Here is a 56755-nt window from a genome sequence, read left to right on the forward strand (position 1 = left end):
CCGTGGGATGCGCAAACACCAATATCCCCGAGTTCAAAGCGTTTCTCTGCAATATCGAGAAAGGGGGTACGAAGGCATGAGTGGCGGACACATTGATTTCAACAAAACCAAGACGTTCCTGATCGATACGACCAAATGCACCGGCTGCCGCGGCTGCCAGGTGGCCTGTAAGCAGTGGAACCAACTCAAGGCGGAGAAGACCGTGTTTTTCAGCGGCGAAGGGTACCAGAACCCCCCCGCCATGTCCGAGTATACCTTTACCCGGATCAAGTTCCGGGACTACCAGAAACACGGACAGAACGAGTTCGCCTTCTACAAAGAGATGTGCATGCACTGCAACGAGCCGGCCTGCGCCTCGGTCTGCCCGGTGGGTGCCTTCAAAAAGACCGCAGAAGGCCCAGTGGTCTACGACGAAAAACGCTGCATCGGCTGCCGTTTCTGCATGGTGGCCTGCCCCTTCGGCATCCCCAAGTATGAATGGAGCAAGGCCTTCCCCCTGGTACGCAAGTGCACCGGCTGCTACAGCCGGGTCAAGGAAGGGCTGCAACCGGCCTGCGCCACCGCCTGCCCCACGGCCATCACCTACGGCAACCGGGCAGACATGCTGCAAGAGGCGGAGCGGCGCCTCAAAAGCCGGCCTGATCGTTATTTCCAGGCCATCTACGGCAAGGAAGAGGCCGGCGGTACCAGTGTCCTCTACCTGACCCACCAGCCCCTGGACGAATTGGGCTTCAAACAGGTGACCAAGCGTCCCCTCCCCTCCTACACCTGGCAGGCCCTGCGCCTGGTGCCGGGCATCTTCCTGGGAGTCGGCGGCACCCTCTCGGCCATTACGTGGTTCCAGCACCGCAAGGAGCGCATACGTCGTGAGGAGGAGTTCAAAAATTCCCGCGTGAAGCCGGAGCAGAAGGAGGAGGATCAATGACCGCGGCCAAGCTGGTTATCAATGAAATCAAAGGCTATCACCGTTTCATCCAACTGATGATCGCCCTGACCGGAGTCGGCGCCCTGGCCGCCCTGGCTCGCTTTATCTTCGGCCTGGGGGTCACCACCAACCTGAACGACACCTACCCCTGGGGCCTGTGGATCTCCTTCGACGTCGTCACCTCGGTGCCCCTGGCGGCCGGGGCGTTCACCATCGGCGTCGTGGCCCACGTGTTCCATATCAAGAAGCTGGAGCCCCTGGTCAGGCCGGCCATCATCACCGGCTTCCTGGGCTATTCCCTGGTCTGCATCGGCCTGCTGCTCGACCTGGGGCAGCCCCAGCGCGGCATCAACGTCCTTTTGTACTGGAACGTTCACTCCCCCATGTTCGAGGTTTCCATGTGCATCATGGCCTATACCACGGTCCTGACGCTGGAGTTCCTTCACCCGGTGGCCGAGCGCTTCGGCTGGCATCTGCCGCTGCGCCTGCTGCGCACCCTGGAGATCCCCTTTGCCATCCTGGCTGCCATGATCTCTACCCTGCACCAGTCAACCTTGGGCACGTTCTTCCTGATCGCCGTGGATAAGCTGCACAACCTCTGGTACAACCCGCTCCTGCCGCTCCAGTTCTGGCTTTCCTCCATCTTCACCGGCCTCTCCATCGTCATCTTCGAGGCCAGTCTGGTGCATAAATACATGGGGCAACCGGACGAGTCGGACCTGTTGGCCACCCTGACCAAGATCATCCCCTGGGTCATGGGGGTCTATATCGCGGTGAAGGCCTACGCCCTGGCGTTCCTCTCCCACGGTCCGCTCTTCGACCGGCCGGTGCTCCTGGCCCTGTTTCTGGTTGAGATGGTCATCGGGGTGTTTGTGCCGTTTTGCATGTACCTGACCAACAGGATACGCACCGACAAAAAAATGCAGTTGCGAGCCGCCAGCTTTGTGTTGTTCGGGCTGGTCCTGAACCGCTTCAACGTCTCCATGTTCGGCATGGAACAGGCGGGACAGCAGATCTACGTCCCGTCCGTCATCGAGTCTCTGGTGACCATGGGCATCATCTCGGCACATATCCTCTTCTTCGTGCTGATCGCCAAGTATTTCCCGATCTTCGAGCACCATCCCGAGGCCACCGACTACACCATCCCGGACCATTTCCGCAAATTGGAAAAGGGCCACGAGGGACTCAAGGCGGCACACGAAGCATAGATCAAGCATCTTGTCCGGGGGCACGGAAGTCATACCGTTCGCGGTGCAGCTTCCGCGCCCCCTTCAACAACTCATAACAGGTTATGCGCGTATGAAAACAACCCATGTGTACCACCAGGGGAGGCTTGAAGAACAGCAGGGCGATACCGTCCGCGAGTTTCCGGTCGTTCTCCATGTCAACGGCCGGGAAATAGCCACTCTCATCGCCTCGCCCCACGATCTCCGCTTCCTGGTGGCCGGCTTTCTCCGCCTGCAGGGCTTCGTGACCTGCATCAGTGATTTTCACATGTTGGCGGTGTGCGAAGATTTCGGCACCGCCAATGTCCGCATCAAGGGCGAACTGCCGGAGCGTCTCAAGCCGGTCCTCACCTCCGGCTGCGGGACCGGCATCACCTTCAACCTCCCCAGCGCCGAGGCGCGCACCGTCCCGGCCGCACCCGCCCGGGTGACGGCGGATACGATCTTTCGCCTGATGGACGAGTTGAACCGCCGGTCGGAACAGTATCGCAGCCACGGCGGTATCCATTCGGCAGCCGTGGGCGACGACCAAGGCATCATCCTCGCCGCCGAGGATATCGGCAGACACAACACCCTGGACCGCATCGCCGGCGAAGCGCTCATAAAGGGCATCGACCTGGCCGGCAAGCTGCTGGTCACGTCGGGCCGGATCTCCACCGAGATGGCGGCCAAGGCCGCGTTGCTGGGCATCACCCTCATCGCTTCCCGCACCTCCCCCACCGATATGGCCATCACCATGTGCGAGGAGGCCGGCATCACCCTCATCGGTTACGTGCGCGGCGGCAAGTTCACCGTGTACAGCCATCCCGAAACCATTGCCGCCGAGCTGGGCCGGCACGCCTCCCCCACGGGCAGGACGATTCCGGGCGTCACGGGCGTCATCCTGGCCGGGGGCAAATCCAGCCGCATGCGGAGCAACAAGGCGCTCCTCCCCTACAAGGGGGGGCGGTTCATCGAGGCCATCTACCGCCAGATGTCGGAATTGTTCGACGAGGTCATTCTCGTCACCAATACCCCGGATGAATATGCCTTCCTCCCCTGCCGCAAAGTGCCCGACCTGCATCCCGGCATGGGAGCACTGGCCGGGTTGCACTCGGGCCTGCATCACAGCGACACCCCTCATATCTTTGCCGTGGCCTGCGACATGCCCTATCTGAACAGCGCCTTGATCAAGAGGCTGGCCACCCTGAGGACCAAGGCCGACGTGATCATTCCCGAAGGGGAAAAGGGGTTGGAACCGCTGCACGCCTTTTACGGCAAACAATGCCACGACGCCATGGAAAAGGCGCTCCAGTCGGGTAGCAGGAGGATCGTCTCCTTCTTTCCCGAGGCCAGGGTCTGCGTCTTTTCCCGGGACGAGGTCACGACCTTTGACCCCTCGCTCGACTCCTTCAGGAATATCAATACCCCGGCCGACTACTTCGAGTTGCGCGACGGCGAGCGGGTAAAGAGCCATCCCGAAGCCGCCCTTGCCGTCCACAGCGGCTAGGGAAACGTCAAGAGAAAATTGACTCGGCTCTACTGAACAGGTAGTATATATAAGACATACACATCTCCGAGCCGTTCCGCCTGTCGGGTTACCCCGTGGCGGGCGGTCAATGGGCACTGCGGGAAACGGCTGCGCCTCCCTTTTGGAAAGGAGACCCGATAGCGATATGCTGCTGTCTTGCACGCTCAAAGGGTTCTTTCCATAAGGAAGGAGCCCTTTTATGTATCGAGGTTTCAATGTTTTTCCAGAGTGCATCACATCTATCCGTGCGGAGGAATGCAGTGAAAACGCTTTTGAAATTCGGAATGACCCTTGCCCTTGTGCTGGGCCTGTGCAGCGTTGCCGTGGCCGGCGAACGCCTGCGCATGTCCACCACCACCTCTACCGAAAACTCGGGGCTGCTCAGGGTGCTCCTGCCCCCTTTTGAAAAGAAGTACAACTGCGCGGTGGATGTCATCTCCGTCGGCACCGGCAAGGCCCTGAAACTGGGGGAGACCGGCGATGTGGATGTGGTGCTGGTGCACGCCCGCGCCCTTGAAGATGCCTTTGTGGCCGCCGGTTTCGGAGTTAACCGCAGGGACGTCATGTACAACGACTTCATCATCATCGGACCGGCCGGCGACCCGGCGCGGGTCAAGAGTGCCAAGACCGCGGCAGAGGCCTTCAAGCGCATCGCCGCCGCCCGTTCCCCCTTCGTCTCCCGCGGCGATGAGTCCGGCACCCACCAGAAGGAAAAAGAGATCTGGAAGGCTGCGGGCATGAAGCCTGGCGGCTCGTGGTATGTGGAATCGGGCCAGGGCATGGGTGAGGTGATCACCATGGCCACCGAACGGCGGGCCTATACCCTGGCCGACCGGGGCACCTACAACGCCTACCGCTCCGGCAAGACCGACCTCAAGACCGTCTTTGAAGGGGAGAAGGGGCTTTTCAACCCCTACGGCGTCATCGCCGTCAATCCCAAGCGCTTCCCCCATGTCAAGAACGCCCTGGCCATGAAGTTCATCGACTACATCACCGGCCCCGAGGGGCAGAAGGTCATTGCCACCTTCCGGGTCCACGGTGACCCGGTCTTCTTCACCTACGGCACGAAGGGTCGTTAAGTGGATTTTATTGCCGAATCCCTGCATACCTCGGTCGCGCTGATCGCCTCCTTTGACCCGGAGGTTTTTGCGACGGTGACGACGTCCCTGGCGGTTTCCGGCTGTGCCATCGTCCTGGCGGCGGCGGTCGGGATCCCGGCCGGGGTTGCGGTGGGGCTGCACGAATTCCCCCTGAAGCGGGCCGTCATTACGCTGCTGAATACGCTCATGGCCATGCCGACCGTCGTGGTGGGTCTCGTGCTCTACGGGATACTGAGCCGCCAGGGGCCGTTGGGGGCCATGGGGCTTCTGTTCACGCCGTCGGCCATGGTCATCGGCCAGACCCTCCTGGCGGTGCCGATCGTGGCCAACTATACGGTCAGCGTCATCCAGGGGGCCGACCCGCGCATCCTGCCGACGGCCCTGACCCTGGGGGCCAGCCCGCTCCAGGGGGTGCTTCAGTTGATGCGCCAGGTGCGTTTCGGCATCATCGCCGCCCTGATCGCCGGCTTCGGGCGGATCATTGCCGAGGTAGGGGTGGCCATGATGCTCGGCGGCAACATCCGCGGCTATACCCGGACCATGACCACCGCCATCGCCCTGGAGACCAGCAAGGGGGAGTTCGCCTTCGGTCTCGCCCTGGGCATGATCCTGATGACCGTGGCCCTGGTGATCAACCTGTTTCTCAATACACTCCAGCAAAGGTAGCCCGTGGACGACATCTACAACATACATGAGCTTACCATGGTTTTCGACGGCCAACGGGTGCTTGACGTGCACCGTCTGGCCATCGGGGGGAGCCGCCTCCACATCCTGACCGGCGCCAACGGGGCGGGCAAGAGCACCCTCCTCAATGTCCTGGCATTTCTGACCCCCCCCACGTCAGGCCGGGTCATCTTTGGCGGCACCCCGGTGCCATGGGGGAGCCCCTCCCTCTTCAGGCTGCGGCGCAACGTCACCCTCATGCAGCAGTTTCCCTACCTCTTCGCCGGCAGCGTCTTTGAGAATGTCGCCTACGGCCTCGGGGTGCGGGGGATGGGTGCAGCGGAGCAGCGGCGGCGGGTTGACGCGGCCCTGGCCCAGACCAATCTGGGCGGTTTCGCGCGGCGCAATGCGCTGCAACTTTCCGGCGGCGAGATCCGCCGGGTGGCCATGGCGCGGGCACTGGCCCTCAAGCCGCGGGTGCTTCTGCTGGATGAGCCGCTCGCCAACGTGGACCACGAAACCGCCCGGTTGCTGGAATCCCTTATCATCTCCCTCCCCCGGCAAGGGGTATGCACCATCATGACAACCCACGAACCGAACCATGCGGACCGTCTCGGCGGCAGGACCATTCACCTGGTTGCCGGGGGTATCGGGCAGGCGGATCTCGTCGCCGAGCGCCCCGTCCCGGCAGGCATCGGTGTTCCCGTTCACCAGATCGCGGCGTCGGCCGCGACGTTTTAAACCCCAAAGCCTGTCTGGAGGTACCTATGCTCCCCCACGCCGTTTCATTCGTCGCCAAATCGGGCACCGGCAAGACCACCCTGCTGGAGAAGGTGATTGCCGAGCTCAAGAACCGGGGCTACCGGGTGGGGGTCATCAAGCACGACGCCCACCACTTCGACATCGACCATCCGGGTAAGGACAGCCACCGCCTGACCCAGGCGGGCGCCGACACCATGTTGATCTCCTCGCCGGAGAAGCTGGCCGTGATCAAGAAGCACGCGGAATCGCCCCCGATCGAGGAGTTGATCGCCGTCTACTTTGGCGATGTTGACCTGGTCCTGACCGAAGGTTTCAAGAAGAGTGGCCTCCCCAAGATCGAGGTCCATCGCCGGGAACGGAGCGGCACCCTGCTCTGCCGGGGCGAGGCGCATGATCCCAGCCTGCTGGCGGTGGCCAGTGATGAACCATTGCAGTTGGATGTGCCGGTACTGGATCTCAATAACCCGTCACAGGTAGCCGATTTCGTTGAAGAACGGATCATCCATGCAACTGACTGACTCCCTCGGGAGAACCATAAACTATTTGCGTCTTTCGGTGACCGATCGCTGCAACATGCGTTGTTCCTACTGCATGCCCGCCGAGGGTGTCACCCGGAAACGCCATGAAGATGTCCTGCGCTACGAGGAACAGCAGCTGATCGCCGAAACCGCGGTCAGCCTGGGGATCGAGAAGATCCGCATCACCGGCGGCGAGCCGCTGGTGCGTGCCGGCATCGTCGAATTCCTCTCCCGCCTCGCGAATATCGACGGCCTGCGCCACCTGGCCATCACCACCAACGGTCTCCTGCTGGACAAGATGGCCGTAGACCTGTATGAAGCCGGTGTGCAGCGCCTGAACGTCAGCCTGGACTCCCTCCATCGTGAGACCTTTGCCGCCATCACCCGAGGCGGGGACCTGGACCGAGTCCTGTCCGGGCTGGATGCTGCGGAACGGGCCGGCTTCCCGCCGCCCAAGATCAACATGGTCGTCATGCGCGGGGTCAACGATGGGGAGATCCTGGATTTCGCCGAACTGACCCGGAGCCGGGGGAACTCGGTGCGCTTCATCGAATACATGCCGGTGCTCAAGGAAGATGCTTGGCAGCGCTACTGCATCTCCGGTGAGGAGATCCTGCAACGCATCACAGCCCATCACACCTTGGAGCATGTGTGCAAGGGGGCCTTTGCCGGTCCCTCCTGCGACTTCCGCATCCAGGGCGCCCAGGGGACCCTCGGCATCATCACCGCCGTATCGGGCCATTTCTGCGGTGAGTGCAACCGCATCCGGGTGACCTCCACCGGCCAGGCCAAGGGCTGCCTGTTCTCCGACGAGACAACGGACCTGGTGCCGTATCTGCGGCCGCCGGACCCCGCAGCCCTGACGGAGGTCATGAAGAGGATCGTCATGGCGAAACCGAAGGGCCACCACATCACCAGCAACGGGTATGAACACAAGAATTTTACGATGGCACAGATTGGAGGATAGGATGGCACACGTCGTCGCAGTCTGCATCAGCGAGAAAAAGGGCGAGCGTAAAACACCGGTGGCAGAGGTTGCGGTGAAAGAGAACCACGGCATCGTGGGGGACGCCCACGCCGGTGACTGGCACCGCCAGATAAGCCTTTTGGCCGAAGAGAGCATCGATAAGATGCGGGCTCTGGGGCTGAACGTGACCGCCGGCGCCTTTGCCGAGAATATCACCACCAGCGGCATCGAGTTGGTGACGTTGCCCATAGGAACCCGCCTGCAGGTGGGGGAAACCCTGCTGGAGGTAACCCAGATCGGCAAGGAGTGCCACACCCGCTGCGCCATCTACTATCAGGCCGGCGACTGCGTCATGCCCAAGGAGGGCATCTTCGCCAAGGTCATCACCGGAGGGAAGATCCGATCGGGGGACCAGGTGCAGATCATCGGCCCCACCTCATAGGACTTATAAGGCTTATAGGACTTATGAGGCTTATAGGACCTATACGTCCCATAGGCCCCATAAGTCACAGCCTTGCACCCTTCCTAGGGAATAGTAACCTTGAATGTCGTCCCTTTCCCCTCCACACTCGACACCTTGATGTCCCCGCCGTGATCCTTGATGATGCCGTAGGAGATGGAGAGCCCCAGGCCGCTGCCCGTATCCTTGGTGGTGAAAAAGGGGGTAAAGATCTTCTTCAGCTGCCCGGGCCCGATCCCCGGGCCGGTATCCGAGATGCTGACCTCACAACCATCCAGGGGGGCCACCCCCTTGGTCGCTAGGGTCAGTACCCCCTTACCCCCCATGGCCTGAACCGCATTGAGAATCAGGTTGGTGAAGACCTGCCGGAGTTGGTCCCCATCCCCCCGGATCATGGCCAGATCAGACGCGTACTCCCTCACCACGGCGATGGCGTCCATGGGAACCTGGTGGCCGATCTGACCAAGGATGCCGTCCAGAAGGTCATGGATGTTGACCTGCCCCTGGTGCAGCTTTTTCTGCCGGGCGAATACCTGCAGATTACCCACGATCTTGGCGATCCGCTCCACCTGCTGGCTGATGATCCCCACCTCCTCCCGATTGGCGTGATCGGGCGGCAGACACATCTCCAGAAACTCGATGTTGCCCCTGATGACGGCCAGAGGGTTGTTGATCTCATGGGCCACGCCGGCGGCGATGACGCCCAAGTCCGCGAGTTTTTCCGCCTTGGCGAGATCCGCCTGGGTTTCCAGAAGAAGCGCATTCTTTTCTTCGAGTTGCGCCGTCCGTTTCAGCACCTTCTGTTCCAGGCTGCGATTCAGCATGGTAATCTCGGACTCGCGGTGGGCCAGGGCGCGCGTCATCTGGTTGAACCCTCCGGCGAGGTCCCCCAGTTCATCGGCCGAACGAACGTCTATGTGCAGATTCCGTTCGCCGAGCGTCACCCTGCGGGTGAGTTGTTCCAACTCCTTGATGGGGGTGGCCAGGTGGGTGCCGATAACGCCGGAAACCGCCAGTCCGATCAGTGAACTGATAAACAGGACAACGACCAGGATGGTATTGACGTTGTTCTTCAGGGCGCTGTACTGCTTTTCCAGCATCCCCACATACAGGGAGCCTATGACCTCGCCCCGCAGGCCTACAATCGGCTCGTAGGCGGTCAGGTACCAATCGTTCACCACAAACGCCCGTCCCACCCACTTTCTGTTTTCCAGGATGACCCTGTTGTAGACCTCCGCGGAGAGTTGCGTGCCGATAGCCCTTCTGCCGTTTGACGCGTGCACGTTGGTGGCGATGCGGGTATCGCCGAGGAACAGGGTGGCGGTGCCCACATCCTGTCCCTTGAACTTCACCCCCTCGTAGACGGTGTCCTTGATCTTGTCCACCAGGTCGTTATTGTTGTTAAGCAGTTCCGCGCAATACAGCGCGCCGGCAACCCGGCCGGCGCTATCGAGCACCGGCGCCGCCGAGACCATGACCATCCCTGCCCGCTCCACGGAACTCTGGCGGGGCCGGGAGTGGGGTGTCGTCACCACGTCGATACGCGCCTGGGCCGTCAATTCGTCTTTTTCGGCGGCCAGTTGCTCGGGGGAGAGGACCGTGGTGCCGGTGACCGTTTTCCCTCTCAACGCCTGGTCGATAAAATAGGTATTGACCGGTGTGTCGCCGAACCGGGCCGGATTGTGGGCCCGAAACAGGACCCGCCCCTCCTTGTCCACGGCGGTCAGGATATCCAGATGTTTCTTATGCAGGAGAGGGGTGAGGAGTGACGAGATGGACGGACGGTTGCCGGAACTGATGGATATGGCGGCAAAGGGGTTGTCGGCGGTGAGTTCCAGCAGTTCATTGATATGGTGCAACTCGTTGCGGTACGCCTCACGGGCCGAGTTCAGGTCGGTTCTGACCTTTTCCTGGGCTTGGCTGGTGATTTTGGCGTCGATGATATAGAGACCGGTGAGTGAGCAGATGAAAAAGGCGACAAACAACGGCGCCAGCGCCCCAACGGTCAGTTTGGCACGGATGGGAAAGCGCCGCGGCATCAGGGATCGTCCGCATCCGCCGGAGCGGCCTTGTCCTGCATGCCGTATTCTTCCAGTTTTCGGTCCAGGGTCCGGCGGGCGATGTTGAGGATCTTGGCCGTCCGGCTCTTGTTGCAGCCGGTTTTCTGGAGCACGTGGAGGATATGCTCGCGCTCCACGACCTCCAGGGGGAGAAGCCGCTCCCCTTCCCCCCGCTGTTCGGCAGCAAGCGGGGCGCTTTTCCAGACCGGCAGGTTTTCGGCGGAGATCACCGTGCCCCGTGCCAGGATAGCCGCTCGCTCGATGGCGTTCTCCAGTTCCCTGATATTTCCCGGCCAGGAGTAGGATTGCATGAGCAGCAGGGCCTCCGGGGTGAAGTTGACGAACTCCTTCTTCATCCGCTGGGAGATCCTGTGTAAAAAGTACCTGGCCAGGGGCTCGATGTCCTCGGCACGTTCGCGCAGAGGCGGGAGGTGGATGGAGATGACGTTCAGCCGGAAGAACAGGTCTTCCCGAAACCGTTTCTGGCGTACCTCCTCCTCAAGGTCCTTGTTGGTAGCCGCCAGAAAACGTATATCCACGGACCGGGCCTTGGTTTCACCCACGGGGATATAGTCACCCTCCTGCAGGACCCGCAACAGCTTGGCCTGGATGGTGGGGCTCATGTCGCCGACCTCATCCAGGAAGAGTGTCCCGTTGTGGGCCTCCTCCAGGAGCCCCTTCTGGTGGGTTACCGCGCCGGTGAAGGCCCCGCGCACATGGCCGAAGAGCTGGCTTTCCAGGAGCGTATCCGAGAGGGTGGCGCAGTTGATGGAGAGAAAGCGTTGCTCCTTGCGGGGGCTAACGCTATGGATCAGACCGGCGATCAGCTCCTTGCCGGTTCCCGACTCCCCCAGTATGACCACGTTGGCATCGCTCTGGGCCACCTGGACGGCCATCTCGTGGACTCGGCGGAACGCATCGCTGGTATAGACCAGGTAGCCCGACGGGGCGGACTTGCCCAACTCGTCCTTCAGGGCGGAGTTTTCCTTGAGCAGTTCCTTGCGTTCCAGCACCTTGTCCAGTATCCCGAAGATCTTCTCCTTGGGGAACGGCTTGGTGACATAGTCGTACGCCCCCAGTTTCATGGCCTCAATGGCCGAACTGATGGAGGCGAAGGCGGTCATCATGACCACCGGTATTTCCAGTTTGAGTTCCTTGACCCGCCGGAGGATCTCGATGCCGTCCACATCGGGCATCTTCACATCCAGCAGCAGCAGATCGCTTTCCTCCAGTGCGCGATGCTCCAGGGTGCGCAGCAAGGCCTCGCCGGAAGTGAAAATCTCCACCTCAAGTCCCCGGGTGGTCAGGATCTTGTTCAGATAGCGCACTATTTCGACTTCATCGTCGCAGATGATCACCCGTGCATCGTACATTTCCGGTACCCGTTGTTTTTTGCCGCTCGCGGCGACAGCAAGGCTGTTATCCATCTCTAATATCATGTGGTGAATTTTACACCGCTTGGAAGTAATGGACAACTATTAGAAAAGCTGAGACCCAAATTATTCATCCCCATCGACCGGGGGCCTTGAATTGCTTGCCGTGCCGACGAGTGATTGCAGTGGATCAACAGCCAGGATCGGCAGAGTACAAACAAAAAGAGCGGCATTGCTGCCGCTCTTCGGATACGGATATTTCAATAAAAGCTACTTGCGAACCGCCTTGCCCGCAACCTGCATGCGGATCAGGGCGCGTTCCAGGGCTGCTTCGTAGACCTTGAACTGCTTGTCTTCCGTGGTCAGGTGCTTGAGCTTCTCCTCGGCGCGCCCCTGGGCTGCCTTGGCCCGCTCGACGTCGATCTCTTCGGCCAGTTCGGCGGTCTCAACCAGGACGATGATCCGGTCGTCCTTGATCTCGAAGTAGCCCCAGTTGAGGGCCATGTGCTCGGCCTTGCCATCATACTTGTAGGCCAACTCGCCGATCCTGAGCGAGGTCAGAAACGGGGCATGACCCGGCAGGACGCCAAACTCGCCCAGTTTGCCGGTGGCGGTGACCTCATCCACTTCTATGTCAACCACCTTCTTATAAGGGGTGACGATCTCCAGCTTCATCTTTTCAGCCATATATCAGTCCTTGAAAGGGGTGTCCCCCGTAAGGTTAATTTATACCGCAGCCAGTTTGGCGGCCTTTTCGATGGCCTCTTCAATGGAGCCGACCATATAAAAGGCCTGCTCGGGCAGGGCGTCGTGCTTGCCGGCCACGATTTCCTGGAACCCCTTGATGGTGTCCTTCAGTTCGACGTATTTGCCGGGAGAACCGGTGAAGGCCTCGGCAACATGGAACGGCTGGGACAGGAAGCGTTGGATCTTGCGGGCGCGGGCCACGACCAGCTTGTCTTCTTCGGAGAGTTCGTCCATACCGAGGATGGCGATAATGTCCTGGAGGTCCTTGTACTTCTGGAGCACGAACTGGACGGAACGGGCCACGGCGTAGTGCTCCTCGCCGATGACCTGGGGATCGAGGATGCGCGAGGTGGAGTCCAGCGGGTCAACGGCCGGGTAGATACCCAGCTCGGCGATCTGGCGGGACAGAACCGTGGTGGCGTCCAGGTGGGCGAAGGCGGTAGCCGGAGCCGGGTCGGTCAAGTCGTCGGCCGGGACGTAGATGGCCTGGACCGAGGTGATGGACCCTTTCTTGGTGGAGGTGATGCGCTCCTGCAATTCACCCATCTCGGTGGCCAGGGTCGGCTGGTAACCGACGGCCGAGGGGATACGGCCCAGAAGGGCGGAAACCTCGGAACCGGCCTGGGTGAAACGGAAGATGTTGTCGATGAACAGAAGAACGTCCTGTCCTTCTTCGTCGCGGAAGTATTCGGCGACCGAGAGGGCGGTCAGGGCAACGCGGGCACGGGCGCCTGGGGGTTCGTTCATCTGGCCGTACACCAGGGCGGCCTTGTCGAGAACGCCTGATTCCTTCATCTCCATCCAGAGGTCGTTCCCTTCGCGGGTACGTTCGCCGACGCCGGCGAAGACGGAGAAACCGCCGTGCTGCTTGGCGATGTTGTTGATCAGTTCCATGATGAGAACGGTCTTGCCGACGCCGGCGCCGCCGAACAGCCCGATCTTGCCGCCGCGGGCATAAGGGGCCAGGAGGTCAACGACCTTGATGCCGGTGGTGAAGGCCTCGACCTTGGTGGACTGGTCTTCGAAAGAAGGGGCCTCGCGGTGGATGCCGTACTCCTTCTCGTTGCCGATGGGGCCCATCTCGTCAACCGGCTCGCCGATGACGTTCATGATCCGGCCCAGGGTCTTGTGACCGACCGGGGCGCAGATCTGCTTGCCGGTGTCGATAACGGCCTGGCCCCGCTTGAGGCCGTCGGTGGAGTCCATGGCAATGGTGCGGACCGAATTCTCGCCCAGGTGCTGGGCGACTTCGAGAACGAGGTTGTTCTCCCGGTCATCGATGGCCGGATTGGTCACCCTCAGGGCGTGGTAGATCTCCGGCAGCTTGCCGGGCTCGAATTCGACGTCGATAACAGCGCCGATGACCTGCGAAATTTTACCGATGTTCTGACTCATGGAACTCTGTCCTCCTGTGGCCGTGAAGCCTCATATAGTGATTCGGTTCTCTTGTTATCCTTTGATCGATTCGGCGCCGGAGATGATCTCCGTCAGTTCGGTGGTGATGGCGGCCTGGCGCGCCCTGTTGTACTGGAGGGTCAGCTTGCCGATCATCTCGTTGGCGTTTTTGGACGCGCTGTCCATGGCGGTCATGCGGGCGCCGTGCTCGGCGGCCACCGACTCCAGCATGGCCTTGAAGATCTGCACCTCGATGTTCTTTGGCAGGATCTCGGCCAGGAGCTCGGCAACCGACGGTTCGTAGATGTACTCCACCGGGGTTTCGTCGCCCAGGGTCTTCTCCTCAGGCTCCACCGGCAGGAGCTGCTGGAAGGTGATGTCCTGGGACATGACCGTACGGAAGGCGTTGAAGAGCAGGATGACCTGATCGTACTCCTCGGCCAGATAGCCGTCGATCACCTCGTGGGCCAGCATGGCTGCGGTCTGGTAGCTCGGCTTGGCCAACACGTTGGGGAAGTTCTTGGCGATCTCGTGGCGGTGCCTGAGCGCTTCATACCCCTTGCGCCCGACCGTCATCAGCGAAATTTCCTCGAACTCGCCCTGTTTGTCCTTGATGAAATGCTCGGCGGCCTTGCACAGGTTGCCGTTGAAACCACCGCACAGGCCGCGGTCGGAGGTGACCACGATCAGGAGCAGCTTCTTGGCGTCGCGTTTCTCCAGAAGCGGATGAAGGTCACCTTCCAGATTGCCGGCCAGGGATTGCAACACTTCGGCCAGTTTGCCGGCATAGGGACGCGCCGCAACGACGTTTTCCTGGGCGCGGCGCAGCTTGGCGGCCGAGACCATCTTCATGGCCTTGGTGATCTGGCGGGTATTCTTTACGGATGCGATCCGTTTTTTTATGCTTTTAAGGCTTGCCATGTCTCAAACCGTCCTTGTTTACGCGGTGAATTCCTTCTTGAACTGCTCCAGTGCGGCAACGATCTTGCCCTTCAACTCATCGCCGATGGCCTTCTTGTCGCGCAGTTCGGCCAGCACATCGGCCTGGCGGTTATCGAAAAAGGCGTACATTTCCGGCTCGTAGCGTTTGAGCGCCGCGACCGGATAGTCGTCCAGGAAACCGTTGTTGGCGGCGAAGATGACCAGAACCTGCTTCTCGTTGGGAATCGGGCGGTACTGGGGCTGTTTGAGAATCTCCACCAGGCGCTCGCCGCGGGCCAACTGCATCTGGGTGGCCTTGTCCAGGTCGGAACCGAATTGGGCAAAGGCGGCCATCTCGCGGTACTGGGCCAAGCTGAGGCGCAGCGTGCCGGCTACCTGCTTCATGGACTTCGTCTGGGCGGAACCGCCGACGCGGGAAACCGAGAGGCCGACGTTGATGGCCGGGCGGACGCCGGAGAAGAACAGGTCGGTTTCCAGATAGATCTGGCCGTCGGTGATGGAGATGACGTTGGTCGGAATATAGGCGGACACGTCGCCGGCCTGGGTCTCGATGATCGGCAGGGCGGTGAGTGAACCGGCGCCGCACTCGTCGGACAGCTTGCAGGCACGCTCCAGCAGGCGGCTGTGGAGATAGAAAACGTCGCCCGGGTAGGCTTCGCGCCCTGGGGGGCGGCGGAGCAGCAGGGAAAGCTGGCGATAGGCGACGGCCTGCTTGGAAAGGTCGTCGTAGATGATCAGGGCGTGTTTCTTGTTGTCGCGGAAGTACTCGCCCATGGTGACGCCGGTATAGGGGGCGATGAACTGGAGCGGGGCCGACTCTGAGGCGGTGGCGGCGACAACGATGGTGTAATCCATGGCGCCGTGCTCGTTCAGCTTGGAAACGACCTGGGCGACCGTGGAACGTTTCTGGCCGATGGCGACATAGATACAGACCACGTCGCCCCCCTTCTGGTTGATGATCGTGTCGATGGCTACGGCGGTCTTGCCGGTCTGACGGTCGCCGATGATCAGTTCGCGCTGACCGCGCCCGATCGGGACCATGGAGTCGATCGCCTTGAGGCCGGTGGCCATGGGCTGATGCACCGACTTGCGGCTGACGATGCCGGGGGCCTTGATCTCCACCTTGCTGAAGCTCGTGGTGTTGATGGGACCTTTGCCGTCGATGGGCTGGCCGATGGCGTTGACAACGCGGCCGATCAGGGCGTCGCCCACCGGAACCTCGGTGATGCGGCCGGTGCGCTTGACCGTGTCGCCTTCCTTGATCTCGGCGAATTCACCGAGAATGGCGGCGCCGACGTTGTCTTCCTCCAGGTTGAGAACCATGCCGGACACGCCGCCGGGGAACTCCAGCAACTCGCCGGCCATGGCGCCAGCCAGGCCGTGGATACGGGCGATACCGTCACCGATGGAGATGATCGTGCCGGTTTCCGACACCTCTACCTCCTTGCCATACTCCTTGATCTGTTTCCTGATGATCTCGCTGATCTCTTCGGCTCTGATTTCCATGGAAGCATTTACCCCTTCTGTAGTATATCTTGAATCCGTTTAAGCTGAGTTTTTACGCTGCTGTCAAAGGCTGTATCGCCGATCTGGGTTACGACGCCGCCCAGCAGGGTCTGATCGACCGTCACCTGCGGCACCACCTTCTTGCCGGTTTTCTTCTCCAAGGCGCCCTGAATGGAGGCCACCTGGGCGTCGTCCAGGGGGAAAGCGGTCCTGATGAAGGGACGGATCACGCCGGAATGTTCATCGGCCAGTTTTTTGTAGGTTTGAACGATCTGGTCGAGGAAGGCCACGCGGTTCTTGTCCACCAGAAGGAGCAGGAAGTTGCCGACCAGTTCGGAACAGTTGGCCTTTGCCACCAGTTCCTTCATGATCTCTTTCTTCTGCTCGGCGGTGAAGGCCGGATTCCCAAATGCGGCCCGCAATTCTCCATTGCCGGCGAAGAGGCGATCCATCGCAGCCAATTCCTCGCTGAAACGGTCGATCAGGTCGGCCTCCGAACCAAGCTGCACCAAAGCCTTGGCGTATCGTCTCGCAATCGTATTGTTGATCACTGGATCTGTACCACCTTGTCAAGATATTCGCCGACAAATCGGTCGTGGTCGGCTTTCTGGATGGCGCCGGTCAACGTGCCGGTGGCAATTTCCACCGCCAGGCGGGCGGCCTCGGCACGCAGTTCGGCGCGGGCCTTGAGGGTTTCCTGCTCGGCCGACTGGGTCGCCTGGAGAGCGATTTTCTGAGCGGCAACCTTTGCCTCGGCGATAATACGCTCTTTTTCCTGCTCCCCTTCACGGACGATGGCGGCGTGGAGTTCGTCGATTTCCCTGGATGCCTGATCGAGCTTGGTGCTGTACTCGGCCAGCTTGGCCTCGGCGGCGGCCTTCCCTTCCTGGGCATCCTTCAGATCCTTTTCGATCTGGGTCTGCCGGGCGGCCAGCGTACCCTTGACATTGGCCTTTTTCAGGGCCCACACGATGATGCCGACCAGAACGGCAAAGTTGAGCACACGCCAACCCAAATCCTTCATCTGGGCGGCGGCGTGGTCGGCCTGGTGCGCGCCTTCGCCCCCCTCGTTGGCAAAGCCGGTCGAGGCGGCCAGAACGATGGCGGCAACATAGACCAGGGAGAAGGTAATTTTTTTCGTACGATCGGATACCATCAACATGTTACAGGCTCCTCCCCAGGATTTTCTCGCAGATGTCGCCGGACAGGGCCTCGGCCTGCTGTTTCAGCAACGCGCGGGCATCGGCGGCCTCCTTGGCCACTTTACCACGAATGGCCTCCAAAGAGGCGGTTGCCTCCTTGCGTGCCTTCTCCAGTACCGCCGTTTCCTCAGCCTGAGCGACCTTGAGGGCCTCGGCCCTGCGGCCGGCGGCTTCGGTTTTGGCGTCCCGCAGGCGGGCCTCATAGCGGGCCATCTTTTCCTGGACCTCCAGGTCAACGGAGGCGGCCTTTTCACGGGCAGAGTCGATTACCTGGCGGCGGTCGGCCAGAACCTTGCGGATCGGTTTGTAGAGGAAAACGTTGAGAACGAGGACGAGGATGCCGAAGTTAATGACCTGGACAACGAATGCCAAATTTAATTCAATCACGACCTACCCCTTGCAGGCATGCATAAATTGTATACCTGTATACTGTATCCATCAGATATCGGACCTAGCTACCACATATTTCAACACTTTGTCAAGATGTATTGCAAAGAAAACCGTCGGATTTCAGCGGGCAGCGGTGGCAGGCACCTACCAACGGAACGGGGACAAGCGGTATTCAGCCCCGCAGTTCTCACGGTTCGAGCAGATCGACGATACGGGTCAGTTCATCGGGGTCGCTGAAGTGAATCTCCAGCCTCCCCCCCTTGGTGCCGACCCTGCGGATGGCGACCCGCGCCTGGAATCGTTTCTGTAACTGTTCCTCCAGGGCCCCCATGAGCAGGTCGGGTTGCTGCGGGCGCTTGTGCGGCACCGGGTGGGGGTTCATCTTCAGCCGCCGCACCAGGTTCTCAGCCTCACGAACGCTCAACTGGCGCTGCACGATCTCATGGCGGGCCTTGAGGATCACCTCGGGGCTTTCCAGGGCCAGGAGCGTGCGGGCATGGCCCATGCTCATGCGTTCTTCCACGATATCCTGCTGGACCTCAGGGGGCAACTTGAGCAGGCGCAAGGCGTTGGTTACGCTGGTGCGGTTCTTGCCGACCCGCTTGGCCACGTCCTCATGGGAGATGCCGAAATGCTCCACCAGGGAGCGATAGGCCTGGGCCTCCTCGATGGCGTTCAAATCCTGGCGCTGGATATTCTCTATCAGAGCCAGTTCCAGCACCGCATCTTCGCTGGCCTCGCGGATAACCACCGGCACTTCCCTGACACCCGCCTTCTGGGCGGCGCGCCAGCGGCGCTCGCCGGCAACGATCTCGTAGAAGTCGTCCTTTTTGGTCACCACCAGCGGCTGGATGATACCCTGCTCACGTATGGAGGCGGCCAACTCGTCCAGCTTGTCCGCTGCAAAAAATTTGCGGGGTTGGTTACGGTTGGGCCGAATTTTTTCGATCGGGCAGATGAAATAATCGGAACGGCCCTCGGCCGTATCCACAACCTGCAGCAGCGATGCCATCCCTCTCCCGAGGCCGCCTTTCTTAACCATTGGCTGTCTCCCTCTGGATTATTTCCCGGGCCAGTTGCAGATAGCTGGCGGCACCGCGTGACGATATGTCGTAGTGAATGACCGGCTTGCCGTGGCTGGGGGCCTCGGCTAGGCGCACGTTGCGCGGAATGACCGCATCGAAGACCTGATCGGGGAAGTGGGTCCTGATCTCCGCGACCACCTCTTTGCCCAGGTTGCCGCGGGAATCGAACATGGTCAGCAGGATACCCTCTATCTTCAGCAACGGATTAAGCCCCCTCTGAATCAGACTGATGGTATGCAGTATCTGGGAAAGTCCTTCCATGGCGTAAAACTCGCATTGGAGCGGGATCAGCACGGAATCGGCCCAGGTCATGGCGTTGACGGTCAACAGATTGAGCGATGGGGGGCAGTCGATGATGATGTAACGGTACTGCTCCACCAGGGAGGCGAGGGCGAACTTGAGTTTCAACTCCCGGCCGATTTCGGAGGCCAGCTCCAGTTCTGCGCCGGCAAGGTCGGAGTTGGCCGGTATGACGTGCAGGAAGGGCTGTCCGATGTCCACGATCAGGCTCTGGGCATCAACCTCGTCGACGAGGGCGTCGTAGATGGTCTGCTTTAGCCGGGACTTGTCGATTCCCACCCCGCTGGTCGCGTTGCCCTGCGGGTCGATGTCAACCAGCAGCGTCGGCTTCTCGGCCGCCGCCAGCGAGGCGGCCAGATTGACGGCGGTGGTGGTCTTGCCGACCCCACCTTTCTGATTGGCGATGCAGATTATCTTGGACATGACAGCACGGGCCTTGCCTGATACGAATTGCGATTATAAATCGCCGGAGGGCGAAAAATTACCATAAAGTTCCCAAGGTGCAAAGCATATTTTTCCAGAGACCATCCGTGGTTTATTGACAACGGTCAAGTATTTTCCGTCGGGAGCGGCTTAAGATCAGGTCGAATTGATCATGTATGAAGCGAGGTTACGTCCACATGCAAAAATTGCTCACACCACTCTGCGCCCTGACAATCGGCCTCTGCGTGACTACGGGTGCCGAGGCATTCGAATGCAAGGTCTGCCACAGCAAGAATCCCCGCATGGTTGCCATGCACACGGCCCTTCAGGGACAGAACTGTTTCGGCTGCCACAAAGTAGGAGACCGACTGATGGGCAAGAGGGAACCGAAAGACACGGAGAGCCTGCTGAAGCGCAGGGTCGCCGCCGCGGAATGCATAAGGTGTCACGGCAAAAAGGAATGAATACGGACGATTACCTATTCGTGTATCGCTCCAGGACCATCATCCCGTCGAGGCCGAGTTTTCCATGATCCGGGTATAGCACATTTCTACGGTCCGGACACTGACGGCAAGAGTCGTGCGCAACCGGTATGCGGCAAAAGATCGCCCGCAGCATCAGGGGATCCCGCACTGCCGCAGACAGGCTTCGAATGCCCGGTCCAGGGGGGCTTCGAGACGGATCTCCGTCCCCTTTTCATTTTTGAAGGAGAGCTGCGCACAGTGCAACATCATACGCTCCGCCGGTGCGCCGCCATAGGTGGCGTCGCCGACGATGGGCAGCCCCGATGCCTCCAGGTGGACGCGGATCTGGTGGGTGCGTCCGGTCAGGGGATGCGCCTCTACCAGGGCGCCCCCGGCGGCGGCAGCCACCACGCGGAACTCGGTCAGGGCCGACCTGCCTCCCGCCATGATGCCGTAGCGCGACGTGCCCAGTTTGCCGATAGGGCCGTCCATCCGCCAGGCCTCCTGCTGCGGCTGTCCGCTGACCAGGGCCAGGTACCGTTTGTCCGCCAGCCCGTCGTGAAAGCGGGCCGAAAGCCAGGCAGCGGCCCTCTTATCCTTCGGGAACACCATCACCCCCGAGGTGCCCCGGTCGAGGCGGTGGATCACCCGGGCCGGCTCGTTGATCCCGTGCTGACGAAAGTATTCGGCGACCCAGAACTCCATGGTTCCCTTGAGTTGATAGGGGGTTCGCTGGGTATTCGCCCCGGCCGGCTTGTTGACCGCAATCAGCTCGTCGTCCTCGAACAACAGCGCCTCGGGCGGAAGAACGAGTTCCTGGAACCGACCCGACTCCATCACGCCCACCTCGACCGTATCCCCCTGTTTGACGGTGCGCGACGCCACCCGGACCATGGCGCTGTTGACGCTGCAGCCGCCCCGGTCGATGATCCGCCGTGCCTCGGACTTGCTGAGGCCGTCGAACAAGAGCGCCACGGCATCGTCCAACCGGCGTCCCCCCTGATTTTCTGCCACTGTTTTCTTACATATCATGATCCCGTTACTACCCCGATTCCCTGTTGCGATGCAATCAAAATCCTGAATCCGTGATGCCGGAATGCCGCAGTGGCGGGAAGAGCCGGAGCCCGCACGCCGCCCGTGTCGTAGCAAACCACTCACTCTGCCGGTCCTCCGCCGAGTTGTCGTTATCTGCCGTACAGGCAAAGGCTGAGGCCTTCCGGACAAGCGGAGGCATGGAGGCGTCACGGATTCAGGAAAATTCCCTGTGGAAAAAGGGATAGGACTCTGGTACCCTCTGCCGCCATGACTTCTGACGCACCCCAGCATATCCCGCTCTTGCGCGGCCCGGTACCGTTGACGCATCTGCTGTTGCGGCACTTTGTCCGCTCCGGCGACCGGGCCGTCGACGCCACCTGCGGCAACGGCAACGACACGCTCCTGCTGGCGGAGCTGGTGGGGCCAACCGGCAGGGTCTGGGGCTTCGACATCCAGCAGGAGGCCGTGGACGGCACTGCCCGCAAGCTGGCGGCGCAAGGGTTTGAGGAGCGGGTCACCCTGGTGGCCGCGGGTCACGAGACCATGGCCGGACAGGTCGAGGCCGGTCTGAGCGCCGTGGTCTTCAACCTGGGGTACCTGCCGGGGGGCGACCGCAGCGTCATCACCCGGCCGGAAACCACCGGGGCTGCGCTGGAGCAGGCCTTGGGCCTCCTGGCGCCGGGCGGCATCGTGGCGCTGACCATCTACCCCGGCCACAGGGGGGGCGACGCAGAGCGGCGCCTGGTGGAAGAATGGGCGGGGCAACTCCCGGCACCACTGTTCCACGCCTGGCGCATGGGGCAGACCAATGTCACGGCCGACGCGCCCTACGTCATCTGCGTCCAGAAGGGGGCCTGACATGCTGCGTTCCCTGCTCCCCTTCATCGTCGTCCTGCCCTCTTTGGCCTACAGCCTGATTGCACTTGTCTGCGCCCGACGCTTCTTCTCCGTACCGCCACCCCGCTCGCCGGAGGCCCCGGCCGTAACCATCCTGAAGCCGGTCAAGGGTATGGATGCCGGGAGTTATGAGAACTTTGCCTCCTTCTGCCGGCAGGAGTACGCAGGCCCGGTGCAACTGCTGTTTGCCGCGGCATCGGCGGATGATCCGGTCATTCCGGTCATTCACCGGCTCAGGGAGGAATTTGGCGGTAACCGCGTCGCCCTGGTGATCAACCCGGCCATCCACGGGCCGAACTACAAGGTTTCAAACCTGATCAACGCCTTTCCCCAAGCGCGGCACGACATCATCATCGTCTGCGACAGCGATATCCGCGTCCCCCCGGACTACCTGAAAAGCGTGACCGCCCGCTTCAGCGATCCCCAGGTGGGCCTGGTCACCTCGCTCTACCGCACCTCCAGCGCCCCCACCATCGCCACCGCCATCGAAGCGACCGGCTTTACCGCCGAGATGATCCCCAACGTACTGGTTGCCCTCCAGCTGGAGGGGCTGTCGTTCGCCCTGGGCGCCTCCATGGCCGTACGTCGGGAAGCCCTGGCGTCCATCGGCGGTTTCGAGGCCCTGGCCGACTACCTGGCCGACGACTACCAACTGGGGAACAAGGTGCACCGTGCCGGCTGGCGCATCGCCCTGGACGGCACCTTCGTGGAAAGCATGCTCAAGGCGGAAGATTTGGTGACGGTGCTCGCGCGGCAACTGCGCTGGGCTCGCACCATGCGGGCCAGCAGGCCGGGAGGCTACCTGGCGTCCGGCATGACGCTCCCCTTCCCCGGGGCGCTCCTGGCGGCATTCGTCGCCCCGTCGTTCCCCCAGGCCCTGGTCGCAATTGCCCTGCTCTATTGCGTGCGCTTGGCCGTCACCACCGTCTTCAGCCGTCGCTTCGTCCGCGACAATCTTCTCCCCGTCTGGCTCTGGCTGATCCCGCTCCGGGACATGCTGGCCTTCTTCACCTGGGCGCTCTCCTTTCTGGGCAATCGCGTCGAATGGCGCGGCAGCCGCTTCCGGCTCAGGCCGGGGGGCAAGATCGAGGAGCTCGCCTGACTATTTCGCTCCCCTGGCACATCAAGGACACCCGCGAGGCAAGGTGAGCAGGCATTCCCCTGGCTACCGGACAGCAGCCAGCTTACCGTCGCTTTTCCGGTACAAAATTCTCTTGATTGGGAAAATTCCATGAAGTGCTTGACAAATGGTTGTGTGAACACTATAAATATGAATGACTATTCATTCAACACCGATTCATGCTTTAGGTTGGCCAATAACGTGCCGTAGAGAATGATCTTTCATTATTTCAGAGGATGTGTGGCGTGTTCAGTCCGGTTCAGGCCTTAGGCCAGATAACAATAAAACATGTGCGGGACCTGGGGAGGATGGGATGGTTCATCCTGTATTCCCTCTATATGATTGCCCGCCGGCCGGGCCGTCCCCGTTACATACTCAAACAGATGCGCTTCATCGGCACCAAGTCGCTGTTCGTCATCGTGCTGACCGCCGCCTTCACCGGGATGGTCCTGGGTCTGCAGGGCTATTACACCCTGGCAAAATTCGGTTCCGAGGGGATGTTGGGGACCGCCGTGGCCCTCTCCCTGATCCGCGAACTGGGCCCGGTGCTGGCGGCCCTGATGGTGACCGGCCGGGCGGGCAGCGCCATTACCGCCGAGATCGGCATCATGCGCATCAGCGAGCAGATCGATGCCATGGAAACCATGGCGCTGGACCCCTTCAAGTACCTGATTACCCCGAAGTTCATCGCCGCCATGATCTCGCTGCCGCTGTTGTGCGCGCTCTTCGATGTCGTCGGCATCTACGGCGGCTGGCTGGTGGGGGTCAAATTGCTGGGCGTCAATCCCGGTGCCTATTTTTACGAGATGGAGAAATCGGTGGAATGGCGCGATGTCTACTCAGGCATCGTCAAATCATTCTCGTTCGGGATTATCATTGCCTGGATCGGCTGCTACAAGGGCTATTTCAGCGGCCATGGCGCCGAGGGCGTATCCCGGGCCACGACGGAATCGGTCGTGCTTACCTCCGTCATCATCCTGGTGTGGGACTATTTCCTGACCTCAATACTCTTATGATCAAACTGACCGACGTACATAAATCCTTTGGCACCCAGAAGGTTCTCAACGGCCTCGACCTTGAGATCCCCGAGGGCATGATTACGGCCATCATCGGCCCCAGCGGCGAGGGCAAGAGCGTTCTGCTCAAGCATATCATCGGCCTCCTGCAGCCGGATAGCGGCAGCATCGAGGTGGACGGCGAGAACATCCAGGGATTGCGGCGTTCCCAGTTGAACCGTATCCGGGAAAAGTTCGGCATGCTGTTCCAGAATGCGGCCCTGTTCGATTCCATGAGCGTGTTTGAGAATGTGGCCTTCCCGCTCCAGGAGAAAACGAAGTTGTCCGGGGACGAGATCCGCCGGCGGGTGCTTTCGGCCCTGGAGGACGTGGGGCTCAAGAACGTGGAAAACAAGTTCCCGGACGAACTCTCCGGCGGGATGAAGAAACGGGTCGGACTGGCGCGGGCGGTGGTTCTCAACCCCAAGATCATCCTCTTCGACGAGCCGACCACCGGGCTCGATCCGGTCATCAAACGGGCCATTCACCACCTGATCCGCGAGACCCATGCCAAATTCGGCTTTACGGCGGTGATCGTTTCCCATGAAATACCGGAGATCTTCGATATCGCTCAGAACGTGGCCATGCTCTACCAGGGAAAGATCCTCCAGCACGGGACGCCGGACGAGATCCAGAATTCGACCCACCCGGTCGTCCGACAGTTTATCAGCGGAAGCCTGGACGGCCCCATTCATATGGTGTAAAAATATAACGAGGAAGCAGGAATCATGAACATGGCAAAATTGGAAATGATGGTCGGCGCATTCATGATCATCGGCATACTCTGCCTGGGCTACCTCTCCGTCAAGCTCGGCAAGATGGAACTGATGGGAGGCGACTACTACACGGTTTCGGCCAAATTCGACTCGGTGTCGGGGCTGAAACAGGGCGCGCGGGTGGAGATCGCCGGCGTGGAGGTCGGCAAGGTTGACCGCATCGAGCTTGATCCCAAGGGATGGGACCAGGCCCTGGCCTACCTCAAGATCAAGAGCGGCACCAGGATCGGCGACGACGTCATCGCCTCCGTCCGCACCAGCGGCATCATCGGCGACAAGTTCATCAAGCTCAAACCGGGCGGCTCCGACCACTTTCTCAAGAACAACGACACGATCCGCGAGACTGAATCTGCCATCGACATAGAAGAACTGGTCAGCAAGTTCATCCACGGAAAGGTATGATCCAAGGGAAAGCACCATGAAATCGCTCTTCACATCGTTTTTGATCACCGGAATGCTCTTTGGCCCCCTTTCCAGCAGCCACGCAGCAGAAGAGGCCCCCCAGGGAAAGCTGGTGCTGGGGCTGAACGACTGCATCCGCATGGCCTTGAAAGCAGCGCCGGAACTGGGCGAGGCCCAGGCCGATATCGAGCAGACCGCCAGCAAGCTGGATGAAGCCAAATCCTACCGTTATCCCCAGGTAGAGGTCATGAGCCTGTTCGGCCCGGCACCCCAGGCCCGGGCCCAGGACATCACCCCCACGATCGCCACCGACAGGAGTACCAGGCTCAGCAAGCTCACCTGGTTTACCAGCGCCGACGCCACGCTGATCCAGCCGCTCTACACCTTCGGCAAGATCTCGGAGAACATGAAGGCCGCCACCCACGGCATCGAGGTGGACCGTTCCCGCAAGGAGCAGCGGGCCAACGAGATAACCCTCAAGGTGCGGGAGTACTATTACGGCCTGATGTTGGCCCGGGAACTGAAAGAGGTGGTGCTCGAGGTCCAGGAAGACTTGGCATCGGCGCGGAAAAAGGCGCAAAAACTTCTGGACGACGGTTCCGAATCGGTCGACCAGATCGATATCTACAAACTGGACGCCTTTTCCGGTGAGGTCGCCAAACTGTTGGAAGAGGCCCGAAAGGGAGAAAAGCTGGCCCTGGCGGCGCTCAAGACGCGCCTCGGGCTCCCCGCCGCGGCCCCGTTGGACATCGGCAGCGAACGGCTGACCATGGACGAGGAGGCGGTCCCCTCCTATGACGCCTTTGTCGACAGGGCGCGTTTGCGGCGCCCCGAATTCCGCCAGATAGCGGAGGGCATCAAGGCCCGGGCAGCGCTGGTCGAGGCGGCGAAGGCCAACTACTATCCCGATGTCTTCCTGGGCGGCCTTGTCTCCTGGGCCTACGCCGATGACCGGGACCGCATCAACAACCCCTATATTACCGACCAGTACAAGCATTTTTACGGCGGGGCCGCCCTGGGGCTACGCTGGAAACTGGATTTCGGCATCACCGGCGCCAAGGTGGCCGGCGAGCAGGCCCAGTATAACCGGCTGCTCAGCACCAAGGAGTTTGCCGACGCCAATATCCCGTTGCAGATCAAAAAGTTCTACCTGGACCTGAAGGAGGCCGAACAGAGCGTTACGGCAACCCAATCGGCCTACTCCAACGGGAAGAAATGGGCGGTGGCAGCCCTGGCCAACTTCGATTTCGGTGTCGGCCCGGCCAAGGAGATATTCGATGCCCTGCAGGCCTACGCCCGCATGCGCGCCGCCTACTTCCAGTCCATCTACAACTACAAGATTGCCAGGGCCAACCTGGATTATGCCGTCGGCGAAGCACCCCTGGACGGCGCCAAATAAGCGGGAGGAAGCGATGTTGAAACGTTACGCAATAGCTGTCATCACCGGGCTGTTTCTGGCAAGCAACGCCTTTGCCGGGGTGACCGACGATGTGAAAAAGACCGTGGACGAGGTGGTCCGCGTCGTCTCCGACAAAAACCTGAAGAAACATGACCAACAGAGGCGTCAGGCCCTCAAGAAGACCATCAGCGTTATCTTCGACTATTCCGAGATGGCGAAACGCTCCCTCGGCAAGCATTGGAACCAGCGTAGTCAGGCGGAACGCAGGCAGTTTACCGACCTCTTCGCCTCGCTCCTGGAAAACTCCTATGCCGGCAAGATCGAGTCCTACAACAACGAAAAGATCATGTACCTGAAGGAAACCGTCGACGGGGACCATGCCGAGGTCAGGTCCAAGGTGATCACCCCGAAACGCGACGAATACTCACTGGACTACCGCCTGATCAAAGAGAACGGCAAGTGGATGGTGTACGACGTGGTCATCGAGGGGGTCAGCCTGGTCTCCAACTACCGCACCCAGTTCAACAAGATCATCACCACCAACGGCTACAATGAACTGGTAAAAAAACTCAAGACGAAAACCGATGAACTGAAAGCCCCGTAACAGCGTAACAAGGCACGAATTTTATCGTTAAAAGTTCTTGACACGCGCTTTGTGTCTATGATAAACGACACGGGCAGCAAGTTTCGGAAGTTTTTGCAGAACGTTGCAGCAGCAAGTTTTACCAAGCTTGGCGGTTTTCCTGCATCAAAGACTCCGGAAACTTAAGCGGTAACCCATCTGTTCCGGCGACGGTCCGGAGAAAAAAGGAGGTAGGAAAATGGCACAGGGCAAGGTTAAGTGGTTTAACGACACCAAAGGTTTCGGCTTTATCGAGCAGGAAGGCGGCGAGGACGTATTCGTACATTTTTCCGCCATCGCAGGCGACGGCTTCAAATCCCTCGCTGAAGGCGACGCGGTCACCTTCGACATCACCCAGGGTCCCAAGGGCCTCCAGGCTTCCAACGTCAACAAAATCAAGTAAGTTAAGCCACCTATGAACACCAAAAACCCGCTGCTACCTCAGCGGGTTTTTTTTGTCCTTGGCTTCGCAACAGACGGCCGGACCGTCATCTTGCCCGCTACGCCCAACATCACCGCCGCATCTTCACGTCCCATCTCCCTGAGCGTTTCCAGCACCTTGTTCCGCTCGTCCGGCTGGTGCCACAGCAAGAGCGCCTTCTGCTGCCCCTTCTCCCGGTCGCTGGCCGGAACATACACCCGTTTGCCGTTTTCCGGATCGATGCCGGTGTAGTACATGCAGGTGGAGAGGGTTCCCGGCGTGGGGGTGAAATCCTGAACCTGTTCGACGGTCAGCCCCAGCTTTTTGAGCGCCAGGGCCAGATCCAACATATCCGCCACGGTAGAGCCGGGGTGGCCCGAGATCAGGTAGGGTATGAGGTGCTGCCGTTTGCCGAGGCGAATGCTCTCCTCGCGGAAACGGGCGAGGAAACGTTCGAAGGCCTTCCTCCCCGGCTTGCGCATCAGGCCAGTGACATGCTCCGCAAGATGCTCGGGGGCGATCTTGAGCAGGCCGCTCACGTGATGTCCCACAAGTTCGCGGAAATAGCCCGGTTGCCGTTCCATGAGGTCGTAGCGCACCCCCGACGAGACCGCTACGTGTTTGACCCCCTGCCGGTTCCGTACCCGCTGCAAGAGGGCGACGGCACGCTTGTCGGTCGTATCCAGATGGGCGCAGATGGCGGGGAAAATACAACTCTCCCGGCGACAAACCCGCATGGCTTCGGGATTTTTGCAGACCAGACCGTACATATTGGCGGTCGGCCCACCCACGTCGCTGATGCTGCCCCGGAACCACCCCTGGCGGGCCAGGGCGTCCACCTCGGCGATGATGGAGGCCTCGCTGCGGGACTGGATCACCTTGCCCTGGTGCATGGCGATGGCGCAGAACGCGCAACCGCCGAAACAGCCCCGATGGCTGGTGATGGAGGTCTTGATCTGCTCCCAGGCCGGTATCTGCTCCCGGTAGGAGGGATGGGGCGTCTTTTCATAGGGGAGCGCATAGACCTTATCCATCTCCGTCTGGTTCAGGGGGAGGGCCGGCGGATTGCACACCAGCAGACGGTCGCCGTGGGGCTGGACAACCGTCCGGGCGGAGAAGGGGTTTTGCTCCCGGTAGGCCAGGCGGAACGCCTCGGCGAACTTTTTCTTGTCAACGCTCACATCGTCAAAGGAGGGGATGGACACACTCCCCTTCTCGGGATCTGTCGGGCCGTCTTCAGCCCCCCGCCCGACACGGCAGGTGCCCCGCAGGTTGCGTATCTCCGCAAACGGCTCCCCCCCTGCCATGCGCCGGGCCAATTCCAGCAGGGGCGCTTCCCCCATGCCGTAGATCAGCAGGTCGGCCTTGGCGTCCAGGAGAATAGAGCGGCGCACCTTGTTCTCCCAATAGTCGTAGTGGGCAAAACGGCGCAGGGAGGCCTCGATACCGCCGATGACCACCGGCACGTCCTTGTAGGCCTCTTTCAGCCGCGAGGTATAGATGATGGTGGCGCGGTTGGGGCGGGCCCCATGGCGGTTACCCGGGGTGTAGGCATCATCGTGGCGCAGCTTGCGCGCCGGCGTATAGTGTGCCACCATGGAATCCATGGCGCCGGCCGATACAGCAAAGAAAAGCCGCGGGCGCCCCAGCGCCATGAAGGGTTCCTTTGAACGCCAGTCCGGCTGGGGGATGATTCCCACCCGGAAACCGTGGGCCTCCAGCCAGCGGGCCAAGAGCGGAATCCCGAAGGCCGGGTGGTCGATGTAGGCGTCCCCGCTGACAAAGACGACGTCCAGCTCGTTCCACCCCCTGGCCCTCGCTTCAGCGAGGTGTATGGGCAGGTGTCCGGTCACGGGAAGAGCGCCAGGCCGTCCAGGCCCAAGGTCTCCGGGAATCCGCAGGCGAGATTCATGTTCTGCACCGCTTGGCCCGAGGCCCCTTTGACCAGATTGTCGATGGCCGAAACCACGATGACCCGCCCGGTGCGGCCGTCAACCAGGGGTGCGATATCGCAGAAGTTGGAACCGCGCACGAAAGCGGTCGAGGGAAGACTCCCCTGGGGAAGCACCCGCACGAAGGGCTCGCCTCTATAGAACTCCTCGTAGAGGGCAACCAGCTTTTCGGTTGTCGCCTCTTTTGCCGGGGTCGCGTATATGGTGGAGAGTATCCCCCGGTCCATGGGGACCAGATGCGGCGTAAAGGTGATTTTGAGGCCGGCCCCGGCCAACAGCGACAACTCCTGCTCGATCTCTGGCGTATGCCGGTGAGCCCCGCCGACGCCGTAGGCCTTGAAGCCTTCGTTGACCTCGCAGTACAGGCCGTCGACCTTGGCCGACCTGCCGGCGCCGCTTGTGCCCGAGGCGGAATCGGCGATGATGCTGTGCGGGTCGATCAGCCCCTTTTTCAGCAGCGGTGCCAGGCCGAGGATGATGCTGGTGGGGTAACAACCGGGGTTGGCCACCAGCCGGGCCCCCTTGATCTTGGCCCGCCTGATCTCCGGCAGGCCGTAGACCGCCTTTTTCAGGTTGGCCGGGTTGAGGTGTTTTTCATACCAGGCCCCATAGACGTCCGGGTCGGAGAGCCGGTAGTCGGCCGACAAGTCGATCACCGTTTTCCCCAGCTTCAGGAAGGTGGGTACCACCTCCATGGCCGCCTTGTGGGGCAGGGCCGTGAAGATGACGTCGGCTTTTTCCGCAACCCGTACCGGCTCCAGATTCTCAAGCACCAGATCGCAGCGCCCCCGCAGGGTGGGAAACACATCGGAGACCCGCTTCCCGGCGCTCTGCTCGGAGGTCAGGCAGGTCACCGCGACCTCGGGATGACAGTGCAGGATGCGGATCAACTCCAGGCCGGTGTAACCGCTGGCTCCAACAATGGCGACGTTCAACATGGCAAACCTCCACAAAACGTAATGGTTTTTACGGGGATTGACCACCCCCTACCCCCCTCCTCATCAAGGAGGGGGAATGTCTGGGCGTTTTTCTCCCCTCCTGGTTCAGGAGGGGCCGGGGGTGGTAGCCTCCTCAGTTCTCTGGCTATTTTCGCAATAGATCGGTTTCTCTCATAACGATCTTTGTTCCTGAAAAAAGCAAAAAAGGGGAAACCCTTGCGGATTTCCCCTTCTACCATACCAGTGCGGTGTAATCCAGCGATTAACGCTTGGAGAACTGGAACCGTGCGCGGGCTGCGGCTCTACCGTATTTCTTACGCTCTTTCACGCGGGAATCACGGGTAATGAAACCAGCCTTCTTGAGCACGCCGCGCAATTCGGCGTCGGTTTCCAGCAGGGCCTTGGTGATGCCGTGCTTGATGGCGCCGGCCTGACCGGAGTCGCCGCCCCCCTGAACCGTTACGTAGATATCGTACACGCCGACCTTCTCGACCAGCTCCAACGGCTGACGCACGACCATCTTGGAGGTCTCGCGGCCGAAATACTCGTCGAGGGTCTTGTCGTTGACCGTGATCTTGCCGGCGCCCGGCTTGAGCCATACGCGGGCTATCGAGCTCTTGCGTTTTCCTGTACCATAATAGCTGACTGCTGCCATATCGTGTATCTCCTCAGAGTATTAAAATGCCAGGTTCTTAGGCTGCTGGGCGTCGTGGGGATGGCTGGCGCCTGCATAGACCTTGAGCTTCTTGAGCATGTGCCGGGCAAGTTTGTTCTTGGGGAGCATGCCCTTGACAGCCTTGCGGATGAGGTCTTCCGGTCTTTTCTCCAGAAGCTTGCCGGCAGTGATCTCTTTCAGTCCACCCGGGAAACCGGTATGACTGTAGTAGACCTTGCCATCCAGCTTGCGGCCGGTCAGTGCGATCTTCTCGGCGTTCACCACGATGACGAAATCACCGGTGTCCACGCTGGGGGTAAAAATGGCCTTGTTCTTGCCGCGCAACACATTGGCTATCCGGGTGGCAAGGCGTCCCAACACGACATCCTGCGCGTCCACAACATACCAATCACGTTTTACGTCTTCCGCTTTTGCAACTTCGGTTTTCATAGCTTCCTCACATGCTGCACGATCTGTTAGAGACAGACCATGGTTTTTTCGAAGAGATGTAACTTACTTAAAGAATGGTGGTCTGTCAACACAAAAATCAACTAAGTTGATTATTTTGAATCATAGGTGGTTGAATTTGGGATTTCAGCAGTCTGTGCCCGCAGGTTGCTGAAAATCGTCGCGAGGAGACTGGTATGCAAGGCGCAAGCGAGCGAGAGGGCGAGGCGTACCCCTCGGTACGCTGAGTCCTTGAGCGAGCGGCAACGCCGCAGACCAGTCCCGCAGTAGATTTTCAGCAACCTGACTGGCACAACTCCGTCAGGACGCCGTTACTGCTTTTGGGATGCACGAAAGCGATCCGCGTCCCATGGGCGCCAGTGCGCGGCCTCTCGTCGATCATCCGCGCCCCGTCGGCCAGCAGCCGGGCGATGGCGGCCTCGATATCCTCCACCTCGTATGCCAGGTGATGGATGCCGGGGCCGTTCTTTTCCAGAAACTTGGCCACCGGGCTGTCCTCGCTGGTCGGCTCCAGGAGTTCGATCTTGGATTCGCCCACCTGCAGCATGGCGACCCGCACCTTTTGTTCGGCGACCTCTTCGATGCCCGCAAAGGCCATCCCCAGATTGTCCCGGTAGAACGACAGGGACTCATCGAGGGACCGCACGGCAATGCCGATATGATTAATCCTGGTCAGCATGGTACCCCCCTTTCTAACAGGTTGTTCAAAAATAGTCAGATCGTCGCACCCGCAGAAAAACCCCGCGGAGGCGTAGCAGGCCTACTCCGCCGAAGCAGCTTTGGCTGCGAAGGCCGGGCGCTACGCCGCACAAGGGATTTTCGAGGACGAAGGCCTGATGGCTGTTTTTCAACAACTTTCTACAGTACCACGGTCTCGTGGTGTTTGCCGAACACCTCCCTAAAGACATCCGCGATCTCGCCCAAGGTCGCGTAGGACTTGACCGCCTTCAGGATATGAGGCATGAGATTGTCATCCCCCTTGGCGGCCGTTTCCAAGGCACTCAGGGCCGCCTGCACCGCCGCGGCGTCCCGTCCGGCCTTCACTGCGCCCAGACTCTGTTTCTGGGAGATCTCCACCTCCTCCTTAACCTTGAGCAGGCCGGTGGGCGGTGGTTCCTGGACGGTGAATTTGTTGACCCCCACGATGACCATATCGCTGGATTCGATAGCCTTCTGGTAGGCATAGGCCGAATCCTGGATCTCCTTCTGCTGGAAACCGCGGGAGATGGCCTCCACGGCCCCGCCCAGCTTGTCGATCTTCTCGATGTACTCCATGGCCGCCTTTTCCACCTGGTCGGTCAGCGACTCCACCAGGAACGAGCCGGCCAGGGGGTCGATGGAATCGGCCACGCCCGATTCGTAGGCGATTACCTGCTGGGTGCGCAGGGCGATGCGCACCGAGTCCTCGGTCGGCAGGGCCAGGGCCTCGTCGCGGGAGTTGGTGTGCAGCGACTGGGTTCCCCCCAGCACGGCCGCCAGGGCCTGGATCGTGACGCGCATGATATTGTTGTCCGGCTGCTGGGCGGTCAGGGTGCAGCCGGCGGTCTGGGTGTGGAAGCGGAGCATCTGTGACTTGGGGTCCTTGGCGCCGAAGCGTTCCTTCATGATCCTGCCCCAGATACGGCGGGCGGCGCGGAACTTGGCCACCTCCTCCAGCAGGTTGTTGTGGGCGTTGAAGAAGAAGGCCAGGCGCGGGGCGAACTCATCCACGTTCAGCCCGGCCTTGATGGCGGCCTCCACGTAGGCGATACCGTCGGCCAGGGTAAAAGCAACCTCCTGCACCGCGCTGGAGCCCGCCTCGCGGATATGGTAGCCGGAGATGGAGATGGTGTTCCACTTGGGCACGTAATCCTTGCAGTAGGCGAAGATGTCGGTGATGATCCGCATGGACTCTTTCGGAGGGTAGATATAGGTCCCGCGGGCCATGTACTCCTTGAGGATATCGTTCTGGATGGTGCCGGAGATTTTGTTCGCCGGAACCCCCTGTTTCTCGGCCACGGCGATATACATGCAGAGCAGGATGGCGGCGGTGGAGTTGATGGTCATGGAGGTGGAGACCTTGTCCAGCGGGATGCCGTCGAAGAGGGTCTCCATATCGGCCAGGGAGTCGATGGCGACGCCGACCTTGCCGACCTCGCCGGCTGCCATGGCCGCATCGGAGTCATAGCCCATCTGGGTCGGCAGGTCGAAGGCGACGGACAGGCCTGTCTGGCCCGCCTGGAGCAGGTACTTGTAGCGTTCGTTGGACTCTTTGGCGGTGCCGAAACCGGCATACTGGCGCATGGTCCAGAAACGGCCGCGGTACATGGTCGGCTGCACGCCACGGGTGTAAGGGTACTGGCCGGGGAGCCCGAGCTGTTCGTCGTAGCCGGGGTAATCGAATTCCGGTGTAAAACAACGCTCCATTTCAATGTTGGAACTGGTGCGGAACTCCGGTTTGCGCTCCGGCGACTTGGCGATACTTTTCGCAACCGCGCCGTCCTGCCACGCCTTCTTGTCTTCGGGAATACTCATGTGATGATCTCCTCACCATTGAAAATGATAGAACTATCCACCTATATACACGATTAGCATGTCTTTATTTTTGCATGCAGAGACATGGGATGGCGCTATACTAGAGACATACCTCACCTACCCCTTTGTCGCCACGGTTCTCATGTATCCGACGGAAAGGAACAGACCATGAAATGCCCCATATGCAGCAGCTACGACTACAGCGCTATCGACCTGCAGACCGACGGATTCGCCGAGCAGATCATGGAATGCCGCTCCTGCGGGACCGTGTGGTCGATTAATCACGGCGCTGTCGAGATCGTCAAGGACCCCCATAGAAAGTCGTTCCTTCAAGCGCAGTCGGAGTGCGTGGAGGGGGACGACACTAACTCCTCCGGGCTCTAGTGTCCCGTGCGTTCACGAAATCAGCGGACCCCGCTTTTCAGGCGGGGTCCGCTGATATCTCGGGGAATCAAGAGCCGGTCCCGGTCCTGGTGCCGTTCCTTACCCCATGAGCCGGATTGCCGGTCAGATGACCGCCTTCAGGTATTCGGCCGTCCGTTCGCGCTTCTCGCGTTCCAGAACCTTGGGGTCTACCTCGACGAATTTCTCGTCAGGCGTGATCTTGAAGAGTGGTTGTCCCTTCTGCACGATCGTCCCGTCACCGCCGTCCATGATGATCTTGTCGATAGTCCCGGAGAACGTCGCCTTGATCGTGTTGAACATCTTCATGACCTCGATGATGTAGAGCGGCTGATCCTTCTCGAAATGCATCCCTTCATATACGAACATGGGGAGCCCCGGCGCTTCCTGGCCATAGTACATCCCCCCACAGGCGGCGACGATTTCATCGGCCTTGGTTGCGGGCGGCGGCACCAGGATCTTTTTCATCCGCGCCTGCAGGTCCGGGTCGGTGAGGTAATCGGGAATGACAATCTCCAGGTCGTCCTGGACGTGCATATCCCAGAATCGGGTGTTTCCGCCAACCAGGAACAGCATGCCGAGCAGTTCGAGTCCGGCCTCGTAGCCGAAATGGGCTGAACGGATCTGGTCCCACTCCTCGGCGTCAAAGCCGCCCTGGGGTTGTTCCTTTTTCAGCAGTTCGTTGAGCTGGAAATATTCGTCGCGCGCCAGGCCCAACTTCTCGCGCAGGGTGCGGTAGAAATGCAGCGACTGCTGGAGCAGTTCGTTGTCATGGTTCCAGATGATCTCGGCCGCCGGTTTGTGCGGACGATAGGACATGTGCATATATTCGTAGGTTTCGTTGAGGACGCCGAGGGGATTCCGCAGCCAGATGACGCGTCCCTTCTCGATGCGGAAGTTGATCGTATTCATGCTCAGCCAGCCGGAGAGCAGGTGGGGGTCACCCAGGAGGCGCTCCATGGGGCGGGTGATCAAGGTCCCCTTGCGGTCCAGCAGGGCCGACATGTGTTTGCGCTCCCGGGCACACACCTCAGGCTGATCGGCGTATTGTTCGCAGACGAGCTTGTCATAGTGTTTCTTCATCTGCAGGAAGGCGTACACCGGGTCCAGCCTGTTGGCCTCTTCCTTCAGGGTTCCGACCAGGGTCAGGTACGGGACCACGAACCGGGTGGTCGGCTTGGCCATGACGTTCCTGCCCAAAAACCAGTTCACGAGGCCGTAATGGAACTCAAGATTGGTCGCCAGCGCGCTGCCCCGCAGGGTGGTGCTGCGCAGTACCTCGGACAGGTGCTCGTAGCTGGCAAAGCGGTCCTCACCCTTGGTCAGCAGGAGGGCAATATTGGAATCATAGGCCCCGGCAACCTTGTACTTCATGAAGACGGCGGTGTCGGGGTTCAGCATGCTGATCCCCTGATCGTCCCGGATCTCCCCTTCGATCGGCTTCGACCAGTAGCGGATCATGCCGCCGGCGTGGGGAGAGAGAGAGGCATCGGTGGCGTTCAGACGAGCCTCTACGGCCGCGTTGAAACGGACGATCCGCTCCGGCTTGGGGAGGCGCTTCTTGTGCCGCGCCAGGAGGGCCATGGCCTCCACCAGGGATTCGACGACAAAGAAGTCGTTTTTGTTCTTGGGATTGACGAACTTGAGGCTGTAGCAGAGTTCCGTGACCCGGTGTTCCACCTGGATGCGGGTGTTCACCTCCATGAAATAGTGACGGTCGCGGTCGACGATGCACTCGAAGGTCGAGGCCGAGTCCAGGCCGACCGCCTGACCGAAACGGGCCGATTCCTCCTCCATCCGCTGGAGCACCTTGAGGTCGCTCTCCAGGGCCGCGACCTCTTCCTTCCTGCCCGCAGCCTTTGCCTTGGCAATGGCCTCAGCCAGGCTTTCCTGGGTGACGGAGACCTCCAGCAGTTTCTGTTCATGCATCTGCAGGGAACAATCACGCCCGCCCAGGGCGATGCACCATTCGCCGTTGCCCAGCAACTGGATCTCGTTGTGGCGGGTCTGCTCGATGTTGAGTTCGATCAGGATGTTCTTGTTGTCGCCGACGCCGTTGGCCTTGACCTCGTTCAGGATCTCCCGGACCATGGCCGGGGCCTCGGCGGCCGCCTTGGCGATCACCTTTTCGTCGGCATTCTTCGCCGCCAAAAGCGCGGCGCCCACAATGCGCTGTCCCTTGCCGCCGCCGCCGCCGATGGCCTTCAGGCGGAAACGGTTGCGGGGGTAGTTGCGGAACAGCTCGGCCACCTCATTCTGGACCTGGGCGCACAGTTCCTCGATGGTAAAGAGGTCGATCCCCTTGGCATAGGAGGCGGTCAGAACATGGTCGGCCAACGCTTCAAGCGACACCTTGGCGTCCTTGAGCACCTTGGCGTCACAGACGAGCCCCTCGGCCTTGACCAGCGCCAGGAGCTTCTCGCGGGTGGGATGCTTCTTGAGCAGGGTCAGGGCCGTTACGTTGTTGACACCGGGGGTGACGCTGACATTCACCGTAAGGGCGGTCCGTTTGGCTTCGTCCTTCTTGCCGGCCCGGGCCTGGGTATTTGCGCAGGGACCGATGAAGGTGAGGCCGGCCTTCTCGATCTCGGCAACGAACTCCTCATCCTCGGCCATGAAACCATAACCGGCAAAGATCGAGTCGTAACCGTTGTCCTGGGCGATCTCGATGATCTGGTGGATACGCTCCACCCGCTCTTCCTTGCTGGCGCCGGTATAGTCGGGCACGCGGTGCACCCGGTTGGAATCGGTCAGCTGGCGCAGTTCGGGGGCCAGGGCGGTGGGATACACGATGGAATCCTTTTCGGAGAGCAGGATACCGTAGTGGGTGATGCCCATCTCCTGGTACACATCCATCGCCTCCTTCCGGATCGGGCCGCGGCAGACGATGAGCGGCTTCAGGTCCTCGCAGGAAAAGGAGCGCACCCACTCGGAAGCGGCACCGCTCAGGCGACGAGCCCGATGGGTCAGGGGGTTGTTCAGGTAAAAATCGGAAGCTTGTGACATGGGTCTCTATCTCCAATCTCGTCGTAAAATAGATTAGTGGAACTCGCGCTGCACCGCCTGCATTGGAGAAGGCTTGTAATGGCGAAGGAAGAAATTCAGGTTCTCGCCAAGCACCTTGCGCAGGTCCGTGGGCATCACGAGTGAGGAGATGGAGCCCAGACTGAGCGCTTCTTTGGGGTTCATCAGCTCTTTTTCATACCGGAGGTTAAGTTCGGCCTCCCGCGCCTTCAGCCACTCGGTCGCATCCTTTTCGGCCTCTTTCTTGGCCTCGCCAGGCTCCATGCCGGCGGCGGTCCGTTCCTGGGTCCCCAGCTTTACCTGCTCGGCGACCGCGTTGCGCACCTTGCGGAGTTCATCCTTGTAGACGAACTCCTTGCCGGCCGGCCCCATGACCGCCAGGCGGGTGGTCGGCAGCGCCAGCACCAGATCGGCGCCGGTGGGGTAGTTGTTATAGGAGGCATAGGCCCCGCCGTAGGCGTTGCGGATGATCAGCAGGATGCGCGGCGTTCTGATATCCACGATGGAATCCAGCATGGCGCGGCCGGCCTGCACAATGCCGCGGGCCTCCTGCTCGCGTCCCGGCAGGAAGCCGGTGGTATCCTCCATGAAGATCAGCGGGATGTTGTAGATGTTGCAGAAACGGTTGAAGCGGGCGATCTTGTAGGCCGCATCCACGTCGATCTGGCCGGAGGCCACGGCGCTGTTGTTGGCCACGAAGCCGACCACGTTGCCCCCCAGGCGGCCAAAGGCGGTGATGGCATTGCGCGCCCGATCCCGCTGCATCTCGAAATAGTCGCCATGGTCGCAGATCTGCTGGATCATGATCGACACATCGAAGGGGGTATTGAAGCCGGTGGGGGAGTTGAAGGCCTTTTTCAGGAGCGTGTTGATCTCCCAGGTCTTGCGGTCGAGGGGGTCGCTCGTCTGTTGGAAGGGAGCCAGGACACTGTTGTTGTCCGGCAGGTAATTGAGCAGTTGGAGCGCGCTTCTCAGGGCGCCCACCTCGTCCTCCACGGTGAGGTCGGCGACGCCCGACAGCCTGTGCACCTTGGGTCCGCCAAGCTCCTCGGGGGTGACGTCCTCTCCCAGGACCGACTTGACGACGCCGGGACCGGTCAGGCCGAAGAACGTATCGTTGGGCTGGATCACAAAACTGCCCTGGCGGGGGAGGTAGCTGCCGCCGCCGGCATTGAAGCCGAACATGCACATGATGCTGGGGACAACGCCGCTGATCTTGCGAAGCGCCGTAAAGGCCTCGGCATAGCCGTCCAGGCCGCCGACCCCCGCAGGCACGTAGGCGCCGGCGCTGTCGTTCATGCCGATCAGCGGAATCCCCTTTTCCCCGGCCATCTGGAACAGGCGGGCCAGCTTGTTGCCGTTGGTGGCGTCCATGGAGCCGGCCCGGACCGTGAAGTCATGGCCATAGACCGCCACATCCCGGCCGCGGATATTGAGGATACCGGTGACCAGGGAGGCGCCATCCAGGTTCTTACCCCAGTTCTGGAACAGGATATTCGGCTCGTTTTCGGTAAGGACGCGGATCCTCTCCCAAACGGTCATCCGCTTTTTGAAGTGCTGCTTTTCGATCTGATCGATCTTGACCGATCTGATGGGGCGATGAATCAGGTCATGACCTTCCTTCATCACCTCTTCATAACCGCCGGTCTTGCCGGGGATCTCTCCGGGAATCGTGAATTTGACAACCTCAGGCGGGGCAAAGGGGTTTTGCAGTGACGGTTTAATCGCTTTCTTGGACATCTCCGCTATCCTTCCGATACAGGGGATTTTTTAGCAGCGTCAGGTTCTATTCAGCAAACACATCTTGTTATTGTGCATGAAATTGCCATGGGAACAGAAAGGGCGGCAGGAACGGACTTGCCGTGTCCCGGAGGGAAACTATCTCGTCACGACGGCCAGCACCTTCACCTCTTCCCCGTCCTTGGAAAGCAGGCGATGCTTCAGGGCGGAATCGAAGTAGACGCAATCCCCCTCATAGAGCGTGATCTTGCGGTCATCCAGCAGCAGGTCGGCCGTTCCTTTCATGACGAAAAGGAACTCCTCGCCGTCGTGGCTGTAGGTGTTTTCCTCAAGCGCCTTTTCCGCGACCGTAAGAAGAAAGGGCTCCATCTTCTTGCTCTGCTTGCGGAAGGAAAGCGATTCATAGGAATAGCCCTGGCTGGTGCCGGCGCGGGAGATCACCCGCGGAATAACCTTGCGCTCGTGGGAACGGACCACCTCGAAGCGGCATTCTTCCTCGTCCTCGGCAAAGAACATCCCGATCTTGACATCAAAGAACTTGGCAATCTTGGACAACGTGGCAATGGGCGGAGAGACGTTGTTATTCTCGATCTGCGAGATGAGGGCGGGAGAAAATCCCGTTTCCCTGGCCACTGCCTGAAGGGTCATTTTCTTCGCGAGGCGCAATTTTTTGATTTTTGCCCCAATATTGAAGTCGCTCATTCACACCCTGCCAGAAATAGAACCCATTTTTATGCCGGGCTTTGTATACAATTTGTATTGTTATGTCAATAAAAAATTTTTATCAAGAACAAAGAATATAAGCAGTGATAAAAAACCTTTAGCGACAATAAAAAGACGTATCACAATTTCAGTTGACGGGCAAGAAGTTGCAGTGTATGCAGCACCTGGACGCGGGAACCGTGCTGCTTCAAACCATCGGAAAGTTGCATCATGCAGCCGGGGCAACCGGTCGCCACGACTTGGGCGGCGGTATCGATGATGGCGCGGCTCTTGGCGTCGTTGATGGTCATGGACGAACCGTAGTGGTAGACATTGAACGTGCCGCCCAGGCCGCAGCAGCGGTCGGCCCCTTCCATCTCGGTCAGTTCGATGCCCGGCGTCCCCCGCAAAAGTTCCCGGGGCTGCTTGGTCAAGCCGCGGGTGCGCAGGTGGCAGGGATCGTGGTAGGTCACGCGCACAGCGTCGCCCGCGCCGGTCTCAGCGGGGCTGAGCCCCAGGTGGTGCAACAGTTGGGAGGCATCCACGGTCTTTGCCGCCAGGGCATCCAGCCGCGCCCGCAGTTCGGGATTACGCTTGCCCACCACCAGCGGGTAGAAACGATGAAGGGCGCCGCTGCAGGTGGCGCAGGCGCTCATGACATAGTCGGCTTCATATCGTTCCATCTCCGCCAGATTTTTCTCGGCCAGCCCGCGCACGGTGGCGATGTCTCCGCCGGACATGGCCGGCAGGCCGCAGCACTGTTGCCCCTTGGGGATGATCACCGTGCAGCCCAGGTGGCGAAAGAGCGCCAGGGCCGCTTCGCCGATCTCGGTATAGACGAAGTTGGTCATGCAGCCGACAAAGAAGACGATCCGCGGCTTGCCCGGTTCGCCAGGGATAACCTCGGGATGCCGGTCCATGAACGGTTTTTTGGCGATGGCCGGGATATGGCGCTTCCGGCCGATGAACGGCACCGGAAAACGCAGCCGTAGCCCCGATGTTTCAGGAACCTTTCTGAAAAAGAGCGGGCCGAGGAGGCTGGCCATCCTGGCGCCCATCTTCATCAGGGTGCGGTGTTTGATCACCTGGCCGACAGCCGCGTGGAACGTGGTCAGGCCGCGCCGCGCCGCCAACGCTTCCCGTGCGGCGACAACGATCTCGTCGGTCGGCACCTCGTTCGGGCACTTCTCCACGCAGCTGCCACACAACAGGCACTTGGACATGGCCACATAGGTCTGGTCGTCCAACTCGATGTCGTTTTTGAGAATATGCTGGGCCAGAGCTACCTTGCCGCGGGCAACGGCCGGCTCACGCTGGAATGCGGTGAAGGCGGGGCAATTTGCCCGGCAGGCGCCGCATTTCACACATTTTTTCAGGTCTTTTTCGACTCGCTTGAGGGGGTCTTGAGGATGTTCCACAGATACGTTCCTTTTCCCTGTACTGCAAAGTTTGTCCGTATGCACGCCCCACGAAAATCGGGGAGCGATACGGAATTTGTAACAATACCACAAAAATACAATTAGATACTAGACTAGTACTGCAATTAACGGCTGTCAAACGATTAATCAGGTCTTTTTACTGGTATATGGCACGATGATGCACGAGAAATGTGTGGCGGATACCGCCGGGAGAGAAGGCAACGGGGGAGGCAATTTACCGTGAGCGACAACGTTCTACGGCGACGGCGAGAGGGGATGCGGGACGATTTCCCCACGCTACCCCTGCAACGAAAAAACGCCGGCAGTCGAATGAAATTCCTCTGCCGGCGCACGGATGGTTGCAGATCCAAGAAGGTTGCAGCGGGGTGCCGTTTCGGGACCGCCACGATTAATTTACGGTAATTCCGTGGAACCCATCAGGTAACGGTCGCACTCCCGCGCCGCGCCGCGTCCCTCGTTGAAGGCCCAGACCACCAGGCTCTGGCCGCGGCGGCAGTCCCCGGCGGCAAAGACACCCGGCAGGCTGGTGGCGTACCGGCCATAGTCGGCCCTGACGTTGCTGCGCGGGTCCCGTTCCAGTCCCAGTGCGTCGAGCAACGCCTGTTCCGGCCCGAGAAAGCCCATGGCCAGCAACACCAGACCGGCAGGGCGCACCTGTTCGGTGCCCGGCACCGGCTTGGGCGTGAACTGCCCACGGTCGTTCTTTTCCCAGGCGACTTCAACGGTGCGGACCGCCGTGACCGTGCCGTTTCCGTCCCCTTCGAACCCCGTAGCGGTAGTCAGGTAGGTCCGCGGGTCGGCGCCGAACTTGGCGGCGGCCTCCTCCTGGCCGTAGTCCACCTTATGTATCTTGGGCCATTCGGGCCAGGGGTTGTCGGCGGCCCGTTCCTCGGGCGAACGGGGCATGATCTCCAGTTGGGTGACCGAGCGGCAACCATGGCGCAAGGAGGTGCCGACACAGTCGGTGCCGGTGTCGCCGCCGCCGATGATGACCACATCCTTGTCCCGGGCCGAGATGACGTCGCCGGATCGGTTGAGTACCCCCTTGGTATTGGCTGTCAGAAAATCCATGGCAAAGTGGACCCCATCAAGGGCACGCCCCTCGACGGGGAGATCGCGCGGGACGGTCGCCCCGGTTGCCAGCACCACGGCGTCGAACTCGCTGCGCAGCCGGTCGGCCGGGAAGGCCGCGCTGCCGATTTCGGTGTTGCAGACAAAGGTAATCCCCTCCGCCTCCATCAGCTTTATGCGACGCTGGACCACCTGACGCTTGTCGAGCTTCATGTTGGGGATACCGTACATCAAAAGCCCCCCGGGCAGGTCCTCCCGTTCGAAGACCGTCACGCTGTGGCCCGCCCTGTTGAGCTGCGCCGCCGCCGAAAGGCCGGCCGGGCCGGAGCCGACCACCGCCACCCGTTTGCCGGTGCGGACCTGGGGCAGCACCGGAACGATCCATCCCTCGTCAAAGCCCCGCTCGACGATGCTGACCTCGATATTCTTGATGGTGACGGGTGGGTCGATGATGCCGAGGGTGCAGGACCCTTCACAGGGGGCCGGGCAGACCCTCCCGGTAAACTCGGGGAAGTTGTTGGTCTTGTGCAGCCGGTCAAGCGCCTGTCGCCAGAGATTGCGGTAGACCAGATCGTTCCACTCCGGGATCAGGTTATTGACCGGGCAGCCGCTGGCCATGCCGCTGATGAGCTTCCCGGTATGGCAAAAGGGTATGCCGCAATCCATGCAGCGAGCCCCCTGGGTACGCAGGGCCTCGTCGTCCATATGGAGGTGAAACTCGTTCCACCCCTTGATCCGCTCCAACGGCTCCCGGTCGGCCGGCACTTCCCGCTGGTATTCCAAAAATCCGGTTATTTTTCCCATGTCGTTTTCCTATATCGATGTGCTTGAATTCGAACCCATCCCACCTAACGCGCGACGGCCTATTTTCCCTCGAGTCGGGCGTTTTCCTCAAAGGCGGCGGCCAGTGCCTCATCGCCGCTCAGGCCGGCGGCCTGCGCCCTTTCCAGAGCCTGCACGACCCGCTTGTAGTCCTTGGGCATGACCTTGACAAACCGGGGAAGGAATCCATCCCAATCTGCCAATACGGCCGCTGCACGCTCACTCCCGGTCAACTCGCCATGGCGGCCGATCATGCCTTTGAGGATGGCCGCATCCCGGTCGTCCAACTCCTCGAGCCCGACCATCTGGGTATTGCAGCGTCCGGCAAAATCACCCTCTTCATCGAGCACGTAGGCCACGCCGCCGCTCATGCCGGCCGCGAAGTTGCGCCCCGTCGGGCCGAGGATCACCACCGTACCGCCGGTCATATACTCGCAGCCATGGTCGCCCACCGCCTCTACCACCGCATTGACGCCGGAGTTGCGAACGCAGAAGCGCTCGCCGGCCATGCCGCGGATAAAGGCTTCACCGCTGGTGGCGCCGTAGAAAGCCACATTGCCGGCTATGATGTTCTCTTCCGCCTTGAAGGGCGACCCCTTGGGGGGATAGACCAGAATCGTGCCGCCGCTGAGCCCTTTGCCCAGGTAGTCGTTGGCGTCGCCGCACAACCCCAGGGTGACCCCCCGGGGAACGAAGGCGCCGAAACTCTGACCGGCCGAACCGTTGAACAGCAGGTTGACGGTCCCGTCCGGGAGCCCTTGGGGGCCGTGATGGCGGGTGATCTCGTTACCGAGGATCGTCCCCACCACCCGGTCCACGTTGGTGATGGGCAGTTCCGCATCGACCCTTTCCCCGCGCTCGATGGCGGGCATGCAGAGGTCAAGCAGCCTGGTCATGTCGATGGACTTCTCCAGGCCATGGTCCTGGGGCTCCGTGCAGTAGCGTCCCACATCCAGGCCGACCTGGGGCTGGTAAAGGATGTTGGAGAAATCGAGCCCCTTGGCCTTCCAATGGGCAATGGCCTTTCGGGGTTCCAGAACGTCCGCACGCCCGACCATCTCGTTCAGGGTCCGGAAACCGAGTTGGGCCATGATCTCCCGCAATTCCTGGGCCACGAAACGCATGAAGTTGACCACGTATTCCGGCTTGCCGGTGAACTTGGCACGCAGGGCCGGGTCCTGGGTGGCCACACCGGTCGGGCAGGTGTTGCTGTGGCAGACCCGCATCATGACGCAGCCGAGGGAGACCAGCGGCGCGGTGGCGAAGCCGAACTCCTCGGCCCCCAGCAGGGCGGCGACGGCAACGTCGCGGCCGGTCTTGAGCTGGCCGTCCGCCTCGATGACGATGCGGCTGCGCAGGTTGTTCAACACCAGGGTCTGGTGGGTTTCCGCCACGCCCAACTCCCAAGGGAGACCGGCGTGCTTGATACTGGATACCGGCGAGGCGCCGGTGCCGCCGTCGTAGCCGCTGACGAGCACCACATCGGCATGGGCTTTGGCAACGCCGGCCGCGATGGTGCCGACCCCCACCTCGGACACCAGCTTGACGCTGATGCGGGCGCGGCGGTTGGCGTTTTTCAGGTCATGGATCAGTTCGGCAAGATCCTCGATGGAATAGATATCGTGGTGCGGCGGCGGCGAAACCAGGCCGACCCCCGGGGTGGTATGGCGGGTCTTGGCGATCCAGGGAAACACCTTCTGGCCGGGCAGTTCGCCCCCCTCGCCCGGCTTGGCCCCCTGGGCCATCTTGATCTGGATCTCCCGGGCATTGGTGAGATAGTCGCTGGTAACGCCGAAGCGGCCCGAGGCCACCTGTTTGATGGCGCTGTTCTTGGAATCGCCCAGCTCGTTGGTCCAGGTGAAGCGTTCCGGGTCCTCCCCCCCCTCGCCGGTATTGGAGAGACCGCCGATCCGGTTCATGGCGATGGCCAACGCTTCGTGGGCCTCCTGGCTGATGGAGCCGTAGGACATGGCGCCGGTCTTGAAGCGCTTCATGATCTCTTCCACCGGCTCGACCTCCTCGATAGGCACCGGGACGGTCGTTTCCCGGAAATCCATCAGGCCGCGCAGGGTGTACAGGCGGGTGTCCTGTTCGTCGATCAGCGCGGAGAACTGCTTGAACTCATGGTAGTCGCCGGTGCGGACCGCCTTCTGGAGCGAACTGATGGTGAGTGGGTTGTACTGGTGTTCCTCTCCGGCCTCGCGCCACTGGTAGACCCCGCCCGCGTCCAGGGTGGGCTCGGCGGGCACCCGCTCGGGCCAGGCCCGGCGATGCCGCGCCAGCAATTCGGTGGCGATCCCGTCCAGATCGGTGCCCCCGATACGCGACGGCGTCCAGGTAAAGTACCTGTCGATCACCGACTGATGCAGGCCGACCGCCTCGAAAATCTGGGCGCCGCGGTAACTCTGCACGGTGGAGATCCCCATCTTGGCCATGGTCTTGACGACCCCCTTGATGGAGGCCTTGATAAAGTTTTTCACCGCCTTCTTGTAGGTGATGTCCGTCAGCATCCCCTGCCGGATCATGTCGTCCAGGGACTCGAAGGCCAGATAGGGGTTGATGGCGTTGACGCCGTAACCGAGCAGCACGGCAAAGTGATGGACCTCACGCGGCTCACCCGATTCGAGCACCAACGAAGCCCGCGTGCGGGTGGCCGTCCGGATCAGGTGATGGTGAAGCCCGGAAACCGCCAGCAGGGCGGGAATGGCGGCATGATCCTTATCAACTCCGCGATCGGAGAGGATCAAAATGGTGGTGCCGGCCTCGACCGTTATGACGGCGGCTTCGAAAAGCCTCTCCAGGGCCTTCTCCAGTCCGGCGGTCCCCTGTGCCACCGGGAAGAGCAGCGACAGGGTTACGGCCCTGAAATCGGGTTTCCCCACATGGCGCAGTTTTTCAAGTTCCTCGTTGGAGAGCAGAGGGTGTTCCAGCCTGATCATGCGGGCGCTGGCAGCGGTCGGCTTGAGCAGGTTGGCCTCGGAGCCGATCAGGGTGGTTGTGGAGGTGATGATCTCCTCGCGGATCGGGTCGATGGGTGGGTTGGTCACCTGGGCGAAGAGCTGCTTGAAATAGTTGTAGAGCAGTTGCGACTGATCGGACAGCACCGCCAGCGGCGTGTCGGTGCCCATGGAACCGAGCGGCTGGACGCCGTTCAGCGCCATGGGCCCCAGGATGACGCGCTGATCCTCGAAGGTGTAGCCGAAGGCCTGCTGGCGTTGAAGCACCGTATCATGGTCCGGTCCGTACACATGGAGCGCATCGGGCAGGTCCTCGAGAAGGATATGATTATCTCGCAACCACTCGCCGTAAGGGCGGGCGTCCGCCAATTCGCGTTTAATCTCCTCGTCCGGCACGATGCGTCCCTGCTCCGTATCCACCAGGAACATCCGGCCGGGCTGCAAGCGCCCCTTCTGCAGGACGCGCTCCGGCTCGATCGGCAGCACCCCGGCCTCGGAGGCCATAATGACTAGATCGTCGTTGGTGACATAATACCGTGACGGCCGCAGGCCGTTGCGGTCGAGCACGGCGCCGATGCTGCGGCCGTCGGTAAAGGCGATGGCCGCGGGACCGTCCCACGGTTCCATCAGACAGGAATGGTACTCGTAAAAGGCCTTTTTGGCGGGCTCCATGGTCTCATGGTTTTCCCACGGCTCGGGGACCATCATCATGACGGCATGGGGCAGCGAGCGACCGGCCATAACCAAAAGCTCCAGGCAGTTGTCGAACATGGCCGAATCGGAACCGTCGGTGTTTATGATCGGCAGCGCCTTCTTGATGTCGTCCCCGAACAGATGGCTGGCAAAAAGCGACTGGCGGGCATGCATCCAGTTGACGTTGCCGCGCAGGGTGTTGATTTCGCCGTTATGGGCCAAGAAGTGATAGGGGTGAGCCCGGTCCCAGCTGGGAAAGGTATTGGTGGAAAAACGCGAATGCACGAGCGCCAGGGCGGTCTCCATGTCGGGATCGCGCAGGTCGGGGTAGTACTGGTCCACCTGAACCGGCATGAGCATGCCTTTGTAGATCATGGTCCGGCTGGAGATGCTGACCACGTACCAGCACTCGTCGACCCCGGCCCGGCGAATCTCGTTGATGGCGCGTTGATTGACGATGTACAGCTTGCGGTTGAGCTCCTGTTCGTCGGCGCACTCCTCGCAGGTTTTGAAAAACAGTTGGCGCACCACCGGTTCGCTGGCCCGGGCGGTAGCGCCAAGGGAAGCGTGGTCAGTGGGCACATCACGCCAGCCGATGATCGCGAGCCCTTCCTCGGCAACGATCTTTTCCAGCACATGGCGTGCGCTGTTGCGCTCGGTCGGGTTGGGCGAGGTGAACACCATGGCGACCCCGTAGCGGAACGGCTCGGGCAGCTCTATGCCCAACGGCGCACAGACTTTACGCAGAAAACGGTCCGGCACCTGCATGAGGATGCCCGCACCATCCCCGGTATTGGGTTCGCAGCCGCAGGCGCCGCGGTGATCGAGGTTGACGAGAATCGTCAGAGCCTGACGCACGATCTCGTGGGATTTTGCCCCCTTGATATTGGCCACAAAGCCGACGCCGCAGGCGTCGTGTTCGAACTGGGGATCGTAGAGGCCCTGTTTCTTAGGTGGTTCGATGTTTTTCATATGGCTACCTTTATGTGTGGTGCTGGTATCTTATTATGTACCGCTCGACGGTGAGGCGGGTAGAGGATGAACGTGATACGGTGCATGCTCTTGTAATGGGGGTGTTCAAACGGCGTATGAAGAGGGTTAACATACCTATTTGCGCGGATATTTTCAACACCAAATGCCGGTTCGCGCAAGAAAACGCGATATTCGGGCGCACGAAGGGAGAGGGAGATGAGAGATGGGCCGGGAATCGGGGCGCGGACAAAGGGGAGGTCCTGCGCCTCGCCCGGGAAACGGTGGTGTTCATCGCCCCGGGGTGCGAAATCCTGGGCATCAAAACAAAAAAAAGACCTGACAAGGTGTCAGGTCCTTAAATTTTGGTGGGCACAGACGGGATCGAACCGTCGACCTGCCGATTAAGAGTCGGCTGCTCTACCAGCTAAGCTATGTGCCCAACGAAATAAGGCCCCGGACGTAATGTCCAGGGCCGTTGTTTTTGGCGTCCCCTACCGGATTTGAACCGGTGTCGCCGCCGTGAAAGGGCGGTGTCCTGGGCCGGGCTAGACGAAGGGGACGTTTTCAGTGGTGAGCCGCGTTGGGATCGAACCAACGACCACCTGATTAAAAGTCAGGTGCTCTACCAACTGAGCTAGCGGCTCAAAGAGAATTGCATTTTTACAATATAAATAAGGTCGAGTCAACAATTATTTTCATCCATAACAATTAATCTCCGACAAGGCCATCATCCTCGACGCGAGGCTGCTCTGCCGTGTGCCCTTTTTTGTCGTACTTATCCTGATACATGCGCCGGTCGGCCAGCTTGAGGGCGGCAGAGAGTTCAGATGCGTCACAGGCAGTTGCCACCCCTAGGGACAGGCCGCGCGAATAACCGTTTTTTTCCCTTCTGGGGCGGCATCCGCCTTGGATGATGCGCTGCACCGCCGCCTGGGCGGTTTCCAAGTCGGTGTGCGGCAGCAGCACGGCGAACTCATCCCCGCCGATACGGGAAACGACGTCACCGGCCCGAAAGGCGGACAGGAGCAAATCGGCAGCCATGCGAATCAACCGGTCGCCCTCATCATGACCGTAGTTGTCATTGATCGTCTTGAGGCCGTCAATATCGGCGATGACGATACTGACCGGAAAATCCCGACTGGCGGCCAGCCGGCTCATCTCGGCCTCGAAATACGCCCTGTTGTAAAGATTGGTGAGCGAGTCATGGGTGCTGAGATACCGCAGGTTCTCTTCATAGTGCTTGCGCTCGGTAATATCCTGGGATACCTTGAGATACTTGATGACGGTACCCTCGGAATTGCGTAGCGGACAAAACTTTGCCAACTCCCAATAAACCTGGCCGTCCTTGCGGCAATTGGCCAATTCGCACTCCCACTCCTCTCCCGCCCTGATACTGTTCCAGAGTTCCTGGTAAAGTTCGGGGGGGGTGAGATCCGACTTGAGGATGCGCGGATTCTGCCCGATGACCTCCTCAGCGCTGTAGCCGGTCACCTTGGTAAATGTCGCATTGACATATTCTATGGTGCCGTTGAGGTCCGTGATGAGAACCGAGGTGGGGGCCTGTTCCATGGCCTGGGAGAGCAGATTGAGGGATTCGTCCTGTTTTCTGAGACGGCGCTTGAGATTGACGTAATCACAGCATTGGGCCACCGCCTCCGTAAGCTTGGCGAAATCGACCGGCTTGCCGATGTAATGGTTGATGCCGATCGAGACGCAATCCAGCAGGTATTCGGTATCGCTGAATGCCGACAAAACGATGACGGGGCAATCCGGCTGAAGGCGACGAATTTCGTGAACCATGGTCATACCGTCCATGTCCGGCATCCTGATATCGGTCACCACGACATCGGGGGCATGGGCTCGGTACATATCGAGCCCCGCCCTGCCGTTGGCGGCGACATAAAGGGTGCCGACCACACGCATGAGCAGGCGTGAAACCGTGTCTCTGGTGATTTGATCGTCCTCGACATACAGCAAGGATATGTCGTTATAGAGAACCGGTGGCGCCATGGCTTCAAACCGATTTCGTATTGGATTCCCCTGTATCCACCAGTGTATCGCATAATCGGCCCGCCGCAAGTAGGTCGGCGAACGCCCGACAAAGGAAGTCAGGATGAAAAAAATAAGCCTTGCCCAGTGCAACGATTATGATCCAACCCGGGTGCGGGAGGCACTAGTCTCGCTTCTGGAGCCGTTGGGCGGCATCGGGGCCTTCGTACGACCGGGAGAGCGGGTCTTGCTCAAGCCCAATCTGCTGGCCGCCAAAGTTCCGGAAGCGGCGGTAACCACCCACCCTGCCGTTGTGAAGGCTGTTGCGGAATTGGTCAGGGAGGCCGGGGGCCGGGTCCTGATCGGCGATAGCCCCGGTATCGGCGGGTTCCGGAAGGTGGCCGACAAAAGCGGCATCAGCCAGGCGGCCCGGGAGAGTGGCGCCGAACTGGTTGCATTCGACGAGACCATCGAGCTCAACGGTGCGGGCACCTTCCGCCGCATCGCCATAGCGCGGGCTTACTGGGAGGCGGACAAGGTCATCAACCTGCCCAAGCTGAAGACCCACGAGATGATGACCATGACGTGCGCGGTGAAGAACCTTTTCGGCGTAGTTGTGGGGGCGGAAAAGCCGGCGTGGCACCTCAAGGCAGGAACCTCGCGCGAACAGTTCGCCCGGCTGCTGCTGGAGATCTATCTGCTGAAAAAGCCGACCCTGAATATTGTGGATGCCATCGTGGCTATGGAGGGGAACGGCCCCGGAAGTGGCGACCCGATCAAATTGGGTGCATTGATCGCCGGCGTCAACCCGGTGGCGGTGGACACGGTGGCCGGCCGCTTGGCCGGGATACCCGCAGAGCTGCTCCATGTGGAACGGGAAGCGGCACGCATGGGGCTGCCGGGGGCAGAGATAGGCGCACTGGAACTTTTCGGCGTGCCCCCCGACCGCTTCGGGGGGAAGCGGTTCAAACTCCCCACCGGCCTGGATGTTCAGTTCGGCCTGCCGGCCTTTATCAAAAATGGCCTCAGGCGCCACCTTCTGTCATTCCCCGTGGCCGACGCCCGCCGATGCGTGCTGTGTGGCATTTGCCGGGACGCCTGCCCGCCGGAAGCCATACAAATAAAAAACAGCTCCCTGGTGGTCAACCAAAAGAGCTGTATTCGTTGTTGGTGCTGCCGCGAATTGTGCCCCCACGACGCCATGCAGGTGCGGCGAGGGGCGTTATTGAGGATAGCAACGGCCTTCAGCCGTCCACGGGGAAAACGGCGCTAGGCGTCCTCTTCCTCGCCGCCGAGAGGGATCTCGCGGTAGGTGCGGTCCTCCTCAAAGCGCTTGGTCTGGGCCTGGAGCTTTTCCAGATCGGATTTGCACTTGACGCAATACCGCGCGAACGGCATGGCCTTGAGCCGCCCCAAGGGGATTTCCTCTTCACACTCTTCGCAAAGGCCATACTCTCCCTCGTCGATTCTCAGGAGGGCCTCGTCGATATTGTGCAATTTTTCCCGTTCCCGGTCACCCAATAAAAGCCCGAGTTCGCGATCCCGCTCCGATGAGGCCTGGTCATAGATGTCGCCGCTCGGCTCTCCGACGGCTGTGGTTTCGGCGCCGTTCTTGACAGTTTTGGATATTTCCCGCAGGGTATCCTCCTTCATTTGTTGAAGGATTTCCCTAATTTCCTGCCATTTCTTTTTTGCCGGTTTCGTGGCCATGTTGCCCTCACTCCCCTGGTCTGCTTTCGTACCACCCCTGAAAAGGGGGCAAACTATTGCAGAAAACAGATTGTTTGTCAAGCCAAACAACCGGAGGTATTATCAGACGACTATTTCACCAATCAGGTCGTAATCCGACGAGTCCGTGACCTTGAGAGAAACGATATCACCCACCTCGGCGGTTCCGGCGGTGATATAGACCTGCCCGTCGATATCCGGCGCCTGACGCGACGAACGCCCCCTCAGGAGCAGGTCGGTTTCTTCGCTGTATCCCTCCACGATGACCTGCTCCGTGGTGCCGATGAGGGCCCGGTTGCGACGGAACGAAAGCCGCGCCTGGGCGCGCATCAACTTGCGGTAGCGCTCGCGCTTGACCCGTTCCGAGACCTGTTCCGGCATGGAGGCTGCCGGCGTATTCTCTTCCCGGGAGTAGCAGAAGACCCCGAGGCGATCGAATTGGGTCTGCTCGATGAACTGCATCAGGCTGGCAAAATCGTCCACCGTTTCGCCCGGAAAGCCGACGATCAGCGAGGTGCGCAGCGCAATGCCGGGGATCTCCCGGCGCAGGGTAGCGATCAGGTTCCGAATCTGAGCCTCGCTGCTCCGGCGGTTCATCCGCTTGAGAACCGGGTCGGCGATATGCTGGATCGGAATATCCAGATACTTGCAAATCTTGGGTTCGTCGCGAATCAGTTCGATCAGGCTGTCGGTGATCCCGTCGGGATATGCGTACAAGAGGCGAATCCACCGAATCCCCTCAATGGCAGCCAACCGGCGCAGCAGTGTTTCGAGGGTGGAACCGTCGTCCAGGTCGCTGCCGTAACGGGTGACATCCTGGGAGATGACATTGATCTCCTTGACCCCGCGGGCGGCCAACCGCTCCGCCTCGGCCACCAGCGACTCCAGCGGCCGGGACCGGTAGGCGCCCCGCAACTGGGGGATCACGCAGTACGAGCAGCAATTGGAACAACCTTCGCCGATTTTGAGATAGGAGTACCATGCGGGCGAAGAGTTGAGGCGCGGCAATGTTTCGTCATAGATGTAATCCGGGTCGCCAACGTAGCGCAGTTGGCCGTCGGAACCTTTTTTCTCCGCCAGAATTTCGGCAATGCGGGGGTAATCGCCGGTGCCGATGAAGATATCCACCTCGGGCAGATCGTTGGCCAACTCCTCCTGATACCGCTGCGGCAGGCAACCGGAGACGATCAGGGTGTGGCAGCGCCCGTCGTGTTTGCGTTCCGCCAAGTCCAAAATGGCGTCGATGCTCTCCTGCTTGGCCTCCTTGATGAACGAGCAGGTATTGACGATGATCACGTCCGCATCCTTTTCGTCGGTCGTAATCTCGTAGTCATCCTTGGCAAGCACACCGAGCATAACCTCGGCATCCACGAGGTTTTTGGGGCAGCCCAGGCTGACCATACTGACTTTCTGTTTAGCGCTTTCGCTCACGAACACCCCTTTTATTTGGATAACTGCGCAGGGGATGTAAAATTCCCCCGTTCTTCATACCGGCCGAAGCTACTCCCTGAAATTCACGAACTGCATCTCCACCCCCAGGTCCTTCCCCTTGAGGAGTTGAATCGTCTCCTGCAGGTCGTCCCGGTTCTTGCCGGTTACCCGTACCTGATCATCCTGGATCTGCGCCTGCACTTTCACCTTGCTTTCCTTGATGACTGCTATGATCTCCTTCCCCTTTTCCTTGGAGATCCCCTGCTGGACCGTGATGAGCTGCCGCACCATCCCACCCGACGCAGGTTCGACCTTGCCGTACTGCAAGGCCTTGATGGAGATATTGCGCTTGAGAAACTTGGACTGGAGCACGTCTACCACGGCCTTGAGCTTGTAGTCGTCGTCAGCCAGGATCTTAACGGCATCCTTCTCCTGGCTGATCTCGCTCTTGGACCCCTTGAAGTCGTAGCGTTGGCCGATTTCCTTGATCGCCTGATTGATCGCGTTGTCCACTTCCTGCATATCCACTTTTGAAACGATGTCGAATGACGGCATAGAGACACCCTCCGAAGGTATACTAGTATAATACATCCCATCGAAACCGTACAGGGGATGCACTGCAAACGTTCGGCCCGGCATGCTTGCGAGCCCTTGTGCGGCGGGTAGCGCCTTACGGCTTGACGACCGCAACCCCCGCGGGGACCTTGAAGTTGAACTTGTTGCTGTCCACCCCCTTGTTGACCCTGACATGGCTGTAGTCGATGCGGGTCTGGTTACCGCCGGCATCATGCACGACCGACGCCTGCACCGGGAAGAGATCCTGCACGTTTCCCTGGCGCAGAAAACGCTCCACCGCCTCTGCCGAAACCGTCAACTGGAGCCGCGCCAGGACCGGCGTAGGCTTTTTCGGGATCAATTCCAACTGGTAGTCGCCGTGTTTATCACGCTGTTCCTTGGCAAAGGAAACGGTGAAATCCCGCGACACATGGCCCAGGCCGGTCAGATAGGAGAGCGCGATGGCATTGCCACCCTTGAACATTTCGGCCACCGTGCTAACCATCACCTGCCGGTTTTCGGGCAGGTAGAACCAGACCTGTTTGCCGTTGGAAACGATCTGCTGTTTGGGCTTTGCGTAGTTGAAACGGAACATGGCTGTGCTGGAAGCGGGCCGCTTCAGGAATACTTCGCCGTTGCCCTTCTGTTCGCGGCCGACCCCGGCGATAAGCGTCCGTTGGGAAAAATCGGCGCGAACGTCCTGCAGGCCTGCATACCCTTTTTCCAGCGCCCCGATCACATCCTTGAGACTTGCAGGCTTATCGGCAGCCTGCAACGGTGTCCAGACCAAAACCAGCAGAAGGGACAAACTGCATGTTAACCAGCGTATCATGGTGTAACCTTTCCTGAAAAATGCAAAATGGCGTAACCCGGTCGTTAATTTTGCCACAGGACCGCATCTATCGCAACCGCTTTTGAACATTGGATGGCATTACAGCGCAGTGGCATCAATGACATATACGATACGGCCATCCCCCGTGATGGCCCCTCCGGTAAGTCCTTTGATGCGGCTCAGCGGAATACCGAGCGGCTTCACAAAGATCTCCCTCTGGCCGAGCAGACGATCCGTAGCCAGTCCGAGCGTTGTGTCACCCGCTTCGATCACGACCGTCGGGACAAACGCCCGAGCATCTGGTGTCGGCGCTTGTCCGAGCAGACGGTTGAGATTCCTGAGAGGCACCTGCCTGCCGTCGAGCATGAAAAAGAACTGTTCCCGCTCCTGGAATATCTCCTCGCGCCTGAGTTCAATGGTGCGTTTGACGGCATTGACCGGAAAGGAGACCGTCAGGGGGCCGCACTCCACCAAAAGGGCATGAATGATCGAGACCGAAATGGGGAGCCTTAGCAGGAAACGGCTTCCCCGCCCCACCTCCGATTCGATGACGAGCCCTCCCCCCAAGGCGTGCACAGCAACCCTGACGGCATCCATGCCCACGCCACGGCCCGAGATATCGCTCACGGTTTCAGCCGTGGAAAAACCGGGGGCACAGATCAGCATGAGCGCCTCATGCCGCGTCAGGGCATTGGCCTGTTCCCGGTTGATCATCCCCTTTTCCACCGCCTTTTCGGCGAGCCTTTCGGGGGCCATGCCCCGCCCGTCGTCGGCAATAACGATATTCACACAATCCTTGTCGCGGGTTACGACGATACGGATCGTACCGAGGCCGGGCTTGCCGACAGCGATCCGCTCTTCGGGCATCTCCATGCCGTGGTCAACGGCATTGCGCAGGATATGCACCAACGGTTCGCTTATCTCCTCGAGAATCCCCCGATCCAGTTCAATCTCCTTCCCCTCCACATGGAAGAGGATCTCCTTGCCTTGCTTGCGAGACAGATCGCGCACTAAGCGGGGGAAACGGTCGGCAACAAAGGAGAAGGGGAGCATGCGGGCCTGGAACACCTCGTCCCGCAGTTCCCGCAACAGCATGGAAAGACGGTTGAGCGGCTCTTCGAGTTGTGCGCCCTCGCAGCGCAACGCACGGTCGGCAAGGCGGTAACGTGTTGTGAGCAACTCGCCGGTGATGTTGACCAACCGGTCCAGGGTTTCCGTCTTGACGCGGACGCTTTTGAAGGAATCGGTGTGCCGGGGCTGGTGATCCGGGGTCGGGCCGCCCTGATCGCGATCGTCGATTCCAGGTGCGGCATCTGCGGCGGCGACCGGTTGTGGGGGGGGGGGTGGATTGCCGGCAGCGTCGAAGCCGGCCAGTCGATTGATCAGGTCGGTGGTATCCGGCAAGCGCTCGTCATCGGCTTCGATTGCCGAGATCATTGCGGTGAGGGCGTCGCTCCCTTCCAGCAGGATGTCGGCCAGGCCCGGGCTAAAGCTGAACGCTCCGCTCCGCACCTTGCCCAAAAGGTCTTCCATGCGATGGGCAAGGTCGGCGATGGCCTGGTACTGCATGGTTGCCGCCATCCCCTTGAGCGAATGGGCATGGCGGAACAACTCGTCGATGGCGGCTTGATCGGCGGCGCTATCCTCAAGCACGACGATCAGCTCATTGAATACCTGGATGTGCCCCTTGGATTCTGAGACGAACAAATCCCGGTATTGGGACATATCCATGGATCATTCCCCCAGGCTTTCCAGCGCTTCCGCAATCTTTTCCGGGCTGAAGGGTTTCTGAACATAGAACCGGGCGCCCAGATCCAGTCCCTTCTTGACGATCGCCTCCTGGCCGATGGCCGAGCAGAGGATCACCTTGGCCTGCGGCTTCATCTTATGAATAAAATCCAGTAGTTGTATCCCGTTGGCGTCGGGCAGGATGATATCCAGGAAAATGATGTCCGGATCGCAGGCGTGGAGTTTTTTCATGGTCTCTATGCCGCTGGCCGCCTCGGCCACAACGGTATAGCCCTTGTCTCTCAGGATTGTGCCAAGATTATTGCGCATGAAAAGGGCATCATCGACGATCATCACCTTAGCATTACTCATTGTGGCCTCCATTGCACTCGTGGGCA

General features: G+C 60.4%; 52 protein-coding genes, 3 tRNA genes and 1 riboswitch (1 of these 56 running past the window's edge). Of the genes, 21 read left to right on the forward strand and 34 right to left on the reverse strand.

Annotation, left to right across the window (positions count from 1 at the left end; genetic code table 11):
• From fdnG to ET418_RS09540, 10 genes are all read left to right on the forward strand, one after another.
• On the forward strand, window positions 1-80 hold the end of the coding sequence (gene fdnG / locus ET418_RS09495; RefSeq protein ID WP_149307371.1) for a formate dehydrogenase-N subunit alpha. Its footprint begins 2953 nt before the window's first position; only the last 80 of its 3033 coding nucleotides appear in the window; the start codon falls outside the window, past its left edge; the stop codon is at window positions 78-80.
• On the forward strand, window positions 77-925 hold the full coding sequence (locus tag ET418_RS09500; protein ID WP_149307372.1) for a 4Fe-4S dicluster domain-containing protein: 849 nt from the start codon (window positions 77-79) through the stop codon (window positions 923-925). Before fdnG ends, ET418_RS09500 begins: the two co-directional genes overlap by 4 nt.
• Complete coding sequence (gene nrfD / locus ET418_RS09505; RefSeq protein ID WP_149307373.1) at window positions 922-2133, forward strand: NrfD/PsrC family molybdoenzyme membrane anchor subunit; 1212 nt, start codon at window positions 922-924, stop codon at window positions 2131-2133. The genes ET418_RS09500 and nrfD overlap by 4 nt, the downstream gene beginning before the upstream one ends.
• A 91-nt stretch (window positions 2134-2224) precedes the next feature.
• The gene (fdhD, locus tag ET418_RS09510) at window positions 2225-3640 is read left to right on the forward strand and encodes a formate dehydrogenase accessory sulfurtransferase FdhD (RefSeq protein WP_149307374.1); all 1416 of its coding nucleotides are present in this window, start codon (window positions 2225-2227) and stop codon (window positions 3638-3640) included.
• Window positions 3641-3692: 52 nt separating this feature from the next.
• Window positions 3693-3809, forward strand: a riboswitch (molybdenum cofactor riboswitch).
• A gap of 112 nt (window positions 3810-3921) precedes the next feature.
• Entirely contained in the window at window positions 3922-4740 is an 819-nt protein-coding gene (locus tag ET418_RS09515) for an ABC transporter substrate-binding protein (RefSeq protein ID WP_275937950.1), read from the forward strand.
• Window positions 4741-5427: an ABC transporter permease gene (locus ET418_RS09520; protein ID WP_149307375.1), complete on the forward strand. Its 687-nt coding sequence runs from the start codon at window positions 4741-4743 to the stop codon at window positions 5425-5427. It begins immediately after the preceding gene.
• A 36-nt stretch (window positions 5428-5463) separates the two neighbouring features.
• Window positions 5464-6165, forward strand: a complete 702-nt coding sequence (locus ET418_RS09525; protein ID WP_149307376.1) for an energy-coupling factor ABC transporter ATP-binding protein — start codon at window positions 5464-5466, stop codon at window positions 6163-6165.
• A 26-nt stretch (window positions 6166-6191) separates the two neighbouring features.
• Window positions 6192-6704, forward strand: a complete 513-nt coding sequence (mobB, locus tag ET418_RS09530; RefSeq protein WP_149307377.1) for a molybdopterin-guanine dinucleotide biosynthesis protein B — start codon at window positions 6192-6194, stop codon at window positions 6702-6704.
• Window positions 6691-7671 carry a GTP 3',8-cyclase MoaA gene (moaA, locus tag ET418_RS09535; RefSeq protein ID WP_149307378.1) on the forward strand — a complete coding sequence of 327 codons (981 nt, stop codon included), beginning with the start codon at window positions 6691-6693 and terminating at the stop codon, window positions 7669-7671. Before mobB ends, moaA begins: the two co-directional genes overlap by 14 nt.
• Before the next feature lies 1 nt (window position 7672).
• The gene (locus tag ET418_RS09540) at window positions 7673-8113 is read left to right on the forward strand and encodes an MOSC domain-containing protein (RefSeq protein WP_149307379.1); all 441 of its coding nucleotides are present in this window, start codon (window positions 7673-7675) and stop codon (window positions 8111-8113) included.
• Between the two features lie 83 nt (window positions 8114-8196).
• On the opposite strand, the gene ET418_RS09545 is transcribed toward ET418_RS09540, so the two are convergent.
• The 11 genes from ET418_RS09545 to ET418_RS09595 form a co-directional block, all read right to left on the reverse strand.
• Window positions 8197-10170 (reverse strand): sensor histidine kinase, encoded by a 1974-nt coding sequence (locus tag ET418_RS09545; RefSeq protein ID WP_149307380.1) that lies wholly within the window; start codon window positions 10168-10170, stop codon window positions 8197-8199.
• A complete protein-coding gene (locus ET418_RS09550; protein ID WP_149307581.1) occupies window positions 10170-11564 on the reverse strand; it encodes a sigma-54-dependent transcriptional regulator in 1395 nt (464 codons plus the stop codon). The genes ET418_RS09545 and ET418_RS09550 overlap by 1 nt, the downstream gene beginning before the upstream one ends.
• 270 nt (window positions 11565-11834) lie before the next feature.
• The gene (locus ET418_RS09555) at window positions 11835-12251 is read right to left on the reverse strand and encodes a F0F1 ATP synthase subunit epsilon (RefSeq protein WP_149307381.1); all 417 of its coding nucleotides are present in this window, start codon (window positions 12249-12251) and stop codon (window positions 11835-11837) included.
• Between the two features lie 39 nt (window positions 12252-12290).
• A complete protein-coding gene (gene atpD, locus ET418_RS09560; RefSeq protein ID WP_149307382.1) occupies window positions 12291-13706 on the reverse strand; it encodes a F0F1 ATP synthase subunit beta in 1416 nt (471 codons plus the stop codon).
• Window positions 13707-13760: 54 nt separating this feature from the next.
• On the reverse strand, window positions 13761-14627 hold the full coding sequence (gene atpG, locus ET418_RS09565; RefSeq protein WP_149307383.1) for an ATP synthase F1 subunit gamma: 867 nt from the start codon (window positions 14625-14627) through the stop codon (window positions 13761-13763).
• An 18-nt stretch (window positions 14628-14645) separates the two neighbouring features.
• Complete coding sequence (gene atpA, locus ET418_RS09570) at window positions 14646-16154, reverse strand: F0F1 ATP synthase subunit alpha (protein ID WP_149307384.1); 1509 nt, start codon at window positions 16152-16154, stop codon at window positions 14646-14648.
• Between the two features lie 8 nt (window positions 16155-16162).
• Window positions 16163-16705, reverse strand: a complete 543-nt coding sequence (gene atpH, locus ET418_RS09575; protein ID WP_149307385.1) for an ATP synthase F1 subunit delta — start codon at window positions 16703-16705, stop codon at window positions 16163-16165.
• Window positions 16702-17316, reverse strand: a complete 615-nt coding sequence (locus ET418_RS09580) for a F0F1 ATP synthase subunit B family protein (protein ID WP_149307386.1) — start codon at window positions 17314-17316, stop codon at window positions 16702-16704. The genes atpH and ET418_RS09580 overlap by 4 nt, the downstream gene beginning before the upstream one ends.
• A gap of 1 nt (window position 17317) precedes the next feature.
• Complete coding sequence (locus ET418_RS09585) at window positions 17318-17743, reverse strand: ATP synthase F0 subunit B (protein ID WP_149307387.1); 426 nt, start codon at window positions 17741-17743, stop codon at window positions 17318-17320.
• A gap of 190 nt (window positions 17744-17933) precedes the next feature.
• Window positions 17934-18788 carry a ParB/RepB/Spo0J family partition protein gene (locus tag ET418_RS09590; RefSeq protein ID WP_149307388.1) on the reverse strand — a complete coding sequence of 285 codons (855 nt, stop codon included), beginning with the start codon at window positions 18786-18788 and terminating at the stop codon, window positions 17934-17936.
• A complete protein-coding gene (locus ET418_RS09595; RefSeq protein ID WP_149307389.1) occupies window positions 18781-19554 on the reverse strand; it encodes a ParA family protein in 774 nt (257 codons plus the stop codon). The genes ET418_RS09590 and ET418_RS09595 overlap by 8 nt, the downstream gene beginning before the upstream one ends.
• Before the next feature lie 197 nt (window positions 19555-19751).
• Here ET418_RS09595 and ET418_RS09600 point away from each other — a divergent pair, with 197 nt between their 5' ends.
• Complete coding sequence (locus ET418_RS09600; protein WP_149307390.1) at window positions 19752-20018, forward strand: cytochrome c3 family protein; 267 nt, start codon at window positions 19752-19754, stop codon at window positions 20016-20018.
• Between the two features lie 153 nt (window positions 20019-20171).
• Here ET418_RS09600 and ET418_RS09605 read toward each other — a convergent pair whose 3' ends face one another.
• The gene (locus tag ET418_RS09605; RefSeq protein WP_149307391.1) at window positions 20172-21050 is read right to left on the reverse strand and encodes an RluA family pseudouridine synthase; all 879 of its coding nucleotides are present in this window, start codon (window positions 21048-21050) and stop codon (window positions 20172-20174) included.
• A gap of 270 nt (window positions 21051-21320) precedes the next feature.
• On the opposite strand from ET418_RS09605, the gene mnmM reads away from it, so the two are divergent.
• From mnmM to ET418_RS09645, 8 genes are all read left to right on the forward strand, one after another.
• Window positions 21321-21911 carry a tRNA 5-(aminomethyl)-2-thiouridylate-methyltransferase MnmM gene (gene mnmM / locus ET418_RS09610; protein WP_149307392.1) on the forward strand — a complete coding sequence of 197 codons (591 nt, stop codon included), beginning with the start codon at window positions 21321-21323 and terminating at the stop codon, window positions 21909-21911.
• Window position 21912: 1 nt separating this feature from the next.
• On the forward strand, window positions 21913-23052 hold the full coding sequence (gene hpnI, locus ET418_RS09615) for a bacteriohopanetetrol glucosamine biosynthesis glycosyltransferase HpnI (protein WP_149307393.1): 1140 nt from the start codon (window positions 21913-21915) through the stop codon (window positions 23050-23052).
• A gap of 263 nt (window positions 23053-23315) precedes the next feature.
• Window positions 23316-24086, forward strand: coding sequence for an MlaE family ABC transporter permease (locus ET418_RS09620; RefSeq protein ID WP_420819518.1), 771 nt, complete (start codon window positions 23316-23318; stop codon window positions 24084-24086).
• Window positions 24083-24829, forward strand: a complete 747-nt coding sequence (locus ET418_RS09625) for an ABC transporter ATP-binding protein (RefSeq protein WP_149307395.1) — start codon at window positions 24083-24085, stop codon at window positions 24827-24829. The genes ET418_RS09620 and ET418_RS09625 overlap by 4 nt, the downstream gene beginning before the upstream one ends.
• Before the next feature lie 30 nt (window positions 24830-24859).
• Window positions 24860-25303 carry an outer membrane lipid asymmetry maintenance protein MlaD gene (mlaD, locus tag ET418_RS09630; RefSeq protein WP_275937951.1) on the forward strand — a complete coding sequence of 148 codons (444 nt, stop codon included), beginning with the start codon at window positions 24860-24862 and terminating at the stop codon, window positions 25301-25303.
• A gap of 16 nt (window positions 25304-25319) precedes the next feature.
• The gene (locus ET418_RS09635) at window positions 25320-26702 is read left to right on the forward strand and encodes a TolC family protein (RefSeq protein ID WP_149307397.1); all 1383 of its coding nucleotides are present in this window, start codon (window positions 25320-25322) and stop codon (window positions 26700-26702) included.
• Window positions 26703-26715: 13 nt separating this feature from the next.
• Complete coding sequence (locus ET418_RS09640; protein WP_149307398.1) at window positions 26716-27306, forward strand: MlaC/ttg2D family ABC transporter substrate-binding protein; 591 nt, start codon at window positions 26716-26718, stop codon at window positions 27304-27306.
• 217 nt (window positions 27307-27523) lie between these two features.
• Window positions 27524-27727 (forward strand): cold-shock protein, encoded by a 204-nt coding sequence (locus ET418_RS09645; RefSeq protein ID WP_149307399.1) that lies wholly within the window; start codon window positions 27524-27526, stop codon window positions 27725-27727.
• Window positions 27728-27765: 38 nt separating this feature from the next.
• Here ET418_RS09645 and ET418_RS09650 read toward each other — a convergent pair whose 3' ends face one another.
• From ET418_RS09650 to ET418_RS09675, 6 genes are all read right to left on the reverse strand, one after another.
• Entirely contained in the window at window positions 27766-29598 is a 1833-nt protein-coding gene (locus tag ET418_RS09650; protein ID WP_149307400.1) for a YgiQ family radical SAM protein, read from the reverse strand.
• Window positions 29595-30635 carry an N-acetyl-gamma-glutamyl-phosphate reductase gene (argC, locus tag ET418_RS09655; protein ID WP_149307401.1) on the reverse strand — a complete coding sequence of 347 codons (1041 nt, stop codon included), beginning with the start codon at window positions 30633-30635 and terminating at the stop codon, window positions 29595-29597. The genes ET418_RS09650 and argC overlap by 4 nt, the downstream gene beginning before the upstream one ends.
• A gap of 262 nt (window positions 30636-30897) precedes the next feature.
• A complete protein-coding gene (gene rpsI / locus ET418_RS09660) occupies window positions 30898-31290 on the reverse strand; it encodes a 30S ribosomal protein S9 (RefSeq protein ID WP_149307402.1) in 393 nt (130 codons plus the stop codon).
• A gap of 21 nt (window positions 31291-31311) precedes the next feature.
• Window positions 31312-31740 carry a 50S ribosomal protein L13 gene (rplM, locus tag ET418_RS09665; RefSeq protein WP_149307403.1) on the reverse strand — a complete coding sequence of 143 codons (429 nt, stop codon included), beginning with the start codon at window positions 31738-31740 and terminating at the stop codon, window positions 31312-31314.
• Window positions 31741-32032: 292 nt separating this feature from the next.
• Window positions 32033-32437, reverse strand: a complete 405-nt coding sequence (gene mce, locus ET418_RS09670) for a methylmalonyl-CoA epimerase (RefSeq protein WP_149307404.1) — start codon at window positions 32435-32437, stop codon at window positions 32033-32035.
• Between the two features lie 179 nt (window positions 32438-32616).
• The gene (locus ET418_RS09675; RefSeq protein WP_149307405.1) at window positions 32617-34272 is read right to left on the reverse strand and encodes an acyl-CoA mutase large subunit family protein; all 1656 of its coding nucleotides are present in this window, start codon (window positions 34270-34272) and stop codon (window positions 32617-32619) included.
• 168 nt (window positions 34273-34440) lie between these two features.
• Here ET418_RS09675 and ET418_RS09680 point away from each other — a divergent pair, with 168 nt between their 5' ends.
• Window positions 34441-34656, forward strand: a complete 216-nt coding sequence (locus ET418_RS09680; protein ID WP_149307406.1) for a hypothetical protein — start codon at window positions 34441-34443, stop codon at window positions 34654-34656.
• A gap of 123 nt (window positions 34657-34779) precedes the next feature.
• Here the strand turns inward: ET418_RS09680 and ET418_RS09685 are convergent, their stop codons facing one another.
• From ET418_RS09685 to ET418_RS09730, 10 genes are all read right to left on the reverse strand, one after another.
• Window positions 34780-37680 (reverse strand): ATP-binding protein, encoded by a 2901-nt coding sequence (locus tag ET418_RS09685; RefSeq protein ID WP_149307407.1) that lies wholly within the window; start codon window positions 37678-37680, stop codon window positions 34780-34782.
• 33 nt (window positions 37681-37713) lie between these two features.
• The gene (locus tag ET418_RS09690; RefSeq protein WP_149307408.1) at window positions 37714-39438 is read right to left on the reverse strand and encodes an acyl-CoA carboxylase subunit beta; all 1725 of its coding nucleotides are present in this window, start codon (window positions 39436-39438) and stop codon (window positions 37714-37716) included.
• Between the two features lie 138 nt (window positions 39439-39576).
• Window positions 39577-40140, reverse strand: coding sequence for a helix-turn-helix domain-containing protein (locus tag ET418_RS09695; RefSeq protein ID WP_149307409.1), 564 nt, complete (start codon window positions 40138-40140; stop codon window positions 39577-39579).
• A 140-nt stretch (window positions 40141-40280) separates the two neighbouring features.
• Entirely contained in the window at window positions 40281-41558 is a 1278-nt protein-coding gene (locus ET418_RS09700; RefSeq protein WP_149307410.1) for a (Fe-S)-binding protein, read from the reverse strand.
• 414 nt (window positions 41559-41972) lie between these two features.
• Window positions 41973-43454 (reverse strand): glutamate synthase subunit beta, encoded by a 1482-nt coding sequence (locus ET418_RS09705; RefSeq protein WP_149307411.1) that lies wholly within the window; start codon window positions 43452-43454, stop codon window positions 41973-41975.
• A 59-nt stretch (window positions 43455-43513) separates the two neighbouring features.
• On the reverse strand, window positions 43514-48094 hold the full coding sequence (gene gltB, locus ET418_RS09710; RefSeq protein ID WP_149307412.1) for a glutamate synthase large subunit: 4581 nt from the start codon (window positions 48092-48094) through the stop codon (window positions 43514-43516).
• 363 nt (window positions 48095-48457) lie between these two features.
• Window positions 48458-48533, reverse strand: a tRNA-Lys gene (locus ET418_RS09715).
• A 43-nt stretch (window positions 48534-48576) separates the two neighbouring features.
• Window positions 48577-48654, reverse strand: a tRNA-Glu gene (locus ET418_RS09720).
• 8 nt (window positions 48655-48662) lie between these two features.
• Window positions 48663-48738: transfer RNA gene (locus ET418_RS09725), tRNA-Lys, on the reverse strand.
• A 64-nt stretch (window positions 48739-48802) separates the two neighbouring features.
• Window positions 48803-50104 (reverse strand): sensor domain-containing diguanylate cyclase, encoded by a 1302-nt coding sequence (locus tag ET418_RS09730; protein ID WP_149307413.1) that lies wholly within the window; start codon window positions 50102-50104, stop codon window positions 48803-48805.
• Between the two features lie 103 nt (window positions 50105-50207).
• On the opposite strand from ET418_RS09730, the gene ET418_RS09735 reads away from it, so the two are divergent.
• Window positions 50208-51356 carry a DUF362 domain-containing protein gene (locus ET418_RS09735; RefSeq protein WP_149307414.1) on the forward strand — a complete coding sequence of 383 codons (1149 nt, stop codon included), beginning with the start codon at window positions 50208-50210 and terminating at the stop codon, window positions 51354-51356.
• On the opposite strand, the gene ET418_RS09740 is transcribed toward ET418_RS09735, so the two are convergent.
• From ET418_RS09740 to ET418_RS09765, 6 genes are all read right to left on the reverse strand, one after another.
• Window positions 51353-51793, reverse strand: a complete 441-nt coding sequence (locus ET418_RS09740) for a TraR/DksA family transcriptional regulator (protein ID WP_149307415.1) — start codon at window positions 51791-51793, stop codon at window positions 51353-51355. The two genes, ET418_RS09735 and ET418_RS09740, sit on opposite strands and share 4 nt — an antisense overlap.
• Window positions 51794-51895: 102 nt before the next feature.
• On the reverse strand, window positions 51896-53212 hold the full coding sequence (gene rimO / locus ET418_RS09745; protein WP_149307582.1) for a 30S ribosomal protein S12 methylthiotransferase RimO: 1317 nt from the start codon (window positions 53210-53212) through the stop codon (window positions 51896-51898).
• A 99-nt stretch (window positions 53213-53311) separates the two neighbouring features.
• Window positions 53312-53797: a YajQ family cyclic di-GMP-binding protein gene (locus ET418_RS09750; RefSeq protein WP_149307416.1), complete on the reverse strand. Its 486-nt coding sequence runs from the start codon at window positions 53795-53797 to the stop codon at window positions 53312-53314.
• 115 nt (window positions 53798-53912) lie between these two features.
• On the reverse strand, window positions 53913-54629 hold the full coding sequence (locus ET418_RS09755) for a LolA family protein (RefSeq protein ID WP_149307417.1): 717 nt from the start codon (window positions 54627-54629) through the stop codon (window positions 53913-53915).
• Window positions 54630-54728: 99 nt separating this feature from the next.
• Window positions 54729-56360, reverse strand: a complete 1632-nt coding sequence (locus ET418_RS09760) for a chemotaxis protein CheA (protein WP_149307418.1) — start codon at window positions 56358-56360, stop codon at window positions 54729-54731.
• Between the two features lie 3 nt (window positions 56361-56363).
• Window positions 56364-56729, reverse strand: a complete 366-nt coding sequence (locus tag ET418_RS09765) for a response regulator (RefSeq protein WP_149307419.1) — start codon at window positions 56727-56729, stop codon at window positions 56364-56366.
• Between the last annotated feature and the right edge of the window lie 26 nt (window positions 56730-56755).

This window comes from Oryzomonas rubra (assembly GCF_008369015.1).
In the GTDB taxonomy this organism is placed as follows: Bacteria; Desulfobacterota; Desulfuromonadia; order Geobacterales; family Pseudopelobacteraceae; genus Oryzomonas; species Oryzomonas japonica.

What these genes read in the sequence shown, in the direction of transcription:
- atpG (WP_149307383.1), bottom strand. Translation starts at nt 14,627, where the DNA reads ATGGCAAGCCTTAAAAGCATAAAAAAACGGATCGCATCCGTAAAGAAT.
- moaA (WP_149307378.1), top strand. Translation starts at nt 6,691, where the DNA reads ATGCAACTGACTGACTCCCTCGGGAGAACCATAAACTATTTGCGTCTT.
- rpsI (WP_149307402.1), bottom strand. Translation starts at nt 31,290, where the DNA reads ATGGCAGCAGTCAGCTATTATGGTACAGGAAAACGCAAGAGCTCGATA.
- ET418_RS09750 (WP_149307416.1), bottom strand. Translation starts at nt 53,797, where the DNA reads ATGCCGTCATTCGACATCGTTTCAAAAGTGGATATGCAGGAAGTGGAC.
- ET418_RS09555 (WP_149307381.1), bottom strand. Translation starts at nt 12,251, where the DNA reads ATGGCTGAAAAGATGAAGCTGGAGATCGTCACCCCTTATAAGAAGGTG.
- ET418_RS09550 (WP_149307581.1), bottom strand. Translation starts at nt 11,564, where the DNA reads ATGTACGATGCACGGGTGATCATCTGCGACGATGAAGTCGAAATAGTG.
- mnmM (WP_149307392.1), top strand. Translation starts at nt 21,321, where the DNA reads ATGACTTCTGACGCACCCCAGCATATCCCGCTCTTGCGCGGCCCGGTA.
- ET418_RS09525 (WP_149307376.1), top strand. Translation starts at nt 5,464, where the DNA reads ATGGTTTTCGACGGCCAACGGGTGCTTGACGTGCACCGTCTGGCCATC.
- ET418_RS09640 (WP_149307398.1), top strand. Translation starts at nt 26,716, where the DNA reads ATGTTGAAACGTTACGCAATAGCTGTCATCACCGGGCTGTTTCTGGCA.
- ET418_RS09690 (WP_149307408.1), bottom strand. Translation starts at nt 39,438, where the DNA reads ATGTCCAAGAAAGCGATTAAACCGTCACTGCAAAACCCCTTTGCCCCG.
- ET418_RS09680 (WP_149307406.1), top strand. Translation starts at nt 34,441, where the DNA reads ATGAAATGCCCCATATGCAGCAGCTACGACTACAGCGCTATCGACCTG.
- mobB (WP_149307377.1), top strand. Translation starts at nt 6,192, where the DNA reads ATGCTCCCCCACGCCGTTTCATTCGTCGCCAAATCGGGCACCGGCAAG.
- argC (WP_149307401.1), bottom strand. Translation starts at nt 30,635, where the DNA reads ATGTTGAACGTCGCCATTGTTGGAGCCAGCGGTTACACCGGCCTGGAG.
- gltB (WP_149307412.1), bottom strand. Translation starts at nt 48,094, where the DNA reads ATGAAAAACATCGAACCACCTAAGAAACAGGGCCTCTACGATCCCCAG.
- ET418_RS09605 (WP_149307391.1), bottom strand. Translation starts at nt 21,050, where the DNA reads ATGATATGTAAGAAAACAGTGGCAGAAAATCAGGGGGGACGCCGGTTG.
- ET418_RS09765 (WP_149307419.1), bottom strand. Translation starts at nt 56,729, where the DNA reads ATGAGTAATGCTAAGGTGATGATCGTCGATGATGCCCTTTTCATGCGC.
- mlaD (WP_275937951.1), top strand. Translation starts at nt 24,860, where the DNA reads ATGGCAAAATTGGAAATGATGGTCGGCGCATTCATGATCATCGGCATA.
- ET418_RS09540 (WP_149307379.1), top strand. Translation starts at nt 7,673, where the DNA reads ATGGCACACGTCGTCGCAGTCTGCATCAGCGAGAAAAAGGGCGAGCGT.
- fdhD (WP_149307374.1), top strand. Translation starts at nt 2,225, where the DNA reads ATGAAAACAACCCATGTGTACCACCAGGGGAGGCTTGAAGAACAGCAG.
- nrfD (WP_149307373.1), top strand. Translation starts at nt 922, where the DNA reads ATGACCGCGGCCAAGCTGGTTATCAATGAAATCAAAGGCTATCACCGT.
- ET418_RS09625 (WP_149307395.1), top strand. Translation starts at nt 24,083, where the DNA reads ATGATCAAACTGACCGACGTACATAAATCCTTTGGCACCCAGAAGGTT.
- ET418_RS09735 (WP_149307414.1), top strand. Translation starts at nt 50,208, where the DNA reads ATGAAAAAAATAAGCCTTGCCCAGTGCAACGATTATGATCCAACCCGG.
- ET418_RS09730 (WP_149307413.1), bottom strand. Translation starts at nt 50,104, where the DNA reads ATGGCGCCACCGGTTCTCTATAACGACATATCCTTGCTGTATGTCGAG.
- ET418_RS09675 (WP_149307405.1), bottom strand. Translation starts at nt 34,272, where the DNA reads ATGAGTATTCCCGAAGACAAGAAGGCGTGGCAGGACGGCGCGGTTGCG.
- ET418_RS09760 (WP_149307418.1), bottom strand. Translation starts at nt 56,360, where the DNA reads ATGGATATGTCCCAATACCGGGATTTGTTCGTCTCAGAATCCAAGGGG.
- atpA (WP_149307384.1), bottom strand. Translation starts at nt 16,154, where the DNA reads ATGGAAATCAGAGCCGAAGAGATCAGCGAGATCATCAGGAAACAGATC.
- rplM (WP_149307403.1), bottom strand. Translation starts at nt 31,740, where the DNA reads ATGAAAACCGAAGTTGCAAAAGCGGAAGACGTAAAACGTGATTGGTAT.
- ET418_RS09740 (WP_149307415.1), bottom strand. Translation starts at nt 51,793, where the DNA reads ATGGCCACGAAACCGGCAAAAAAGAAATGGCAGGAAATTAGGGAAATC.
- mce (WP_149307404.1), bottom strand. Translation starts at nt 32,437, where the DNA reads ATGCTGACCAGGATTAATCATATCGGCATTGCCGTGCGGTCCCTCGAT.
- ET418_RS09545 (WP_149307380.1), bottom strand. Translation starts at nt 10,170, where the DNA reads ATGCCGCGGCGCTTTCCCATCCGTGCCAAACTGACCGTTGGGGCGCTG.
- ET418_RS09695 (WP_149307409.1), bottom strand. Translation starts at nt 40,140, where the DNA reads ATGAGCGACTTCAATATTGGGGCAAAAATCAAAAAATTGCGCCTCGCG.
- ET418_RS09600 (WP_149307390.1), top strand. Translation starts at nt 19,752, where the DNA reads ATGCAAAAATTGCTCACACCACTCTGCGCCCTGACAATCGGCCTCTGC.
- ET418_RS09685 (WP_149307407.1), bottom strand. Translation starts at nt 37,680, where the DNA reads ATGTCACAAGCTTCCGATTTTTACCTGAACAACCCCCTGACCCATCGG.
- hpnI (WP_149307393.1), top strand. Translation starts at nt 21,913, where the DNA reads ATGCTGCGTTCCCTGCTCCCCTTCATCGTCGTCCTGCCCTCTTTGGCC.
- ET418_RS09500 (WP_149307372.1), top strand. Translation starts at nt 77, where the DNA reads ATGAGTGGCGGACACATTGATTTCAACAAAACCAAGACGTTCCTGATC.
- ET418_RS09635 (WP_149307397.1), top strand. Translation starts at nt 25,320, where the DNA reads ATGAAATCGCTCTTCACATCGTTTTTGATCACCGGAATGCTCTTTGGC.
- ET418_RS09645 (WP_149307399.1), top strand. Translation starts at nt 27,524, where the DNA reads ATGGCACAGGGCAAGGTTAAGTGGTTTAACGACACCAAAGGTTTCGGC.
- ET418_RS09705 (WP_149307411.1), bottom strand. Translation starts at nt 43,454, where the DNA reads ATGGGAAAAATAACCGGATTTTTGGAATACCAGCGGGAAGTGCCGGCC.
- atpD (WP_149307382.1), bottom strand. Translation starts at nt 13,706, where the DNA reads ATGAGTCAGAACATCGGTAAAATTTCGCAGGTCATCGGCGCTGTTATC.
- rimO (WP_149307582.1), bottom strand. Translation starts at nt 53,212, where the DNA reads ATGGTCAGCCTGGGCTGCCCCAAAAACCTCGTGGATGCCGAGGTTATG.
- ET418_RS09755 (WP_149307417.1), bottom strand. Translation starts at nt 54,629, where the DNA reads ATGATACGCTGGTTAACATGCAGTTTGTCCCTTCTGCTGGTTTTGGTC.
- ET418_RS09590 (WP_149307388.1), bottom strand. Translation starts at nt 18,788, where the DNA reads ATGGTTAAGAAAGGCGGCCTCGGGAGAGGGATGGCATCGCTGCTGCAG.
- ET418_RS09580 (WP_149307386.1), bottom strand. Translation starts at nt 17,316, where the DNA reads ATGTTGATGGTATCCGATCGTACGAAAAAAATTACCTTCTCCCTGGTC.
- ET418_RS09595 (WP_149307389.1), bottom strand. Translation starts at nt 19,554, where the DNA reads ATGTCCAAGATAATCTGCATCGCCAATCAGAAAGGTGGGGTCGGCAAG.